The following is a 56,849-nucleotide window of genomic DNA, read 5'->3' on the forward strand; positions in this document are numbered from 1 at the left end:
GAAGTGGGAAGTCGTGTTTCTGCAGCTGGCCCTGCTGCTGTGCCTGGGCATCTTTACCATCTACTTTCTGCGCATTGCCAAGGACCCCAAGCTGGTAGCGCCCGAGCCCCAGCACGCGTTTCTGCTGCTTACCGTCTTCTTCGCCAGCTTCTACTCCCTGGCGGGCCTGCTCGTGACGTTTTTCAACCTGCCGACAGCGGGCGTGTTTGAGCAGAAGCGGGAGGAAATTCTCAGCCTGCAGCGCCTCACTCAGCTGATTCAGAAAGGTCAGAGCGAGGAGGAAGTGTACCAGATGCTGTTTGAGGCCGCCATTCAGACCGTGGAAGCGGATGCCGCCTGGCTCGACATCGAAACCGAGGGCGAGCTGCACATGGCCCAGCGCTTCAACGTAAGCGAGGAGCACGTGCAGGCCATTCGCGTCCTGCTCACCGACTACAACCTGGGTCAGATTGAGTACCTCAACAACGACCTGCCCAACAGCAGTGGCTTCCGCAATCTGGAGCTGCCCTACGGCTCCCTGATTGTGATGCCCATGCGCTCGGCCAAACGCCAATATGGGTCGCTCTACATGCTGAAGGAGCAGCGCCAGGGCTTCGACCGGGAAAATCTGGGCATGCTCCAGACCTTCACCAGCCAGACGGTGCTCAGCATCGAAAACCTGCAGCTGGTGGCGGCCTCCATCCAGAACGAGCGGGTGAAAGAGGAATTGAAAATCGCCTCTTCGGTGCAGGACAGCCTGATTCCGAAAGATCTGCCGATTGACAACTGGTTTGAAATCGGCTCCCACGCTCTGGCGGCCAAGGAAGTCGGCGGCGACTTCTATGACTTTCTGCATCTGCCCGGCAAACGCCTCGCCATTCTCATCGGCGACGTGTCGGGCAAAGGCATTACGGCGGCCTTCCACATGGCGCAGATGAAGGGAATTTTTCACGCCCTGATGCAGGAAAACCCGCTGGCCAAGAACGAGCGGGAGAAGTTTCCGGTGCCCAGCAAGTTTATGGCCATGGCCAACCAGGCCCTGACTCACTGCCTGGAAAAGTCGTCCTTCATTACCGCCGCCCTTTATATCGTCGATTACGAGCACGGGGGCTTCGTGTTTGCCCGCGCCGGCCACTGCCACACGCTCTACTACCATTCCATCAAGGAGGAAGTATCGTACTTCCGCACGGCGGGGCTGGGGCTGGGCATCATCCGCAACGATTCCTACGAGAAGCACATCAAGAACCAGTTCTACGACTACAACCCCGGCGACGTAATGGTGATTTACACCGACGGCATCGTGGAAGCGCGCGGGGCGGGCCAGGAAGAGTATGGCGAGGAACGCCTCAAGCAGCAGCTCGAGCATACCTATTACCTCGAAGCCGACGAAATCAAGCAGCACATCCTGGACGACCTGAACGAGTTCAGCAAGGGCCAGCCCATGCACGACGACCAGACGTTGCTGGTCATCAAGTTCAAAGCAGCTCAACCAGAAGCAACTAACTAACGTACAGTGGAGGCATGAAAATAAATCAACAAACTACCGAGAATACCCTCACCCTGAGCCTGGATGGCGAACTGGACGCCAGCTCGTCCGTGTTGCTGGACAGCGAGCTGACCAAGCCCGAAGTGCTGGATTACAAGAAAGTGCTGATCGACTGCCAGCGCCTGAATTATATTTCTTCCGCGGGCCTGGGCGTTTTTATCTCTCATTTGCAGCGTTTTCAGGATGCCAACGTAAAGCTGGTATTCTTCAACATGCAGGAGAAAGTGCATAACGTGTTCGAGATTCTGGGCCTCGACGCTCTGATGACCATCGTGCCGTCGGAGGCCGAAGCCACCGCTCTCTAAGCCAGGAGTACAGGAGGGAATGAAAAACGCAATCCGTATCAGTTGCAGCCGCCATAACCTGAAAGTAGTGCGCGATTTTGTAAGCGCCTACCTGGCGGCTTACGCCCTGTCGGATTTGCAGTTGAACCAGATTATCCTGGCCGTCGACGAGGTCGTTGCTAACCTGATTATCCACGCCAACCACGAAGATGAGTCGCAGTTCCTGAACCTGCGCCTGGGCGTCGATAAGCAGGTTTTCGAGATTGAAATCGAGGACGACAGCAAATCTTCCTACCAGCCCTCGCTCTACAAGGAGCCCGACCTGCAGGAACACATCCGCATCGGCAAAAAAGGCGGCGTGGGCATGACGCTCGTCAACCGCATTATGGACCGCGTGGAGTTTACCACCACCGGGGACCACAACGTCTGTCGGCTGTATAAGCGTATCGTGTGAGCCTGAAACCCACCGAAAAAAGCACTTCCCTCCCGAAGTGCTTTTTTTATGCCCACTACCAGGCAAAGTCGGCAGCGGCGGGCCGAAAAAAATGCGTAAAATTGCGTCAGTCAGCCCTCCGTCCTAACGTGTTACGATGGCTGTACGCTTTGTAGTATCTTATTTTTTGTATGCACAAACGCATTTTGTACGCCGGCCCGCTGGCCGCTGCACTGCTGGCCGCTGGCTGCCAGACTACCAAATCGACTACCACGGCCAAACAACCCATTGTTGAAACGCTTGGCACCCACGAGGTGCCCGCCGGGGAGTTTGCCTACGTGTACCGCAAAAACAATGGCTCGGCGCCGGAGTTCGGCACCCGGCCCAGCGTGCAGGAATACCTGGACCTGTACACCAACTTCAAGCTGAAGGTGCTGGAAGCCGAGCAGCGCGGCCTCGATACCACCCAGGCCTTCAAGCGTGAGCTGGAGGGCTACAAGCAGCAGCTGGCCCAGCCCTACCTCACGGAGAAAAGCGTAACCGACCAGCTGGTGCGCGAGGCCTACGACCGGATGAGCAAGGAGGTAAGCGCCTCCCACATTCTGCTGCGCCTGGCGCCCGACGCTTCCCCGGCCGATACGCTGGCCGCTTACAACAAGATTATGGCTCTGCGCCAGCGGGTAACCGGCGGCGAAGACTTCAATAAAGTGGCGGCCGAAACTTCCGAAGACCCTTCGGCCCGCGACAACGGCGGCAAGCTGGGCTACTTCACGGCCATGCAGATGGTGTACCCCTTCGAGTCGGCGGCCTACCGCACCAAGGTGGGCGAGGTGTCGCCGCCGGTGCGCACCCGCTTTGGCTACCACATCATCAAGGTGAACGATGTGCGTACGGCCCAGGGCGAAATCAAAGTGGCCCACCTCATGATTCGGGCCACGCCCGGCATGCCCAAGGCCGACTCGGTGACGGCCAAGAAAAAGATTGACGAAATCTACAGCCGCCTGCAGCGCAACGAGTCCTGGGACAAGCTGGTAGCCCAGTTTTCGGAAGATGCCGGCTCGGCGGCCAATGGCGGCGAGCTGCCACCCTTCGGCACCGGCCGCATGATTCCGTCTTTCGAGGAAGCGGCCTTCAAGCTACAGAAGCCCGGCGACCTGTCGGCACCCGTGCAGACGCCCTACGGCTGGCACCTCATCAAGCTGGTGGAAAAGCAGCCCGTGCCCAAGTTTGAGGACATGGAAGCCTCGCTCAAGAGCAAAGTATCCAAGGATTCCCGCTCGGAACTGAACCGCACGGCCTTCCTCAAGCGCATCCGCACCGAAAATCAGTTCACCGAAAACCAGGCCGGCAAGGACTACGCCTTTGCCAAAGCCGACACGTCGCTGGTGAACGGCCGCTTCAAGTACACGGCACCGGCACCGGCTACGAAGGCCAGCAAGACCCCGGACGGCAACGCGCCGCTGTTTACCATCAAGGGCAAAGCCTACCCAGTGAAGGATTTCCTGGCCTACGTGCAGCAGAACCAGCGCGCTAAGGCCGGAGCCGACCCGCGCTTCACCATGCAGCAGCTCTACGACCAGTACGTGGACCAGACGCTGACCGACTTCGAGAAGGCCAACCTGGAAACCAAGTACGAAGACTACCGCATGCTGGTAAAAGAGTACCGCGACGGTATTCTCTTGTTCCAACTGATGGACGAGAAAGTGTGGTCCAAGGCCATTGAGGACACCGTGGGCCTGCAGAAGTTCTTTGCCGACAACCAGAGCAAATACCAGTGGGAGCCCCGCGTGCAGGGCACCGTTATCAGCGCCGCCACGCCCCAACTGTTGAATCAGGCCCAGACCCAGCTCAAGGCCGGCCGCTACGAAGTAAAGCGCGTTGTCCCCCCGACGGTCGTGTTCCTGGCCGGCAAGTCCGCCGTTATCAAAGCCAACTGGGCCAATCTGGACCGCCTGGCCAGCCGCCTGCAAACCGATACGACGCTGACGCTGACCGTCACGGGCCGCACCAAGCGTGGTGAAGCCGCCACGTTGGCCGCCGCCCGGGCCAACAGCGTGAAAAACTACTTCACCAACAAAGCCGGGGTACCAGCCCGCCGCATCAAGACTACGACCAGCAAAGCGGCTTCGGCTGATGGCTCGGCGCTGCTGTCGATGATTAGCACCAGCCCCTCGGCCCTGGAAGAAAGCCTGAACGAGCAGAACCCGCTGGCCGTGCAGATTCAGCAGCGTAGCTTCCAGAAAGGCGACAACAAGGTGGTGGATGAGCTGATGAGCAAAGGCCCCGGCACCTACACTGTCAACAAAGACGGCCGCTACTACGCCGTGACCATCGACAAAGTGCTGCCCGCCGGCCCCAAGACGCTGGCCGAAGCCCGCGGCCAAGCTACTTCCGACTACCAGAACTTCCTGGAGAAGCAGTGGATTTCGCAGCTGCGGGAGCAATACCCGGTGAAAGTCAACCAGAGTGAAGTTGACAAGCTCGTGACCAAATAACGGCGCCGGAATTTTTGGTGCTGCCCTAGCAAGAAGCCTCGGCCATCCCCGGGGCTTCTTTTTGCTATCCGGCCCCATGCAACGTGCGGCCCCGCCCCCGACTCCTTAGGTTACTTACCGGCTGGAAGCGGCCCGCTGAACCGTTGTTTTTGCCGGAGAAAGGATTTATGTTGAAATTTACGGGCGACTTTCTGCGTTTCAGAAGTCGACTGGCTCGGGCAAGTGCTTCAGCTACTACCGCCCCGGGCATTATTCTTTTCGATTCCATGATTCAATTCGTTCGTTCGTCGGCCCGCGTGGCCCTGCTTGGCATGGGTTTGCTGGCTGGCACCGTTACTACTAGTTTCGCCCAGCTCGGCATTGGCCGCCCCGTGGGCCGGCAGCTGGCGGATGCCATCATCGTGAAGGTGGACAACCAGATTGTGCTGCGCTCTGACCTGGAGCTGGCCTACCTGCAGCAGGTGCAGCAGGCGCAGGGCAAGCCCCTGCCGCCGGATCTGCGCTGCAAAATCCTGCAGAGCATCGTGCTCAACAAGCTGATGCTGGCCAAAGCCGAAACCGACTCGGTGGTGGTGGAAGACGCCCAGGTGAAAAATGAGCTGGACCGCCGCATGGCGTACTTCGTGCAGCAGATCGGCTCGGAGAAAAAGCTGGAGGAGTACTACAACAAGCCCATCAAGCAGCTCAAGGACGACCTGCGGCCCCAGGTAAAAGAGCAGCTGATTCAGCAGAAGATGCAGGAAACCATTGCCGGCAAAGTCTCCGTGACGCCGCGCGAGGTGCGCCAGTACTTCAGCCGCATTCCCAAAGACAGCCTGCCCTATTTCTCGACCGAAGTGGAAGTAGGTCAGATTGTGAAGCTGGCCCAGGTGAACCCCAAAGCCAAGCAGGAAACCGTCGCCAAGCTCAACGACCTGCGCGCCCGGATTCAGGCCGGGGAAAGCTTTGAGACGCTGGCCAAGCAGTTTTCCGAAGACCCTGGCTCCGGGGCGCAGGGCGGTTACCTGGGCTTTTTCAAGCGCAAGGAGTTGGTGCCCGAGTACGAGGCCGCTGCTTTGCGCCTGGAGCCCGGCCAACTCTCGCCCATCGTAGAGTCGCAGTTCGGCTTTCACCTGATTCAGCTTATCGAGCGCAAAGGCGACAGCTACAGCACGCGCCACATTCTGCTCAAGCCCGCCGCCGGTGGCAACGACGTGAATGAGGCCGCTACCCAGCTTGCCAAGCTGCGCAAGCGGATTCTGGCCGACAGCGTTACGTTTGCCAAGGCAGCCAAAGACAATTCCGACGATAAGCAGACCAGCGGTAACGGCGGCTTGCTGGCCAACCGCCAGGATGGTGGCTCCTACCTGCCCCTCGACAAGCTCGACCCGGCTATTTTCTTCACCATCGATACCATGAAGGTGGGCCACATCACCCCACCCCTTCCCTACCGCACCGACGACGGCAAGGACGCCATGCGCATCATCTGGCTGAAGTCGAACACGCCGCCTCACCAGGCCAACCTGAAGGACGACTACCAGAAAATCTCGCAGGCGGCCCTGAACGAAAAGAAAAACAAGGCGCTGGACGAGTGGTTTCTAAAAAACCGCGGCTCGGTTTACCTCGAGGTCGACCCCCAGTACGCCGACTGCAAGCTGCTCGACGCGGTTTACTAAGTAGTGAGTTGGTGATTTAGCGACTTAGTGAGTTCTAGGTTCAAACCGCGCAGCATTGCGCCAGCGGAACGACAACTCACTAAGTCGCTAAATTACTAATTCACTAAACCACCATTTCACTCCTACATGCGCACTTTCTCTTCTGATAAGGAAGCCGCCGACGCGCTGGCCGCCTCTTACCGCACGCTGCGCCAGGAAATCGGCAAGGTCATTATCGGGCAGGATGAAGTCGTCCGGCTGGTGCTGACGGCCGTTTTCTCCCAGGGCCACTGTCTGCTGGTGGGCGTGCCGGGCCTGGCCAAAACCCTGCTGATTCAGACTATTGCCGACTCGCTCGACCTGTCGTTCAACCGGATTCAGTTCACGCCCGACCTGATGCCCTCCGACATCGTGGGCTCGGAAACGATGAACCAGCAGCGCGACTTCCAGTTTGTGAAAGGCCCCGTGTTTGCCAACATCGTGCTGGCCGACGAAATCAACCGGACACCGCCCAAAACCCAGGCCGCCTTGCTGGAAAGTATGCAGGAATACTCGGTGACGGTAGCCGGCAAACGGTATCCGTTGGAGCGCCCCTTCTTCGTGCTGGCCACCCAGAACCCGATTGAGCAGGAAGGCACCTACCCGCTGCCCGAAGCCCAGCTCGACCGGTTCATGTTCAACATCGAATTGGGCTACCCCAGCTACGAGGCCGAGCTGCAGATTGTCAAGAACACGACTTCGGACACCAAGCCGAGCGTGAACAAGATCTTGCATTCCGACGATATTCAGGCCTTCCAGCACTTGGTGCGCCGCGTACCCGTGGCCGACAACGTGGTGGAATATGCCGTGAGCCTGGTACACAAAACCCGCCCCAACACCGACCGGGCCGCTCCGCGCGTGAGCCAGCTCCTGGAGTGGGGCGCCGGGCCGCGGGCCTCGCAGCACCTTATTGTGGGAGCCAAGTGCAACGCCCTGCTCAACGGCAAGTATTCGCCCGATATTGAGGACGTGAAGGCCATTGCCCTCCCGATTCTGCGCCACCGCCTGGTGCGCAACTTCAAGGCCGAAGCCGAAGGCATCAGCATCGACCAAATCGTCAAGGAATTGCTTTAGAGTTGTTGATTGCTGATTGATAATTATTGACCGTATCCGCCAACAATCAGCAATTAACGCCCAACAATCAACTGTCAACAATCAACTTTTTCACCTGTGGAAGTTCTCGGCTACTATCAGCAATTTGAGCGCAACATCGACATCATTCTCGACGCGCTGCGGGCCGGCCTTGATTTGCGCACGACGCCCCTGGAAATTTCGCTGCCCCTGGAAGTATATGTGCTCTGCGAAGTCCTGAACGAGGGCGGCGCCAGCTACCGGCTTACTACCGAGGGCCTGGCCCGGCTGGCCGAGTTTGACGAGCAATATGCCCAGCACAAAGCCCAGACCGAAGCCGTCATGCAGCGCATTCTGGAAGATAAGCGCGCGTTTATGCGCACGCCCGAAGGCCGCGTGCTGCTTAAGGAAATGTTGATTCGTCGCCTGGAATACTTCAACGAAACGGCCCGCCTCGTGAACGTGATGCGCACCCAGCAGTCCCTGGGCAGCCCGGTGCAGTACAAACATCCGCACCTGAGCACCAGCGTTGCCCTGAAAAAGTAAAAGCATTGCTTTCCGGCAACGAAAAAGCCACCCGAACCCGGGTGGCTTTTTTGTTGGCTCAGAGTTCAGACAACGCCTAACTACTCATTCGCCCGGCATCCTGGGGCCTGATTTCGGCGTGGCCATCCTGGGAATGCGCCAACACCAGCTCACCGGCGGGCTCCTTCTTCAGGTCGCTGGGCACTTCCTCGCCCGACAGGCTCTTGGAGGAAGTCACGCCGCCGTCCACGAAGTAGGTAGCGCCCGTGACATAGCTGGCCTCATCCGAAGCCAAGAACAGGTAGACGTTGGCAACTTCTTCGGGGGTACCGCGGCGGCCCATGGGTACACCTTCTACCGTGTTCTTTTCCATTTTCTTATCCATCGGGCCGGTTTCCTTGTGCGTCCAAGCCGTATCGATGGGGCCGGGCCCTACGCAGTTTACGCGCACGCCGTACTTGGCCTGCTCTACGGCCAGGCCCTTGGAAAAGGTCATGACCCAGGCTTTGGTGCCACCGTAGGGCGTAATGTTGGGGGAGCCCATCTGCCCGGCCTCCGAGCCGGCCGAAATGATATTGCCCCGGGTTTTCTGCAGGTAGGGCAACGCCGCGCGGCTCATGTGAAACGCGGTGTAGATGTTGTGCTTAATCATGTACTCGAATGCTTCCACCGGGTACTTGTCCAGTTCGTCGGTGGCCGGAAACACGCCCGCGTTGTTGACCAGCACGTCGAGCTTGCCAAACCGGTCGAGGGCCAGCTGCACGCAGGCTTCGGCCGTGGCCTGGCTGGATATGTCGCCGGAGAAAGCCACGGCTCGGCCCCCGGCGGCCACAATTTCCTCCGCTACGTCGCCTACGGGGTCTTCGGCAAGGCCCACAACCACGACATGGGCGCCTTCCTTGGCAAATTTCTTACAAATGGCTTCGCCGATGCCCGCGCCGCCGCCCGTCACAATGGCTACTTTGCCTTCAAGTCTTCTGTTCATAACTGCTGGTGTTGGTTGGGGTAGAATAAGGTGGCAGCCCGCTTTAGATGGATCAGGTCAACGTGCGCCCGGCTGCCAGAGGCCACGGCCACTCTGAAACATAACGGCCTCTGGCGGGAGAGGTTATCAGCCCTGGGCCGCCGTACCCCAACTTTCCGGGCGCGGCTACGTGTAGGCATAGGTGTTCCGGCCGTATCCCTATGAGTATTGCTGAGCTGCCCCCAGCCCCCGCCCGTACGCCCCTACTTACGCCGCGCCTCACGTTGCGCCCCTACACGCCCGCCGATGCCGAGGACTTCTTTGCCGTAATCGACCAGGACCGGGCGCGGCTGCTGGCGGCTTTTCCCTCCCGCATGGCCGCCGTGCAGAATCTGGCCGACGCCCGGCAGGTCGTGCAGGCTTACACTCAGGACTGGCAGACGCGGCGCTTGTTCGTATTTGGCATCTGGCATTCCGCCTCCGGCCAATACTTCGGCGACATCAGCCTGAAGCCCGTCTGGGGGCGTGCTGTAACGGCCGAAATCGGCTACTATCTTTCAACTGCCGCTGAAGGGCAGGGCTACGCCCAGGAGGCGTTGGCCGCCGCCGCTTCATTTGGCTTCCGCCCGCCCATCAGCGCTACCCGCCTCGATATTCGCTGCTACGCTACCAACCCTCGCAGCTGTGCCGTGGCGGAACGGGCCGGCTTTCGACGCCTACCACCGCGGCCAAGGGTGTGGCTCACCCGCAATCAGCCGGAGATTCACTACTACCACCTCACGGCCGCTGATGCGGCTCTGCCGCGCTAAACGCAAGACCTACTTCGTGCGCCGCAGCGTGGTGAGCAGAAAGTCCTGGTTGAAGTTCAGGTACATCGCGAAAGAGAAGTCAATGGACTTGTTGCCTAGATCATACAAGGGCTCAAACCGCGTGGTCAGCACGATGTTATCGGCCAGCTGGTAGTCTTTCAGCACCCGCAGAATCAGTAGCTGCCGGTGCCGCTCGGTATAGCTGGGGTCACTGACGGTGGAGGAAATGGACGGGTATAAGCGTCCGCCCAGCGGGGCAAAGAAGCCATTGCCTTTCCAGTAGGCCACCTGCAGGTCCGACAGGCGCGTGTTCAGGCCGGCATTCAGGTACAGGCCATAGCCCTTGCTGAACGGCAGCTCCTGCGTAAAGGAATAGTCGATGAACTGGGTCACGTAGCCATCGAACGTAACGGCCTGGAATATATCTGATGGCAGCTTTTTGCGCAGCCGCAGGCCACTGGCCAGGTTAAAATACGTTTGCAGCGGCTTAGGAATGGTATCAATCTGTCCGCCGCGGTGAAAGCCCGTGAACTGGAAAGGAATACCCACCCGCCAGCCTAGGGAGTCTTCCAGCACGGTGGCTTCGGCGGCCAACCCGCCGGCTACTTCTTCCTGAAAGTCGCTGTAGCGGTATTGCTGCCGCTGCCAGTCAACCCAGGCATCTAGCTTGAGACGGCGGGACGTGAACTGATACTGGCTGCCTTCTTCCAGCGGCCGGAACAGCACCCGCTCGAAGTCAAATAACGGTTCGATGAGGCCGTGCTGCACGTTACCCTGGATATTACCCAGCAGCAGCCGGTGCCGACCGTGCTGATAAATGGCCGTAAACAGGGGCCGCACCTGCCGCAGATTATCGGTACCGAAGTCCTTCAGCAGAAACACGCCGGCCTCCAGCCGCCACTTCGGGCTCGGAAAGTACACCAGGCGGGTAGCCAGCTGCGTCCCGTAGTAGGTGCGGCCCTCGTCAATCTTGTTGAAGTACTCGTTGTCCTTATTAAACACCAGGGCGCTGACGTCGAGCCGCAGCTGCTGGTCGTACTCGGGCTTGATGTCGATGAGCCGGTAAAAGGCCCGGTTATTCAATTGGGCGCGGCTTTGGGAACCAGCAGCCAACAAAAAAACCAAGGAAATAAAAGCCAACCAAACTGGTTTTGCCTGGCAATCAGGGAGTATCTTTGACAAAAATTTTAGCATTACTGGATAGACCGAAATTCAGCAAATTTTTTTAGCATTGCGGGGACAAAATATAGTCCGGTTGTGTTACCCATTGCCGGCCAGAAACACCCCGGTCCGGATGCCGTAAAAGGCCCTGCCCGGATTGTTTTAGCGGCTCAAAACGCCTACATTCACCAAACCTAAGCATTTATCCCCAACCCCATTCCAATGGCTGCACCCACCACTGATAAAGCTGTCAATCCCAACATCGAGAAGATGAAGGCGCTTCAGCTCACGATGGATAAGCTTGACAAAGCTTACGGCAAAGGCACTGTCATGAAGCTGAGCGACGAGCGCGTGGTCGATATTCCGGCCATCAGCACCGGCTCCCTCGGTCTTGACATTGCCCTCGGCATCGGCGGCCTGCCCCGCGGCCGGGTCGTTGAAATCTACGGTCCGGAATCGAGCGGTAAAACCACGCTCACGATGCACTGCATCGCCGAGGCCCAGAAGAAAGGTGGCATTGCTGCCTTCATCGACGCCGAGCACGCCTTCGATAAAACCTACGCCGAAAAGCTGGGTATTGACACCACAAACCTGCTGATTGCCCAGCCCGACAACGGCGAGCAAGCACTGGAAATAGCCGACCACCTGATTTCCTCAGGTGCCATCGACATCATCGTTATTGACTCCGTAGCCGCTCTGGTGCCCAAAGGCGAACTGGAAGGCGACATGGGCGACTCCAAGATGGGCCTGCAGGCCCGCCTGATGAGCCAGGCCCTGCGGAAGCTCACCGGTACCATCAACAAAACCGGCTGCTGCTGCATCTTTATCAACCAGCTGCGCGAGAAAATTGGTGTGATGTTCGGTAACCCCGAAACCACGACCGGTGGTAACGCCCTGAAATTCTACGCTTCGGTCCGTCTCGACATCCGTCGGATCGGCCAGATTAAGGAAGACAAGGACAACGTGACCGGCAACCGCACGAAAGTGAAGGTGGTGAAGAACAAAGTAGCGCCACCGTTTAAAGTGGTTGAGTTCGACATCATCTACGGCGAAGGCATCAGCAAAGTCGGCGAGATTCTCGACCTGGGCGTCGACATGGGCATCATTGCCAAGTCGGGCTCCTGGTTCTCCTATAATGGCAACCGCCTCGGCCAGGGCCGTGAAGGTGTCAAGCAGATTCTGCTCGACAACCATGAGTTGGCCGACGAAATCGAGCAGAAGATTCGGGACATGGTGAAGGGTGAGCCTGCTGCTGCGCTGGCCGCCATTCCCACCGACGAGTCGATTGCCGAGGACGACGACGAGTAAACTCCCCCGTTCATCGAAAAAGCCTTCCTACGAAAGCGGGGAGGCTTTTTTTGTGCGTATATTACTAGGCTGAAAAAGGGCAGCGGAACTCTCCACGAGCATTTTCGTTCCTTTTGCCCAAGTACGATGTAGTTTCTGTGGTTACTGGTATCTTTGCTGGCATCTCGTTTGAATAAGCATCGGCCAAAACCATTTTGCCGTTTTCCATGAACCGTCGCTGGCTCCTGTTTTCCCCGTTGCTACTTGCTTTTTGCGCTATACTCTGGTCGTTCAACACGACCAAAACCGAGCGTATTGTTCCCAATCACAGCTTCGCCAAGGGAGAAGTGCTGCGCTATAAAGTGCACTACGGCCTGATCAATGCCGCTGAGGCAACGGTGGAGCTGTCGGACGAGATTCAGAAGGTGAACGACCGGCCCTGCTACAAAGCCACCGTGACGGGCAAAACCACCGGCTCCTTCGACTTCTTCCTGCGCATCCGCGACACGTGGCGCTCCTACATCGACACGACCAGCATTCTGCCCCAGCGTTTTTTCCTTAGCATTGAGGAGAACAGCTACCGCAAAAAGGAAACCATAGACTTCGACCACCAAAAAAACGTGGTGCAGGTAGAAACCCGCCGCAAGCAGGACCCGGCTAAGAAAGGCACCTTCAAAACGCCCGACAACATTCAGGACATCGTCAGCGGCTTTTATTTCCTGCGCACGCTCAACTACGACAACCGCAAAGTCGGCGAGGTCATCCGGGTGCAGGGCTTCTTCGACGACGAGGTCTTCAACATGGATGTGACCTACAAGGGCAAAGAAACGGTCGAAACCAAGGCCGGTGTGATTCGCGCCATCCGCCTGGTCCCGAAGATGCCCGAGAATAAGATCTTTAAAGGAGAAAACGCCGTTTCGGTTTACCTCTCCGACGACCGGAATAAAATCCCGGTTTTGTTTCAGGCTGAAATGTTTGTCGGCTCCGTGAAGGTCGATATGTATAAGTACCAGGGCCTGCGAAACCGGCTGAACCTGGTAGCTAAAAATTGACTCCGTTTCTAAAAGCGACCCCGCCCGGGTCGCTTTTTTTATGCCCTGCCGATAGTGCCCACGCTCTTGTCTCACCTTTTCAACCAAGCTCCACGCTATGCCGCTGACTGAAACCAGGCCGAAGAAAAGCACCACGCTGCTTTTGCAAAGCCTCATTCCGAACCGGCACTGCCAGCCGGCGATAGCCCGACCGACGGCCCCTGTTCACAAAAAGGTAACACGCGCCACCATTCGGCAAGAGGTATTTTTGTCCTCGCGCATTTTCTTTTACCCCCAAACCCCACGACCTGTGCACCCTACTCCTTCCTCCAACGCCTACAAGATTCTGGTAGTTGATGATGACCCGGACATCGTGGAACTGCTTGAATACAACCTGCGCAAAGAAGGCTACCTCGTGGCCAGCGCCCCCGACGGCCGCAAAGCCCTGGAAATTGCGCCCCAGTTCGGCCCCGACATCGTGCTGCTCGACGTGATGATGCCCCACCTCGATGGCATCGATACCTGCCGGCAGCTGCGGGCCATGAGTCGCTTCAAGGAAACCTACATCATCTTCCTGACCGCCCGCGCCGAAGAGTTTTCGGAAGTAGCCGCCTTCGACGCCGGCGCCGACGACTTCATTGCCAAGCCCATCAAGCCCCGGGCCCTGATGAGCCGCCTGGCCGCCTACGTGCGCCGTGACCACGACACGTCGGCCGTGTCGGAGACCATCGAAATCAATGGGCTGACGATTGACCGCACCGGGTTTGCCGTGTTCCAGGAAGGCCGCAAGATTTCCCTGCCCAAGAAGGAGTTTGAGCTGCTGGCTTTCCTGGCCGCCTCGCCCCACAAGGTATTTGGCCGCGAAGAGCTGCTGCAGAACATCTGGGGCAACGACGTTTTCGTGCTGGCCCGCACCGTGGACGTGCACGTGCGCAAGGTCCGGGAGAAAGTTGGCGACCATCACATCCAGACCATCAAAGGGGTAGGCTACAAGTTCAACGCCGACTAGGCCCACGGAAGCCTACCGAAGTACCACGACTGCCATCCTTCCTTTCCTGGGGTGGCAGTCGTATTTTTATCACCCGAAATCTACCCTTTCCCGCGCGTGAACCTCTCGTCCCGCACCATTGCTAGTCTGATTGCGCTGCTTGTGGCCGGCGTGCTGGGCACCTTTGCCTGGGTAGCGCCTACCCTGCCCTTCCGCCAGGCTTTTCTGGCGACGGGCATCACCGTGGCGGCCTGCTTTCTGCTGGTATACCTCTCGTTTGAGGCCCTGATTTTCCGGGAAATCAACAATATCTACGCTGGCCTCGAGAACATCAAGCGCAAGGAGTTCCGGAAGCTGTCGAACAAGTTTCTGTTTCGGCCCGAGCCGCTGAAGCGCATGCGCGACGAAATCCTGGAAATGGCTGAGCGCAAGCAGCGGGAAATTGACGAATTGAAGCGGCTGCAGGTACTGCGCCGCGAGTTTCTGGCCGATGTGTCGCATGAGCTAAAAACCCCAATTTTTGCGGCCCAGGGCTTTCTGCACACCGTGCTCGATGGTGATATGGACGACGATTTCCTGCGGCAGAAGTTCCTGAACAAAGCCGCCACCAGCCTCGATACGCTCGATGCCCTGGTGCAGGACTTAGTCACGATTTCGCAGCTGGAAAAGGGCGTTGTGCGCATGCGCAAGCACAGCTTTGACCTGGCGGCACTGGTGCGGGAGATATTCGAGCAACTAGAGCTGAAAGCGGTGCAGCGCCACGTGGCGCTGGAGCTTTTCCCGCCGGCTCTGACGACAACTCCCCTGCTGGTGCTGGCCGACCGCAACCGCATCCGGCAGGTGCTGGTCAACCTGATCGACAATGCCATTAAATACGGCAAGGAAAACGGGCATGTCACCGTCAGTTTGGTAGAGGCTGGCAAAGCGGTGCGGGTAGCCGTGCGCGACGATGGGGAAGGCATTGCCAAGCAGCACCAGAACCGCATTTTCGAGCGATTCTACCGCATCGATAAAAGCCGCTCCCGCGACTCAGGGGGTTCGGGCCTGGGCCTGGCCATCAGCAAGCACATTGTGGAGGCGCACAAGTCCGTGATTCGGGTGCATAGCGAGGTGGGCGTAGGTACTACCCTGGAGTTCAAGCTCGCCAAGCCCCGCAGCCCCAAAGCCGCCGTGGAAGTTAGTGCGCCCGAAGCCTGAGCTTCCCAAGTCTTCGGCGTACCTTTGCGGCCCGCTATGAAGAAGAATATCGATTTTAAGGACCTGATTCTGTTCGAGGACGACGATTTCGTGGTCATCAACAAGCCGCCGTTTCTGGCCACGCTCGACGAGCGGGTGGGTGGCGCGCCCAACATCCTGCGCATGGCCCGCGAGTACAGCGACGATATGCAGGCCTGCCACCGCCTCGACAAGGAAACCTCGGGGGCGCTAGCCCTGGCCAAGAACCCGGAGGCCTACCGCCACTTATCGATGCAGTTTGAGAACCGCGAGGTGAAAAAGCTTTACCACGCCGTGGCCTGGGGCGTGCACCAGTTCGACAACAAACTCGTCGACCGCAGCATCGAAACCACGACCAAAGGCAAGGCGCGGCTGGCTTACAAGGGCAAGCCCGCCGAAACTTACTTCACTACGCTCGAGCCCTTCGCCCGCCACACGCTGGTACAGTGCGTGCCCATCACCGGCCGTATGCACCAGATCCGGCTGCACCTGATGTATCTGCAGGCGCCCATCGTGGGCGACGTAGTGTACGGCGGGGAAGACTTCTACCTCTCGACGTTGAAGAAGAAGTTCAACATGAAGGACGGCGAGGAAGAGCAGCCCTTTATTAAGCGCTTCGCCCTGCACGCAGCCAAGCTTACATTTGCCCGACTCGGGGGGGAGGAAGTCACTGTGGAAGCACCTTATCCCAAAGATTTCCGGGTGCTGGTCGATACTCTCCGACAGTATAGCTAAGCATTAATGCTCTTTTAGGAACAAACGCTGCTGATTTCGGCCGTAACAGCCAACCGCCAAAATGGCTAAAGCAGGTAAGTGAATGGGTTTTAAGCGGATAATTCTGTTCAGCCCTTTGCTTAGTAAGTGAAAAAGGGTAACTTTGTGTCCGTTTTTCCCGAACCCTCGCTGGGTTCTCTCTCATTTTCAAACGCTTACTCAACTCCCCAATGGATCATCTGAGCTTCAAGACGGTGTCCGTCAACAAAGCCAACGCCAACAAGGGCTGGGTCGTGATTGATGCTGGTGACAATACCCTGGGCCGTCTGTCCAGTCAAATTGCCAACATCCTCCGCGGCAAACACAAGCCCTCGTTCACGCCCAACTCTGATTGTGGCGATTCGGTTATCGTTATCAACGCCGACAAACTGCGCGTGACGGGTAAAAAGATGACCGAAAAAATTTACGTGTCGCACTCCGGCTACCCAGGTGGCCAGAAGCGCAAGTCGATGCGTGAGGTAATGGAGAAATCCTCGACCCGCGTTATCGAGCACGCCGTACGCGGTATGCTGCCCCACAACCGTCTGGGTCGTGAGCAGTTCCGCAGCCTGTTCGTGTACGAAGGTGCCGAGCATCCCCACCAAGCTCAGCAGCCCGCCGCTGTTGATCTGAAGAACCTGTAAGCCTAATCCGCTTTCCTTTTTTTCTCTAATTTTTCATTAATGGAAATCTCCAACACCTCTGGTAGAAGAAAAACCTCGGTGGCTCGCATCTACATGCAAGCCGGGCAAGGGAATATCACTATCAACGGCCGGGAAATGAAAGCCTACTTTGGCAATGAACTCCTGGAAAACATCGTGAACCAGCCTTTGAATACGGTTGAGCAGCTCAACCAGTATGATATCAAGGTGAACGTGCGCGGTGGTGGCATCTCGGCTCAGGCTGAAGCCATCCGTTTGGCCATCTCGAAAGCCCTCGTGGGTGACAACGCCGAAGTGCGTCCCGCCCTGAAAAAAGAAGGCTTCCTGACCCGTGACCCCCGCATGGTGGAACGCAAAAAGTTCGGCAAGCGCAAAGCGCGTCGTTCGTTCCAGTTCTCGAAACGCTAAACCCAGAGGAACCTTATCATGGCTCAGTCCACCACGTATAAAGAACTGCTCGACGCAGGTGCCCACTTTGGTCACCTTACGCGTAAGTGGGACCCCAAAATGGCGCCGTACATCTTCATGGAGAAGAACGGCATCCATATCATTGACCTGAACAAAACCCTGGTTTCGCTGGAGCAAGCCGCCACTGCTATCCGCAACATCGCCAAGAGCGGTCGGAAAGTAATGTTCGTTGCGACCAAGAAGCAGGCTCAGGAAATCGTTACCGAAGAGGCCAAGCGCCTGAAAATGCCATTCGTTACCGACCGGTGGTTGGGTGGCATGCTCACCAACTTCGCCACGGTTCGCAAGTCGCTGAAGAAAATGAGCACCATCGACAAGATGGTGAAGGAAAACACGGCCTACGCAGCACTTGCCAAGCGTGAGCGTCTGATGCTGTCGCGCGAGCGGGAGAAACTGGAGCGTGTACTGGGCGGCATTGCCGACCTGAGCCGCCTGCCCGCTGCCCTGTTCGTAGTGGACGTCAAGCGTGAGCACATTGCCGTTAAAGAAGCCCAGAAACTCGGCATTCCCGTTTTCGCTATCTGCGATACGAACTCGAACCCTGAGCTGGTAAACTTCCCCATCCCTGCTAACGACGACGCCTCGAAGTCTATTTCGCTGATCGTAGGTATCATCAGCAAGGCTATCGAAGAAGGCCTGTCGGAGCGCAAAGTTGACAAGGACGAAGCCGACAAGAAGCAGTCGGAAGACGAAGGCATCAAAGAGAAATTGGCTGCCGACGAATAGTCCTGCTACCGAATGAGAAGAGGGGAACATGCGAAGCACTCGGCTCCGGTGTTCCCTTTTTCTTTAGGTGCTTCCCTCCTGCCTAGTCTATTCAGAACCTCACAGTTTCCGGGTTCTATTCTCATAACATCCCCTCTTAACTCTCACAAGAATGGCCGCAATTACCGCCGCAGACGTGAACAAGCTCCGCACCATGACCGGTGCAGGCATGATGGATTGCAAAAAAGCGCTGACCGAAGCCAATGGCGACTTCGAAGCTGCGCGTGACATTCTGCGTAAGCAGGGTCAGAAAATTGCTGACAAGCGTGCTGACAACGAAACGTCGGAAGGCTTTGTAGCCGTAGCCGTAAGCGAAGATGGCACTTCAGGCAAGCTGGTAGCTCTGGCTTGCGAAACGGAGTCGGTAGCCAAGGTTGCCAACTTCCGCGAGCTGGTACAGCGCATTCTGGATGCTGCCGTGCGCACCAACGCTGCTACCAAAGAAGACCTGCTTTCCACCAAGGAAGAAGATGGCCTGAGCATTCAGGAGCACATCACCGACCTGATGGGCAAAATCGGCGAAAAGCTGGACCTGACCTACGCTACGCTCACCGCTGAGAAAGTAGCTTCTTATATCCACTCGGATAGCAAGAAAGGCGTACTCGTGGGCCTGAAGAACGTAGGTGGTGCCGACACCGCCGCCGTAGGTCGCGACGTAGCTATGCAGATCGTAGCCATGAAGCCCGTTGCCGTTGACAAAGACGGTGTGGATTCGTCCATCACCGAGCGCGAAATCGAAATCGGCAAAGAGCAGGCGCGTGCCGAAGGCAAGCCCGAGGCTATGCTGGAGAAAATCGCTCAGGGCAAGCTGAACAAGTTCTACAAGGAAAACACCCTGTTGAACCAGGAGTTCGTGAAAGACAACTCGCTGACCATCGCTCAGCTGCTCGACAAAACGTCGAAAGGCATGACCGTAACCGACTTCAAGCGCGTGGCCATCGGTGCCTAAGCTTTAAGCTCAATACTAGAAAAGCCCCGCTGGCATTAGGTCGGCGGGGCTTTTTGTTATTTACAATTCCAAAAGCAGCTATGGAAGAAAGAAGGAAGAATGCGTACCGATACTTGCTGTATTAGTTCCTGCTTGACATTCGGACTACTCCGATTTTTGAATCAGCTTTACCTGATACCTGGACAGCTGAACAGCGGGATAATCAACTCAAGTATTCCGGTTCGGTGGCCTATCTGCTGCATAACTTTGCTTTGCAGGCAGCTACTGATTTCGTTGGCTTCAATGAAGAAAAGTTCTGGACGAACATCGAAGCCTACAATCAAAGTGGACCCACAGGCTACTTAAGTCACTTCCGGAAAGTATTTGATATGTTCCTGGAAGGCAGAATCAGTTAATGGCTCTGTGTAGCCGGATGAGAATTCTTCCTACGACTCGCACCACCAATTAAATTCTTGGCCAGCGCGGCCAGCAACAGCAAAAACAGCAGGCCAATCAAGAAACGGGGCCAATTGATATTCTTCATACGGGAGCTTTACGGGCGTTGGGGCTGGGCGGTGTACGCCTGCACTCGAGCCACGGCATTGCGGCGCAGATTCAGGTAGAACAGGGCATAGTCAGCAATATGGAAGGAGTGGCGCAGCTGGGGCTGGCCGGGCAGCAGGAAGCGGGGGTAGCCAATGGGCTTGGGGACGTTGATCCAGAGCAGACCATTGTGAACTTTGGTGCCAACCACGGCCGTATCGATGCGGGCAAAGCTGAGCGGGACTCCACCTTTGTTTAGATGCGCCGGAGCGGCGGCGGTGTCAAGCGTCCAGGTGAGCGGGTTGGTGGCCAGGCCGCCAGCGAAGGGAGGGTACTCGTTGCCCCATTCCACGGAGTTCCAGCCCACGTAGCAGCCGGTTTGAGTGGAATCCTGGCAGGGGCGCAGGGTTTGGTATTCGTCGGTTTTGACCTTGAAGCCGATAAGGTAAGCCACCACGAGCTGCTTGCGCAGCTTGGGGTCGTTGTCGAAGAACTCGTGGAGCAGGCGCGTGGCGTGGAAGGTGCCCTGGCTGTGGCCGGCAATGATGATGGGACGCCCCTGGTTATAGTGGGCCAGATAGTACTGGAAAGCGGCTTTGACATCGGAGTACGCCAGGTTCAGGGCCTCTTTGCCGTTGGGCGTCTTCTCGTCGAAGAATGAGTAGAGCGTGGCCTGGCGGTAGCGCGGCGCATAAACGCGGGCCGCCGCATTGTACACCGTGGCCTGCTTCCGGATGGTGCTGTTGTCGGTAAAGCGGTTGAGGCGCTCATCGGCCAGGTCGGCATTCCAAGAGAAGCTCTTGTAGTACGTCGTCGGGTGCACGTAGAACACGTCGGCCAGGGCCTGCGGCTGGTTGTCGCGCAGGCCCTGGCCCAGCGGCACGAGGTCGGCCGAGTCGCGGCGGGTGGGCAAGGCGGCCCAGTTGTCGGGCTGCGCGTAGTCGGGAATGGTGGCGGGCTGGTAATCGGCAAACTGCTTGCCGGGCTTAATAACCTTCAGACAGGAACTCAGACCACTTAGCGCGAGCAAGGCGGCACTCAGATACACTGACCGTAAGACAGATGAACAGGACATGGCAACTACGTAGCAAAACACAAAAATAGCTCACGCAAGCCGGTTGCGTGAGCTATTCTTTTACTTACGGGCGGCAAGCTGCTAGTCAGTAAACGTATTTTCCAGCAGCCGCTCCTGACGCAGATATTTGATTTTGTAGTTCTTATCGAAGCGCACCCGCACCTGGGCGCGGGTTTGCTGGTGCTTCTGCTGCGACTGGCGGAACGCCTGGCTCCGCTCCAGGAAGGTTACGACGCGCGAACCGTCGTTGGCCACCTCCCCTATCTGCAGGCTGCCCGGCTCAATCTGGGTAGAAGCCTCCAGGAATTCCGGAAAATGACTTTTGGTCAGCTCCTCATTAATAGCGGCGGGCGTGGTGTTCTGCTGCGTGTAGAACCGCTCGACGGTGGGGGAAAAATACTGAGCGGCACTGAACGGGGCCGCTTTCAGATCCTCGTAGTAAGCCGAAAGTGTGCTTTCGATACGGCTGCGCACGGCGCTGTCGTCAGCGGGCGGCGCGGCCGGGGCAGCTTCCGGAGTCGGCGCCACGGCAGGCTCGGTCTGGACCGAGTCGGTGGCCGGGGCCGGAGTGGCGGGCGGCAGCACGGGAGCTACGCGCACCGTTTCGGGGGCGGCAGCGGGCGGCAGATCAATCTGCTCGGCCTGAGGACCTTCTTCCGGGGTCGTGCTCAGGCTGTCCTGGGCCGTACGGCTAATGCTGCTCAGGCGCTCCGACTCACGATTGCCCAGCGTGAGGTAGGCAATAAGGGCCAACAGCGCCAGAATGCCCCCCACGATTAGAATAGTGGACAGCGGACTACGGGTGGGCGCTACATACGCGGCTTCGTCGGGTTCGTCGGGTAGCTCGGTGGCTTCAAACGAGGGCGCGGGAGCGTTGGTGTAGATGGGCTCGGCGGGCCGCTCCCGGCTGTAGTTATAGGTTTCGGTGGGTGGCACCGGCGTGACGGGCGGCGGGGGCGGCACCACCGGCGGCGTAGTGGGCGTCATCACCACCGGGGGCCGGGGTGGCTCGGTGCCGATTTCGGCGCCGCTCACGGGCGCGGAGGGCGGCACGGGCGGAATAAAAGCCGGGGGCGTGGGCGGCGCAGGCGGAGCCAGAGGTGGTGCCACCGGCGGAGTGGGAGCCGCAGTAGCAGTGGGCGGAGCCGGCTCGCTGAACAGCAGCTTTTGCTTGAGCGTGTCGAATTCGGCCTGGGTAATGATGCCCGCGTCCAGCCACTCTTTCAGCTGGCGCAGGGTATCGAGGGGCGACTGGTCTTTTTCCATAATCAGGTAGCGGTGCGGCGGGTGGCGGGCAGCTTATTTACGGTCCAGAGCCGACAGACGGTCACGACGCTTCTGCAGCTGCACCTTGCGCAGCTCCATTTGCTGACCCGTGGTGATGAGCTTCACCGAGTCTTCGCGGGCTTTTAGCGCGTTGCTGATGTTGGTTTGCTTCAGGGCTTCGATGCGGGCCAGGTTGCTGGTGGTGTTGGCTTCCAGCGTGGTGATTTCCTTTTGCAGGCGCTCCTTCTCCTTTTCCGCTTCCTTGAGCTGCTTTTCCGCTTCGGCAATCTTTTCCTTGTAAGCCTTGATGCGGGCCGCACCGGCAAAGCTCTGGGTCATGCTGCGCAGGGCGGCAAATTCGGTGGGCGTTTTGTCCGGATTCAGAAAGGTATCGGCGCCGAAAGCGGCAAAAACCGACAGCTCCGACGTGGTATCCGAGGGCGAGGTGACCATGGAGTAGAAGTCGATGAGCTTGCCCGACACGCTGGACGCGGGCGTCTGCTTGGCCATCAGCACGTCCTTTTTGCCCACGCCGAACACGCCGTCCCCTTTCAGCCGGATGTTGTAGGTATCCTTCAGCCAGGATTGCCAGAAGTCGCGGGTCCAGGCGGCGGTGCCTTCTACCTGCACTTTCACCGCGTCGCGCTCCTTCTTCTCGAAGTTGACGGTACTGGTACGGGCCTCGTAGAGCTGGGCGCTGGCCCGGGAAGCGGAGAAGCAGCAGAGGGAGGCCAGCAGAAAGGTGGAAACGAGAAATTTCATGGTTGAAACAGGGTCAGGGAAACGATGGCCAGAGCGGCCGGCAGGTTAATAAATATCGTGCCGCTCGAAGGCGGCCTGCAAATCGTGGCGCATCTGGGTGAAGCGCAGTACAGCGGCGGCCACAAACTCCTCGTCGAGCAGGGCGCGCACGTCGTCTTCACTGGTCACGTCCATTTCACTCACCTTGTAGGTTTGCTCAAACGGGCCTTTTTCCAGCTTAATGAGGTATTTCCCGTTCCAGGAAAAGAGCGTGATTTTGGCATCCGGGTGCGGAATATCGGCGAGCTGGCGCATGGGGGCAAAAGTTGGCGGGAATTGATGGGGCGAAGATATGCTTCTGCCCGCAACTCCACTTGGCCCAAGCTCGACATAACACCTCTGAAATGGGCGCGTACAAGGTTTTGAGTAATCGAACTACTCTTCTCATTCCACCAAAACGACTTTTCAATCATGCCAAGAGGAGACAAATCGGCCTACACCGACAAGCAGAAGCGGCAGGCTGAACATATCGAAGAAGGCTACGAAAAGCGCGGCCTGTCGGAAGACGAAGCCGAGCGCCGGGCCTGGGCTACCGTCAACAAGCAGGATGGCGGCGGCAAGCAAAGCGGCTCGGGCCGCAAGAAAGCCGACGACAAGTAATCGGCTTTGCGCTTAACACCAGAACTAAAAAGAGGCCGTTCCTATTCAGGAACGGCCTCTTTTGCATGTAGCAGCACTGAGCTAAAGCCTAACTGACCGTGTGCAGAATGGCGTAGAGCGAAGCTGCGGAAATGGTCAGCCAGAGCAGCACAGCCTGCACGAAGGGCCGCACGCCCACCGAGCGCAGCACCTGAGCCGAGAGGCCGGCCCCAATGAGAAACAGCGTTAGGGTAAGGCCAATTTTGGCCAGCTTCACGGCCAGGGGCGCCACCGGCTGCAGAGCCGGCACGTAGGTGTTGAGCAGCATGGCCCCGATGAAGCCCAGGATGAAATAGGGCAGCTTGACTTTGGCGCCGGGCGTTTTGAACAGGAAAGCCGTACCCAGCGCTACGGGAATAATCCAGAGGGCGCGGGCCAGCTTCACGGTGGTGGCAATCTGCAGGGCCTGGTCGCCGTAGTGGCTGGCGGCGCCTACTACCGAGCTGGTATCGTGGATGGCAATGGCACACCAGAGGCCAAACTGGGTCTGGCTCATGTGCAGCGCGTGGCCCAGCTGCGGAAACACAAACAGGGCAATGGCATTCAGAATAAACACCGCGCCCAGTGCCACCGACATCTGCGACTCGTTGGCTTTGAGCACCGGGCCTACGGCCGCAATGGCGCTGCCGCCGCAAATAGCTGTGCCGCTGGCAATGAGGTGGGAGGTTTTGGGGTCCAGCTTCAGCCAGCGCCCCACGAAGTAGCCCAGCGTGAGCGTGCCCGCAATGGAGGCAATGGTGAACAGGATTCCTTGCTGCCCGGCCTGCACGGCGGCGTGGGCATTCATGCTAAAGCCCAGCCCGATGACGGACCACTGCAGCAGCTTGCCCGTTAGGCGCCGGCTCTGGGCCTGAAACGGGTTGCCGATGACCAGAGCCACGACCAGGCCTAGTAGCAGGGCCAGCGGCGGAGAGCCCAGCGGCGACACGCACACGAGCAACGCCAGGGCAAAAAGCAGCCGCTGAGGCGTGAGCGACGGGAAAGCAGGTAGCGGGTGCCGCAGGAAAGCGGCAAAAGCGCTGTGCGCTGCTTCTGGGTGGGGCAGAAGCGGGGCGCGGTGGTGGGAAACCTTCATGGGTGGGGCAGAGCAATAACTACCCCAAAAGTACGCTACCCGGGCCCCGTTCGATAATCAAAATTGATTATCGAGTATTACTTTAGGTTATACTAGGGTTGACTGAAAGTCTGCTGCGCATAGAGCAAAAACCGCCGCGCGGGCACCGCCAAGGGCTGGCCCTGCAGCCAGACGGCCTCAAACTGCCGAGCCAAGGTGAGGTTCTGCACCGGCACAATTTCCAGCCGACCGGCCTCTATATCCTTTTTCAGGGCCTGCTTCGAGACAAAGCCCAGGCAGTCGGCCGCCGCCTCCAGGTACGACTTGATGGCCTCGGTATTATCCAGATACAAGGCCACGCGTAAATCGGACATCTTGATTTTGTGGGCCCGCAAGGCGAATTCCAGTACTTCCAGGGTACCAGAACCCCGCTCCCGCAGCACCAGCGGGTGGCGCAACGCCTCGTGGAGCGGCATGGGTGTAGCGGGTGGCCCCACCGGCGTGGCCCGGCGCACCGCTACCAGCTCATCATCCAGCAGAGGCTCGTAGTGCAGGTCGCGGTTCTTGACCTGGCCTTCCACGAAGCCCAGGTCGACGTGGCCGTAGAGCAGGGACTCGGCAATCTGCTCGGAGTTGCCGTTGTAGAGGGTCAGCTCAATGTTGGGGTAGCGGGCCTGGAACGCGGGCAGAATGGGTGGCAGCACGTACTGGGCCAGCGTGGTACTGGCGCCCAGCCGCAGGCGGCCCGCGGCCTCGGCGTGTAAGCCGTGGAGCTGGTCGGTGAGCTGCTGGTGCAGGGTTTCGACGGCGTCGGCGTGGGTCAGGAGCAGGCGGCCGGCTTCGGTGAGGCTCACGCGGTTGCCGCGCCGCTCAAACAAACGCTGGGCGTAGCTACGCTCCAGCTCCCGGATGTGCTTGGTAATGGCGGGCTGGGTGATGAACAGCTCCTGGGCCGCTTTGGTGAAGCTCAGGTGCCGGGCCACCGACTGAAAAACGCGAAGACGAAAATCGGGCATGGCTGCAAGGTAGGGCGGTTTTTGGTTGTTCGGTTTTGGTTAGTGGCCGGCATTCAGTTGTCGCCTATTATCCTGAGCAGGCTCAGGATGACAACCGTCTAACAACGAACAACTAGCCCCTACCAATTACCTTGCAGCACCAATTCCCATTTCCACGTTTCCCAATGAGAAAACCTCTTCTTACCGCGCTGGCCCTGTTCCCGTTGGCTGCCGCGGCCCAACAAACCATGCTGACGCCGGAAAAGCTCTGGCAGCTGGGCCGCCTGGGCGAAATGCAGGTGTCGCCGGACCAGAAAACGGTGGCCTTCACCGTGACGCGCTACAGCCTGAATGACAACAAGGGCAGCGCCGATATTTACCTGGTACCCGTGGCCGGCGGCAGCGTGAAGCAGCTGACCAACACGCCCGCCGTGTCCGAAAACACTCTCAACTGGCGGCCCGACGGTAAGCTGACGTTCCTTTCAGGTGAAGGCGGCTCCGACCAGCTTTACGTTATCAACGCCGACGGCTCGGGTAAGCAGCAACTCAGCCAGTTTCCGGAGGAAGGCCTCAGCAACCTCAAATACGCGCCTAAGGGCAACTTTATTCTCTACACCCAGGATGTGAAGACGGGCAAAGAGGTGAAGGACTGGTACGCCGACCTGCCCAAAGCCGACGCCCGCATCATCGACGATCTGAACTACCGCCACTGGAACGTGTGGGACGACTACAAGGTGGCCCATGTGTTTTTCCAGCCCGTAGGGGCCGATGGCAAGCCCACCGGCTACGGCAAGGACGCTATGGCCGGCGAGAAGTTTGACGCGCCCCTGCCCCCGCTGGCCGGCTCCGAGCAGCTGGCTTTTTCGCCCGACGGCTACACCCTGGCCTACACCTCGCGCAAGCTCACGGGCAAGGCCGAAGCCGAAAGCACCAACTCCGATATCTACCTCTACAGCATCCGGGAGGGAAAAACCGAGAACCTGAGCCTGGGCCTGGAGGGCTACGACGTGGAGCCGGTTTTCTCGCCCGACGGCACCAAAGTAGCCTGGCTGAGCATGGCCACGCCCGGCTTCGAGGCCGACCGCAACGGCATTGTGGTGTACGACTTCAAAACCAAGAAGCGCGAGGATATTACCAAGGGCTCGGAGCAGTCGGCGGCCAACGTGCGCTGGAGCGCCGACGGCAAGACCATCTACTTCGCCAGCGTCATTCAGGGTACCGACCAGATTTTCTCGGTGCCCAGCAAGGGCGGCAAAATCAAGCAGCTCACCCAGGGTGCCCAGAACTATAACAGCTTCGAACTGGTGGGCAAAGACCAGGCAGTAGCCAACAAGACCACCATCAGCAGCCCCGCCGACCTGGTGCGCATCGACTTGAAGACCGGCAAGGAAACCACGCTGACCTCCATCAACAAGGACGAGCTAGCCGGTTTGAAGATGGGCAAGGTGGAAAACCGCCGCGTGACGACCACCGACGGCAAGCAGATGCAGGTCTACGTCATCTACCCGCCCGACTTTGACCCGAGCAAGAAATACCCCACGCTGCTTTACTGCCAGGGCGGCCCCCAGAGCCCGATTACTCAGAGCTTCAGCTACCGCTGGAACTTCCAGCTGATGGCTGCCAACGGCTATATCATCGTGGCGCCCAATCGACGCGGTTTGCCGGGCTTCGGCACCGAGTGGAACAACAGCATCTCGGGCGACTGGGGCGGGCAGCCCATCCGCGACTACCTCTCGGCCATCGACGAGGTGAGCAAGGAGCCGTTTGTGGACAAGGACCGGCGCGGCTGCGTAGGGGCTTCCTACGGCGGCTTTTCAGTGTATTACCTGGCGGGCCACCATCAGGGTCGTTTCAAGACCTTTATTGCCCACGCTGGCCTGTTCAACCTGACGAGCTGGTACCCCAGCACCGAGGAAATGTTCTTTGCCAAGCACGACATCGGGGCCGCGCCCTGGGAAATGCCGCAGCACAAGAGCTATACCGAGTTTAATCCCCAGCAGTTCGTGGGCAAGTGGGACACGCCAATCCTGGTGATTCACGGCGGCAAGGACTTCCGCGTGCCGGAGGGCCAGGGCATGGAAGCCTTCGGCTCGGCCCAGCTGCGCGGCATTCCGAGCCGCTTTCTGTACTTCCCCAATGAGGGCCACTGGATTCAGAAGCCCCAGAATGCGGTGCTCTGGAATCGGGTGTTCTTCGAGTGGCTGGGCCGCACGCTAAAGCCCGAAACGCAGGCCGCCAAATAGGCCCGATAGTTAATCTGCCGCGCAGGCCCTACTTTAGCCGGTAGGGCCTGTTTTGTGTTTGGGGCCCTGGTTTTAGAGCGTTATCTTATAGTCGTTTAGCCCATAACCCCACCAGCCATGCGCGTTGTTCTACTATCTGCCCTTTTCCTGGGCTTGCTTGCTGCTCAGGCGAGCCATGCGCAGTCCCAGTTCCAGGTGCAGTCCCAGTTCCGGGCCCGGCTCTGGGAGCAAACCCAGTGGCAGGGCTACTCCCGGCCGCAACCCTCCCCTTCCCAGAGCGCCCGGCAGATCATGATGCAGCCCAGCATTCCGGTCGACTCCGATGGCTCCATCAAAACGGAGCCCGACTCGGCCACGCGCCACCTGTACGTCCGTAACAAGGTGCGCTCGGTACTGAAAATCCGCCTCGACCAGGACGGCAACGCCCAGGACACCGTCGAGTACCAGGCCGTGGACCGGCAGGGCCGCTGGCTGCAGGTGGGCACCAGCCGCACCAAGGTGCGGCGGCAGTGGAGCTACAACAACCAGGGCCAGTGCACGGGGCTGGTCGAATACCCGTCGGCCACTCGGCCCTACACCGTTATCAACACTTACAACCCGGCCTTGCAGCGCGGGCAGCAGGAAGTACTCCTGGCAAACGGCACCCGCACCATTGTTAGCGAGAAGCAGCTGTACCGGAGCGCCGACACGGTGCTGACCGAAATCCGGGGGCAGGCCCTGACGGTGAGTCAGTACGTGTATCCGCAGTACTATCAGCGCAGCCTGCGCCTGGTGCCCCACCCCGACACGGTGCTGAGCATTACCTGCTTTTACAACGGGAATCAGCGACCGACCAGCTCGCAGGCCCACTACCTGATTCATCGGCGCGGCGCCCTGGTGGAAAGCGGTAATCTGACGCTGCCTGCCACGGCTAAAGCCCGCCCGACCCGGCATTCAGTCGATATTCCCGCCTTTCCCAACCCGGAGCAAGCCCTGGCCACCCTGCGCCAGGGCGAGGCCCTGCACCCCCAGCGCCGCCACGACTACGACCAGAAAAACCGGCTGGTTCGGCAGGAAATCACCACGCCGGTGGAGGTCGGGGCACAGCGGCATCTTATCCGGAACGTGGTGCATTACACCTACAACTCCCTGGGGCAGCTTATTGGCCGGCAAGGCAGCCTGCGGGCCGGCTCGGCCCCGGCCCAAGCTGCTTATTCGGTGTTTTCGTACCTGCCCAGTGGGCTGCTCAAGGGTGAAACCACCGATGCCCGCAGCGCCAAGCCGGTTTTCTACCAGTATCAGTACGAATACTACGAGTAAGGCCCCTTATCCGCGCTTGTTGCGTTCTTCCTAACCGGACGACATCCTTCTTCCAGCCCCACGCCAGTAGTGCCCGGGTAGGCGCCGGGTCACCTGCGGGCCGGCGCGGAGCTGTGCAACGCATTTGTCGTCAGGCAAGTACATAGCAGGTATTATAGAATTTAGCCAACCCCCATTGCGTATTCCATTTTCTCTCGTGCTTCGCCTGCTGGTGCTTTGCGCCCTGGTGGTTGGGCTTTCGGCGCGTAGTCTGGCTCAGCCGGCCGGCGAGGAAGCCCAAACGGTACTCGACACGCTGTATCTGCAGGGCGAAAACCACCGGCACGTCTCGGAAGTGTACCGCTACTACACCGAGCCCTTCGAGGTGCCGGCCAGCCCCGAGCGCGCCGACAGCCTCTGGCGGGCCGGCGCCTTCCAGACCGGCCGCTGGCACAAGGCCCTGAGCCTGGGCTTTCTGCACCAGCGCGTATGGGTGCGCATTGCCGTGGCCAATACGGGCGTGGAGCGCAGCCGCTATGTGTGGAGCATTTACAACTTCACCGACAGCGCCCGGCTTTACTTCCGGCCCCAGGGCGAGCAAGAGTTTCGGCAGGTAGTGGCCAGCTCCTGGCAGCCCGCCGACCAACGTCCCTTCCCGGCCCGCTCGCTCAGCTTTCCCTTTCTGCTCGAAGCCGGCCAGCGGGCCGTGCTCTACCTGCGCGTCGACCACTTCGCCGGGGCCCTGTACCTGCCCACCTACATCGAAACGACCGAGCAGTTTCTGGCCTCGGAAGTAAGCGCACCCTTCACCCGCCACTGGATCTGGCTGCTGGGCTTCTACACGAGCAGCGCGTTGTTCAACTTGGTGCTGTTTGCCTTCCTGCGCGACCGTATCCATATCTGGTATGTGCTCTACGTGCTGTGCGTAACGCTTTTCCTGCTGATGGAAGACGGGTTCGATGCCTGGGTGCTGCCCACGTCCATTTACCACCTGGTATGGTCGACGGGGCAGTTCAACTTTTTGCTGCTGGCCGCGGCCTGCGGTGTGCGCATCATGCAGGCCTTTTTGCGGCTGCGGGCCGGCTGGCCGCGTCTCTACCGCGTCGGCAACTGGGTGGCGGGCACGGGGGCCGGGTTTGTGGTCATCTACGCGCTGCTGTTTCCGCTGGCGGTGCGCTCGGGCACCCTGTATCCGGCCGTGCTCAACGGCATTCGGGAAGTGCTGCTGCTCACGGTGTTTGTGTATGGCTGGGTGGCGCTGCTGGCCGTTTTGCTTTCGCGGCGCCGCAACCTGGCCGCGTATTACGCCCTCACCTACTTCTTCTTTTTCATCGGCTTCATGCTGTTCTGGCTCAACCACATGGGCCTGACCAACTTTAACCTGGTGAAGCCCAATGCTCTGGCCTGGGGCCTGGTACTGGAGCTACTGGTGCTCAGTGCGCTGCTCACGGGCCGGTTTCGGCACACGCTGCGCCACAATGAGAAGCTGCGCATCCGTCAGCTGCGCCAGCGCAATGCTCAGAGTGCCCGCCTGATTGCGGCCCAGGAGGAAGAGCGCGCCCAACTGGCCCGGGAGCTGCACGACGCGCTGGGCCCCAATCTGGCGGCCCTGCACATGGCCTGGCAGGGCCAGGCCATGCGGGAGGCGCTGGCCAGCTCGCCCGATGCTACCGCCGTAGCCCACCACACCGAGCTGCTGCTGCGCCACCTGCGCGACGAAGTGCGAACCTACAGCCACGTACTGCTGCCCACCGAGCCGGGGCTGGGCACCCTGGCCGAGTCGATAACGGCCCTGGGCGAGCTGCACAACATCTACGGCAGCCCCGTGGTGCAAACCTACTGCGACGCGGAGCTGGATAAATTACCCAATGCCGTGCAGCAGGCGGCCTACCGCATTGCGGCCGAGCTGCTGAATAATGCCATCCGCCACTCCAAGGCCACGGAGGTTTCGGTGCAGCTGCTGCGCCACTCGGCCGAGCTGGAAATCCTGGTGGAGGACAACGGCAAGGGCTTTCGGCAGACCATGGCCGGCGCCGGTATTGGCCTGCGCGGGGTGCAGGCGCGCGTCGATTACCTGCGGGGCCAGGTCCACATCGACAGTTCTTCGCAGGGCACCAGCATTGTCGTCCGAATTCCTTGTTAATTGCAATTGAATTCCGCTTTCTTTCTAGGACTTTTCTCCCCCGTATGAATCCAGACTCTTGTAGGCTGCTTATCGTTGACGACCACCTGATGCTGACGCAGAGCCTGGCTTTGCTGCTGGCGGGGCAAACCGATATGATGGTAGTAGACCAGCTGGCTTCCGGCGACGCCCTGCTCGATTGGCTGGAGCGGGCCCCCCTGCCCCTGCCCGCCAACGTGCTGCTGCTCGATCTGCATATTCCCGGTCCCGATGGGCTGACGGTGCTGCCGCTGCTGCAGCAGCGCTGGCCCCAGCTGCGGGTGCTGGTCTTTAGCACGGCCGCCGCCCCCGAGCTGATTGAGCGGGTGGCCGCGGCCGGTGCCCATGGGTTTCTGGCCAAGTCGGCCGATGCCGAGCAACTGCTGGCCGCCATTCGCAGCGTGCATGCCGGCAACCGGGTATTTCCGCAGCTTTCCCGCCTCAAGCCCCCCGCGTCAGGCGCCGCTACTGAGCCATTGTTGCGCCTGCACCGCCTTTCTACCCGTGAGCGGGAGGTTGTGGGCCTCATCCGGGCCGGCCTCACCACCCGCGACATAGCCGACCGGTTGTCGTTGTCGGAGTTTACGGTGGGCACGCACCGGCGCAACATTATGCACAAGCTGGAGCTGCCCAACATGGCCGCCCTCTTGCAGTTCGCCTTCGACCACGGCCTGTAGCAACGCCCTACCGCACCAGAATGGCGTCGGTGGTTTTGCCGATGTCGTTGCTGACCTTCTGAATAAACTCCAGCTGTTCGCGCAGCAGGTTTTCCTCCGGCGTCAGCACCTGTTTGGGGAAAGCATCGGGCTCCACGGCCAGAAAATCGGTGGGCGGCTCCGGGGCGTCGGGCTCCAGCTTTTTCAGGCTGCGGCCCAGCGTGACCAGGGCCATGCGCAGCGGCTTGCGGATAGTAGGTACCAACGACTGGCCGCCGGCCGCCGAGGTGATAGAGGCAATATTGGAAGCCAGAATGTGGTTCAGCACCACAAAATCGTGCACTTCGTTGCTGCTGCGCTGGGTACTTTTGGGCTCGGAGAGCATACGCTGAAAAGCGGCCGACAGGTTGGCCGAGCTAACGTAAACCTCCTTGCGCACCAAGTTGTAGTCGGTCTGACGGAAGCTGACGCCGGCAATGCTTTCGGCCAGCTTGTGCAGGTACTTCAGGTTGGCCCGCAGCACGTCGCGCATGAAATCCTGCAACTGCTCCGACTCCCACTTCGGGAACAGCAGGTAGCCGGCCGAAAACGCAATGGCACAGCCCACCAGCGTATCGACTACGCGCTCCTCGATGACGCCCAAGTAGCCCACGCCCAGCAGGCTGAACATAATCAGGATAAAGGGCGTGAGGCAGGTGACGGTGATGATGTAGTTGGTGCGCTGGAAGCTGTAGGAAATAACCATGAGCACCACCATGCACGCAAACTGCACGGTCTGGTTGGGTATCAGCCACAAAATCAGCACCCCGATGGCGCCGCCGGCCAGGGTGCCCAGCACGCGCTGATAGTTGCGCTCCTTGGTCAGGCTGAAGCCGGGCTTGAGCATGTAGGTGGTGGTCATCAGAATCCAGTAGCTGTGGGAGCCCGGAAACAGCAGCTTGGAGGCCACAAACCCCACCGAGCAGGCCAGCGTCATCCGGATGGCGTGGCGAAACACGGAGGAGTTGAACGTCAGGTTATCCCGGATGGCCTTCAGCTCATACTCATTCTTCGACACGAAGCGCGACACCTCAAGCTCCCGGCCGCCGCGGGTGCTGGCCCGGGCTTCGTCGAAGTAGTTGAGAATGTCGTTTACGCGCTGGGTCAGATTGCGCAGGTTCACCAGGATTTTCTTCAGCACCAGGTTGCTGCCGGCGCTGCCTTCTTCCCCGATGGCGTCGATACGTACTTTCAGGTCTTCGAGCTGGCCTTTGAGGTTGGCGCGGGTGGTGTAGGGCCGGTTGGCCTGAATGGCAGCCCCGATGTGGTCCAGCTCCACGGCCATGTGCCGAATCATGCGGGCCACATCGGCCAGAATACCGGTGTGCCCAAACTGAGTGCGCAGGGCCGCATAGTCGTAGTACGTGGCCGTGATGTGCTCGTACAGATCTACCACGTCGATAAACGTGACCACCAGCCGCCGCCCCCGCGTGGTCGATTCGCTGCTGATCTGGCGGCTGCGAAACAGCACCTCGCGCACGGCATCCTGCTTTTCGCTCACCACCACCTGCTGGGCCACCAGTCGCCGGTAGTCGCCTTCCAGGTTGGTTTCGAGGGTGTAGAAGTCGGCTTTGATGGTCAGAAACCCGGATATGGCGTGAATGCACTCGGCCAGCGCCTGCCGGGCCGCCCGGTGGGGCCGCACCTGGTGCAGCAGCATACTCAGCACCATGTACCACACGCCCCCGGCCAGCACCAGCCCGGCGTAGGGCAGCACCTGGGCCGGCGTGCGGGGCTGGTCCATCATCAGAATCATGATGAGCAGGGCCGCCGAGCCCACGGCCCCGGCCCGGGCGCCGTACACCAGCAGCATGGTAAAGACGAAGCTCAGCGTGGCTACTTCCAGGCCCAGCAGCCAGTTGGAATACTGCACCAGGCCCGTGAGAACGGCTACCAGAAACACGCACACGCAGCCGGCCAGCATGCCGTTGCGCTTGTGCTCAATGGGGCCGGGCAAGTCGGTGATGCTGATACACACGGCCCCGGTGGAGAGCGTAAGGCCGATTTCGAACTGCTGCAGCTGGGAAAACACCAGCGCCGGCAGCAGAATGGCAAAGGTGATGCGCAGCCCATCGGAAAAATCCTGTCCAAAGAAGAAATAATGGATTTTTCGGGTGTGCTCGTTCATTGCGGCGTTCTATCGGGGCGGGGGCCAGCCTGGCTGCTTATACGGCGGGCAAGGTAAGCCCTGTTGGCAATACTTACCGCTGCCCTGGGCGTTTACCTTGTTTATTCCTGGCATTCAACCGGATACCATCCCACAATTTTGTAGCTCCGCCGGGCTTTAGGGCTTCTTGCCCTCCCGTATCTACGCCAGAAGCCCTGCCACACGGGGTAGCAAGGCTTCTGCCAAGGCAACGCCGGCGCTGGGCTTACGCGGCATCCGACTGCGGGCGGGGCATGTTTACGTGCTGCTGGCAGTACTTCTCCGCGTCGAGCAGCGTGGGCACGATGGGCACGTTTAGGGTCGGGGCCAGGCCCAGCAGCTCCTGCCGGATATCGTCGCTGAGGTGGCACAAAATCAGGCTCATGCCGTGGCGGCTCAGCTTATGGTAGTAGTAGGTAAGCAGCTCGGCCGCATCCGGGGGTAGATGGTGCAGGTGGCTGCAGTCGACCCAGATGCTGGACTTGCCGCTGCGGGTGGCCCGGCTCAGGGCCCGGTCCAGCGCGTCATCTTCCTGATCGGTTGAGCTGGGTACGTCGTCGGCCAGAATGAGAAGGTAGCTTTCCGGCAAAATCTCACGATACACTTCCATGGGTACTGTTCAAGAATGGTTGGCGGGGTTTGGGGGCACAAGACAAACAGGGCGGCAACAAAACAGGCAGGCGGGGCGGGCCAGACGAAACAAGGGAATCCGGGCCACCGGGCGGAAGAACGAACGGTCGTTTAAATACGGCTGGCAACCCGATTGGTCTATGCCGATGATTAAAATATTTTAATCGTAAGACACTCATTTTTAAGTCAATAGTTTCACTTCTAAACCTGTAATTAGATAAATACAATTAACGTAGCCAGAGCACGAAAAGGAGGGCTAGCTCAACCGTAGCCAGCCGGAAAGGCCAATCTGCCGACTAATGGCCCTTGTGAAACCGTCCGGCCTGCAGTACCAACCACCCACACCGGCACCGCTATATACCTACCTATCTATGTATCAGCCTATCAGCTGACCTGAGAGCCTAGTACAGAATATCGTCGATGGGGTCGAGGCGGGAAGGCAGATCGGTTTCGCCGAGCATCTCGCGCAGGTCGATTTCAATGCTGCGGCACAGGGCCGTCATGGGTACGTCGTTCATCAGGTTGTCGAACGGATTCTCGCTCGTGTGCCCCACTATTTCGATGGTGTTGAAAACCCAGGAAACGAGCACCGAGAAAGGCACCGTGAGCCAGACGTGCGTGGGCCCGAGCTTGGAAAATTCACCCAGCAGGCCCAGGGGCAGCAGGGCAATGAACAGCCACACAAACACGTAGCTGAAAAAGGCGTACTGCCGCGGAAAGGGCGTGTTCTTGATTCGCTCACAGCCGCCCTGCAGATTGTAGAGCTGCTCCAGCGTTTCGACCATCGACACATGCTGGAAGTCGTTGAGCAGGCCCCGCTCCTCGCGCAGGATGCGCAGCTCGGCCGCCTGCTGCCGCACCAGGTGAGCCGGCGGATTCTGCTTGCGCCGCATCACCTCCGATTCTTCCGGTTCCAGAAACGGGGCTACTTCGTCGTCCCATAGCTCGGGCTGGCGGCGCAGATGGATGCGCAGGGCATTGCACCAGGCAATGTGGCGGTAAATCAGCTGCCGGTGCCGGTGGCTGAGCTCCAGGGCGCTGGCCGCGGGGGCATCCACGTTAGGCGCATCCACAATCGAGGTCACAAACTCCAGGGCCTTGATGGCCCAGGTGCGGCTGGCATTCACGACGCCGCCCCACAGCTGCCGGCCTTCCCAGAAACGGTCGTAGGAGCCGTTGTTCTTGAAGCCGATATAGAACGACACGGCAATGCCCAGCGTGGCTACCGGCTGCCAGGGAATGGCAATAAACTGCAGCCCCACGTAGGCGTACAGAAAGCACAGGAACAGCGAATACAGCGTGAAGAGCAGGACGCTACGCCAGGCATATTTCCAGATAACACGCCAACGAAGATTTTCCCGGATGTACACGTATGGAGAGGTTGTGAGATGATAAAATGGTGAGGTTGTCGTTCTGGCCCGCCAGAACCCTCACTTTACTGCGCTCTACGGGGCAGGATTAGTACTTACGGAAGCTCCGGCAGAGCGTTGGAGGGGAATGGCTGAGTATACGACAGAACAAAGAACTCACCATTTCGCCAGCTCACAATTGCACGTCTATGCCCATCAACTGCATCAGCTTGCTGGCGTTGAACTCGCGGCACGCACCGGGCGTGAGGTGGTAGTCGAAGCGGATTTCGTCGCCCTCGATGGTGCTGTTGAAGCTGTAGTTGGTTACGGCGCCGGGCAGTTCTTCGGCCATAGCGGCCAGCTCCAGATCGTGGGTGCTGACCAGGCCGCTGGCCGGGCGCTGGTGCAGCTGCCGAACCAGGGCCTGGGCGCCGCGGTGCCGGTCGCGGGAGTTGGTACCCTTCAGAATCTCATCGAGCAGGTAGAAAACCGGCTGGCCCGTGGCCGTCAGCTCCAGCAGCAGCCGCAGGCGCTTCAGCTCGGCATAAAACGACGAGGTGCTCTCGGCTAGGTTGTCCTGGGTGCGCATGGCCGTGTACACCTGGGCCGGAGCCACCCGAAACGCTTCGGCGCAGACCACGGCCCCGGCCTGGGCCAGCACCATATTCAGGCCCACGGTGCGCAGAAAAGTGCTTTTGCCCGACATATTCGAGCCCGTGATGATGCCCGTGTGCCCCGCGCCCATCATGCTGAAGTTGTTGCTGATGCGCTGGCGGGTGAAAATAAGCGGGTGGCCCATGGCTTCGGCCGTTACTTCCAGGGGCGTGGTGCTCAGCTCCGGCACGGCGTAGCGGGGGTTGGCAGCCTGAAACCCAGCCAGGCTGACCAGGGCCTCCAGCTCGGCTCCTACTTCCAGCATAGCGTCGAGCTGGCCGCCGAGGCGGTTTTTCCAGCGTTCCAATAGCCACATGCACCACAAGTCCCAGAGCAGAACATGGTTGGCCACCACGGCAAACAGCGCGCTTTCCCGAATGGAAAAGAAACCCGTAATGCGTGTCAGCTGACCAATAAGCACCGAGGCGGGCTGCTGGCCGGTGCCGGCGTGCAGCGTGGCGTGCAACTCGCGCAGACGAGGCGCGCGCCAGTCGCAGGCTTCAAACCAGGCCAGTTGGGCCCGGTAGGCGCGCAGGGCGTCGCGCATGGAGCTGCTGTGACGGAAATACTCGGCCCGTTCCCGACGAAATATGGCATTCAGTGTGCCCAGCGCCAGTACGGCCAGCAGCGCCGGCTGCCCTGAGTAGCCCGTAAGCCACAGCACGATGCTTGCCACCGCCAGGGGTGGCAACAGCACTAGCAGCACCTTCAGCCAGACTTTGCCCCGGAAGAAATCGGGCTGCCGGAGCCACTCGGTGAAGCGGCGCGGGTCGGTATCCTGTTTGGGATAGTGCTTGGCCCGGGCCTGCCACTCCTGCTGCCAGGCCACGTCGGGCGCCAGCTCGGCTACGGCCTGCTGGCGCAGCTCCACCACGTCGGACGCCACCCCGTTCAGCAGCCAGCCGGCCAGCCAGTCGTGGCCCAGGCGCGAAGTGGCGCGGTTCAGCAGCTGGTACAGGGAGTGCGGGCCAAATACGTCGAGGTCGGCGGTGTAGGGGTGGGCGGGGTCGAGGTAGCGTGTGCCGGCATCGAAGCCCGTGAGCTTGCCTTCCAGCCGGGCCAGCTCGTCCTGGTTGAGCTGGGCCAGCAGCCGGTAATGCTCCCGCTGGTAGCCCACGGCCGTATGCCAGCGCACCAGCAGCAGAAACACCACGTACGCCAGCCCAACCACGGCCAGTGCCATTGGCAGCCGGTCCTGCGAAAACAACCACCACACGGCCGCCACGCTGGTCCCAAAGGCCACTACCCGCACCCACGCCACCAGGCGATGACGGCCGGCGTAGTAGCGCTCCTGAGCAGCGTGCGCAGCGTGGTTTTCGGTGAATAGCTCAGCCGGAGCAACGGCAAGCGGGCGGAAGGTGGCGGACGACGGGACGGACACGATGCAAAAGAGGGTGAGAGCGTCAAAAGTAACACTCTCACCCTCCCCACAAGTTAGCGTGCCTCCCGCTTAGTACTCAAACCGCACGGTCAGGTAGAAATTGCGGCCCGCGGCATTGATGCCCGAGGCAAACGGCCGGTAGCTCTGGTCCAGTATGTTTTCCAGACCCGACTGCACGCTCCAGCCCTTGGTTACCTGGTAGGTAGTGCGCAGGTTAAAGGTTTGCCAGCCCAAAGCGCCCACCGGCGTGTTCTGAATCAGGTTGTCTTCGCCCGAGGGGCTGTACTCGGCCACTCCCTTGCGGCCGTTGAACAGCACCGAGGCCTCCGCCGTGAGCTTCCGGTTCTGGTAGGTCACGGCCCCACGACCGTGCAGCGGCGGAATGTGGTCCAGCGGTACATCGGTGCTCAGGTCGCGGCCCTTGGTGTAGGTCACGGTGGCCTGGGTGGTAAAGTGGCGGGCCAGGGCGGCGTTGAAGCGACCACTGAAGCCGTACACGCGGGCTTTGCCGGTGTTGGTGTTAGCTACCGTGGTGAAGGTAGTGCCGTTGTAGACGGCCGTAGTCGAGCCGTCGGGGGCCGCGAAGGGCCGCACCACAATGGCATCGGTCAGGGTGCTGTAGAAGCCGGTTACGGCCACGTGCAGCTTGCCCTCAATGGTGTTCGACAGCTCGGCTTCGCGGTAGAAAATCTGCTCGGGCTTCAGGCTGGTGTTCGGGATAATGAGCGTGCCGTTGTTTTGCTCGAAGGTTTTGCCCACGTCATCTAGGTTGGGGTTGCGGAAGCCGGTTGAGAGCAGGCCGCTAACCCGGAAGCCGGCGGGCATCATCCACACCAAGCCCACGTTGCCATTCAATGACGACGACTTCTGGTCGGAGTTCAGCAGGCTGGACTTGAAAAACTCGGGGTTGAAGTTGGCTTTCAGCTTCACGGTGCTGAAGCGCAGCCCGTCGGACAAGATCAGCTGGGGCGTGATTTCCCAGTTGTGGGAGGCATACACACCGGTCGTGGCGTAGGTCGAGCCGTTGGGGTAGCGCGTGGCAATGCCGGTGGTGGCCCCGTTTACGATGTTGACGCGGCGGCCCACGCTTTCCACTTTGTTGTGGGTGGCCTCGGCCCCGTAGCGCAGCTCGTGCCGCCCGATCTGTTTGAACAAATCCAGGTTGAGCGAGCCAATGCGCACTTCCTCCAGGTTTTCGTCGCGCAGGTCTTTGCCGAAGTCGCGCACCAGGCGGCTTTCGTTCACCTTTTGTACGGCGGGCGTGAAGCGCACCATATCGAAGAGCAGCGTGGGCCGCGAATACTGGAACTGGTAGCTGGCAAAAAAGCGCTTCTCGGGCCCGTAGTTCCACTCGGCGTAACGCAAAGAGCCGTTGCGGTAGGTTTGCAGCCGGTCGTAGCGGGGCACGTTCGAGGTAGTGGAATACTGCACGTTGACGGTGTGCTGCTGGGCGGCGCTGGGCTTGTAGAGAAACTTTTGCAGCACCGACAGCTGCCGGTAGCCCGACTGCCGCTGAATGTTCACGTTGTCGTTTTCTACCACTACATCCTTGCCGTCCTGCCGCTCCACGTAGCGCAGGTTTTCGCCGAAGCCGGGAAACGACTTATAGCCGCGGCGGCCCTTGCGCAGGTCGTCGAAGTCGGAGGCGGTGATGCTGGTGAGCGAGCCAAACTTCGCCCAGCCCAGGCTGATATCGGTGTGGGCCGTTTTCTCCCGGGCCGCCGTGCCATAGCGCAGCAGGTTGCTGGTGCGCACCCGCGGCTGGCTGCCCGCCGTGGTGCTGTCGGCCAGCAGCGGGTTTTTGGTCAGAATGCTGATAACGCCGCCCAGCGCGTCGGTGCCATACAGCACCGAGCCCGCGCCGCTGAGCACCTCAATCCGGTCGACGCTGTTGGCATCGGTGCTGAGAATGTTCTGCAGGTGGCCGGCCCGGTAAATGGCGTTGTTCATCCGCACGCCGTCCACAACGAGCAGAATCTTATTGGCCTCGAAGCCGCGAATAACCGGGCTGCCGCCGCCAAACTGCGACTTCTGCACAAACACCTGCCCGGTGTTGGTCAGCGCGTCGGCGGTGTTCATCGGGTTCTGCAGCCGAATCTGGGCGGCGCGCAGCACGTCTATCTGCTGCGGAATGTCGGCTTTGCGCTCCTGCACGCGGTTAGCCGAAACTACTACTTCACTCAGGCCAATGACACGGAGCGTATCGGGTTGGGCAGTTTGGGCGCTGGCCTGCTCAAAACCGAATAGCGTAGCGAATACGAAGGGTATAGCTTTTTTCATCGACCCTAAAGATAAGGGATTAAAGAGTTTTTAATGTACCTCACTCACCACGGCTATGCATTTTAGCTCAATAGCAATGGGCGTGGGCAGGCAGTTGATTTCGACCGTGGTACGGCAGGGCTGGTTCGACTGAAAATACTCGGCGTAGAGCCGGTTGTAGGTGGCAAAATCGTCCTTCATATTGGTCAGAAACACCGTCACATCCACCAGGTCTTCCCAGCGCGAGCCAGCCTCCTCCAGAATGTAGCGCACGTTCTGAAACACGGCGTGGCACTGGCTTTCAAAGTCGTAGCGCAGGATTTTGTTATCTTCCGACAGCTCGACGCCGGGAATGGCTTTCTGGCCCCGCTGCCGCGGGCCTACGCCGGAGAGAAACAGCAGATTGCCGACCCGGCGGGCATGCGGATACAGACCAACGGGCTCGGGGGCCCGGGAAGAATTGTGCGCGGTAGAGGTTTCGTCAGGTTGCATACCGTCAAAACTACCGAATTCGGCCGCAATGCGTACTGGAAAATGTCCGTTTCTGAGCTGGTGCGGTCTTTGTCTGCGCCTGAGCTGTTCGTCCTAACCCCTGCCTTATGCTTTCCACCGCTCGCCGCCTGGCTCTGCTGCTTGCCCTGAGTACCGCCGTAGTGTCGGCCGCCCACGCCCAGCAGAAGCTCAAATACCCCAAAACCCAGGCCGACCAGATCTACGATGCCGTGGCCAAACCCGCCGTACCCGTCAGCGGCCTGCAGGCCTACGCCGACTACCTGGAGCAAAACCAGCAGTACCCCACCGCCGCCCTGCAAAAAGGCAGCTCCGGCACCGTGGAAGTGACCTTCGTGGTCGAAAAGTCGGGGGGCGTGTCCAACGTCGTAGCCAAGAACTCGGTGGACCCCGCCCTCGACGCCGAAGCCATTCGCCTCATCAAAGGCGGCCCCAAGTGGACGCCGGCCGAACACAAGGGTGCCAAGGTGCGGCAGCGCGTTACCGTTCCGGTTACTTTCCAGCTGCCCCTGGGCGCCGGCGGCCCCGCCCCCGCTACGGGCCACAACGAAGAGCCGAAACCCGACAAGCCCGACGGGCCCACCGTGGTAAAAGCCGAGCAGCCTGCCCGGCCTGTGGGTGGCACCGATGCTTTTTTCGAGTGGATACAGAAAAACCAGCGCTACCCCGCGCTGGCCCGCAAAAAGAACATTGAGGGCAAGGTACTGGTTGAATTCATGATCCAGAAAGACGGCTCCCTGACCGATGTCAAGCTGGTAAAGCGCCTGGGCGCCGGCTGCGACGAGGAAGCTCTGCGCCTGATTAAGGCCGCGCCCAAATGGGAGCCGGCCATGTACCAGGGCAAGCCGGTAAAGCAAAAGATGGTGTTGCCGGTTCTATTCTCGCTGCTCTAAACGAGGCCTACCCGGCTGGCTCCCGCTGCGCAACCGTTAGCTGCTTCTGCGGCTGCTTGTTAAATATCTGAGGCCGTAGTTCGTCTACCCTTATAGCATCGATACGTTGCTCCCCGGCGGCCTTCTCTGCGGCCCGCTCCTGCCCTTTCCTTCCCCTGCATCCTATTCCTATGCTGGCTCCATTACCTTTATTATCCGCCCCGCCGGTGGCTCCTATTCCCGCCGCGCCGGTTTCCGGGCCCCTGACGATCTGGCCCTACCAGGCTCGCTTCCAGCAGGCCGCCCAGGCTATGGCGGAAGGCATTTTTCTGGCCCTCGACGACGACTTGAACCCACAGGTAACCCTTATCGGCATTCCCGTAGCCCAGGGCTCTACCGAAGAGGTAGTATGCCTGGAGCCCGCCGACTGCGGCCTCGACTTTCAGCATTTCGGCAGTATTCTGGCCCGGGGCAAGGAAATGCAGGACTCCTACGCCTGGGCCTCGGCCGAGCGGGAGCACCTGACAGAGGAAACTATCCGGCGCCGCTACCAGGGCGTAGGCCTGCGCATGGCCATGCAGGAAGCGCTGGAAACCGTTGGCGGCAAGAATCAGTACTTCGCCGGCTGGCCCATTGTGGTGGGCAAATTCCACGTCGTGACGGTGCTGCAGCTCAACCGCAAGGCCCTCAAGATTCACCAGTCGCTGCACCCCGACCGCTACTACACCGACGGCAAGCCCCTGGCCCCTTCCCTGGTGCTGGCCGCCGTGCTGCGCTTCCAGGAAGAGTGCGTGAAGGCCCTGACCGAGCCCGAGCCCGGCTCGGGCATGCTGGTGCGTCCCCGCGAAACTGACGAGCTGGTGCGCGCCGCCGGCAAGCTGCTCATGGATACGCCCGCTCAGGCCCTGGGCATCAGCCCGGCCACGGCCAAGCTGTTTGCCACCTGCAATACCATTTCCTCCCTGCGCTACGAGGGCGCCGAAGGCATTGGCAAGCTGCTGCTGGCCCGCCGCCGCCATCCCAACCTGGAGGAAGTGTTTGCCCTGACCTGCCCCACCCCGCTCACCGACTACCGGGCCGTGCGCAAGCTCCTGGAAATGACCACGCCCGACGTGAGCCTGCTGGCCGACGGCGAAAACGTGTACGCCCTGGGCCGCCTCGTGGGCACCTACGACGCCAGCCGCGAGGATCTATTCATGATCAACTTCGTGACCCACTATGCCTGGGAGTTTCAGCACGATGGCAAGGTGCTTATGCGCAGCCACTACGGCCAGCCCAGCCTGCCCCGTCCCCGGCTCAACCGTCTGCAGTTCCGCAAAGACCTGCGCCGCATCTTCGAGCTGACCGACCCCATTAAAGTCGAGCGCCTCTGGGATGTCGTGGTTGAAGCCAGCCGCCAGAAGCACGGCACGCTGGTCGTCGTTACCACCGAAGCCCTGGCCGAAGCCGACCGCCTCAAGCTGCAATGCACCCTGATTGAGCCCGTGCCGCTCACCCCGCTCATTACGCGCCTGGTCACGGCCATCGACGGGGCCGTGCTCGTCGACCCGGATTCTTACTGCTACTCCATTGGTGTGATTCTCGACGGCAAAGCCTCGGGCCACGGCACCAGCACCCGCGGGGCCCGCTACAATTCGGCCATCCGCTACGTGGAAAGCAGCCCCTACCCCTGCATGGCCATCGTGGTCAGTGAGGATGGACTAGTTGACGTCATTACCAAAGACAACCTGCTGGAACGAGAGTAACGTTTTTTTAATGTACCAATATGGATGAATGTGCTGATGCTCATGTCATTGCGAGGAGCAGCCGTGGCACCCGCAAGACAACGCAGCTAATCCGGCCGCTGAAATGTGCTGAGCTTCCTTAAGTGAAAGCCCTTTCCTACTTGCGTGGGAAAGGGCTTTCTAATAAAAGATCAGGACGCACTGCGCAGAGGACAGATTGCTTCGTCATGCTTCTTCGCAATGACACATTCATCACATATTAGCACTTGAGCACATTCGCCACATTAGCACTACCCTTGCTTGGCCCGAAACGACCAGGTGATGCGGAATACGGCCACCGTGTCGCCGGCTTCGTCGGTGCCGGTGCTGGTGCAGACGACCGTGCGGCCTTCGCCCGTGGCGCGGCTTTCGGCTATGGCCTGGGCGATGCGCAGCCCGTCTTCACTGGTAAAGGCAATCAGGCCCACGGCTTTCTTGGTAAACTCCGCTTCCAGGCCTACCACCAGCATCGAAACCGGGGAGCCGCTGCGGGTATTCATCATGGAGAGTACGCCGCTGGCCATTTCGGCGGCCATGCTCAGGCAGGCGAAGTAGATGCTGCGAAACGGATTCTTGGTCAGGTACTTGAACGGCACCGTTACGACAGCCCGCGCCGGCGTGATTTCGCGCACCCGTAGCCCGGCCAGGTAGGCCATTGGCAGGCTGCGCAGCATAAAGAGACGCAGCTTCAGGGGGTTGGAAATTGTGCGCCGGAAGGCCACGGCCTGGGGCGTATCTACCGGAGCGGGAACATATTGGGACATAGCACAGCGAGCTGAAAGAGGAAGCTGCAAAGAACAAAAAATATTCGGCATGCCGAGCAATATTACACACTTCCTGCTTGAACTACCAATCAGCCAGTAGAGACGCTACGCCACCAAGCCCGTGCAGTGACCCAGGCCGTACTGCTTCTAGGCTACTGCCCGCCCGCCGCCTTGCCAGGCTTTCCCTTGCCTGCTTTCTTTCTCGGAGCGGGCTTCAGCGGATACACGGCCAGCTCATTGTACGTCGATACGGGGTCCAGCTCGCGGCGAAAATCGGCTTGCTCCAGCACGCCCACCACCAGCTCGGCGGTGGTGTAGACAATGCTGCCGTCGAGCAGGTGCCCGCCGATAGTACGCCCGGTCGAGTCGGATACGGCCAGGTGCAGGTGGCTGCCGTTTACCGACAGGGTCCCGACCAGTGACACGATTTCGAAGTGGCCCTTATACACGCTCGGGCCGCTCTGGTTGGCCAGCCGCAGAGTGGTCGTAGTCAGGCTGCCTACGCAGGTGACAATGGCGGCGGCCTTCAGCTGGTGGTGTTGGGTAAAGGCGGTTAGCTGTTGGCGCAAATCCTGGCCCGGCCCCAGCCGCAGGGCAAACGTGCGCATAGACGAAGGAACGGCAGGCGGCGCGGCAGCAGGCATAGGCGTTTGGGCAAAAGCAGCTGATACGCTCAGCCACAACAGTAAAGTCAGAGGAAATATACGCGGCGTCATCAGTTGGCAGCAAGCATGAAACACATCCTGGCAGGACGCTGCCGACAAGATTACGCAATAAAAAAGAGCCGGCACTGGCCGGCTCTTTCTGCAAAGGGTAGCAATGGGGCGTATTGGCCTACCGATTAAAGCTCACGTCGCTGTAGCGCACCTTGATGTTGACGTTGGCCGGGTTTCGCACCGATATCGGCCCGAATTGTCCCTGCATATCGTTCGACGAAGGGCTGTTTTCCTCGGAGGCCACTTTCACCAGCCGCTTGTCGAGCAGCAGCTTGCCGTGCTGGGTATTCACGTCGAAGTTGAAGCCGGCCCCGTCGGGGAAGTTAAGCAGAATCGTGCTGTAGCCACCATCCACATTGATCTGGCGGAAGTTGCGGCCCGTGTTGCGCACCTCAAACGAGGGGCAGAACTGCACAGTCATGTCCAGCCGCTCACTGATTTTGTCGATGCTGAACTTGGAGTAGCCCGACGAGCCGCGCAGGTTGCGCACCGTGCCCAGGGCCACGTCGCCGTACTTGCTGTGCACCGTCAGGTCCTGCACCGTGCCCACGTCGATGTCGGAGTAGTTGTTGCGCAAATCCACGGTCTGGCCCGCGTCGAGGCGGAGCTTGGAGTAGGAAGCATCGATGCTGGCCTTGCGCACGTAGCTGATGGCGCCCTGGCCGTTGCCGACGCGCAGCATGTTTTCGGGGCCATCGAGGCGGCCCACCCGCAGCGTGCCATATTCCACGGCCAGCTCCGTGGAACCGGTCAGGTCGTTCGGGATGCTGATGTCGCCAAAGGTATTGCGCACCCGGATCTGGGTGTTCTTGGGCATCCAGACGGTGTAGTTTACCTCGTAGAGCTTGGTGCGGCTCCAGCACTCACGGGGCATGGCGCCAAACTTTGACCGGAACGAAATGCCGCCCGTAGTAGCATCTGCCTCGCTCATCTGCACCTGAATCATGTCGAGCAGCTGCTGAGCTTTCTCCTCGGTATCGGCGCGGGTAATGATGTCGACGTCGGTGCGAATCTCGTTGCGACTCCAGGTATTGATCTGCACGCGGCCGTAGCGGGTTTCCAGGTTGTAGGGCCGGTTGGCAGCAGCGGCGTAGGTGCGGCTCAGCTTGCGGTTCTTTTCGACGGCGGGAGCCGTGCTGCTAGCATCTTCCTGCGGCCCCTGGGTGCCGTTCTGCCCGTTTTGCTCGACAGGCTCGGAAATCAGGTAGTCGTCGTGGTGCAGAAATGCCTCGGTTTCGGGGCTGGCCAGGTAGCTGTACTGGCTGCTAGCCAGCGTAGGCTGCTGGGCGTAGCTGCTCACGGAGCCAATCAGCAGCCCCACGGCGGCCAGCAAATACCGCCAGGCATTCGTCGGGTTTGTTGGACTGGTTTTCATGGCTTCTAGTTATTGCCGGCCGCGGCAGTAGGGCCGGCGCCGTAGTCTTTCATGCGTTCCTGCAGGCGCACCTGCTGGTTGAGAATATCCAGCCGGATCTGCATGTTGCGGTTCATGGCTTCGAGCACCACATCGGGCTCGGGGTTGCGGTAGAGCTCTACTTTCAGCTGGTTATAGGTGGAGTCCAGCGTGGCCAGCTCCTGGTGCCACTCGGCGCCGGGCGCGGCAGCTGCGGCCTGCAGCTGGCTGATTTCCTGTTTCTTCTCGCCAATCTGGGTGGCGTAGTAGGCTTCCATGCGCTGCACGGCCACGGCTAAGCGCTTCTGCGGACTGGCCGCCTCAATGCCCACAGTAGAAGCCCCGAAGTTAGCCGGGTCGGTAGATGCAACTTCCTCGGCCTGGCTTAGCACCAGCGGCGCCGAAGCCACCCGGGTCCAGGTCATGCTGCTAGCCGATTTCGACCAGACGGCGCCGATACCGGCCAGTACCAGCAGGGCCAGGGCGGCCACCATACCGTAGTTGTAGCGGCGGCGGGCCGGCGTGCTGATGTGCAGGGGCTGAACGGGGGTTTCCGGCTCTTCAGGCTGCAGCTTTACAATGCGCAAAGGAGCCTCGGTGGGCTGCGCCGCTTCAGGGGCGGTGCTCAGCTCACGCTCAATGGCATCCCACAAATCCGGGCGGGGCTCGAACGCGTCGAAGTCGGCGCGGTGCCGCTCCACAAAGTCCTCAAGTCCGGTTCTCTTCTCTTTCATACAGGTGGTTATTCGCACGTTTCTCCCCTTAAGCTGCTGCCGGCCGGTGGCAATAAAGTGGGTGGCGGCCCGCAGTGGCCTAGCAGTGATACGTTGATTATTAAAGACCGTGTTGCCGGGCCAGCTCCAGCAGCTTCTTACGGGCCCGGCTATACTGGGATTTTGAGGTCGATTCGGTGATATTCAGAATGCCGGCAATTTCGGCGTGGTCGTAGCCTTCGAGCAGGTAGAGCGAGAGCACCACGCGGTAGCCGTCGGGCAGCTCCTGCACACAGCGGCGCACCACATCGGCGCGCCAGCCGATTTCCTCGGCGTCAAACTCGCCGCTGTCGGTTTCTACCGCGGCCGAATCGTGCTGGTCGGCCAGGGGCACCAGCTGCAGGCGTCGGTTGCGCAGGCAGTTGATGCTTTTGTTGATGACGATGCGCTTGAGCCAGGACCCAAACGAGGAGTCACCCTTGTAGCTGTGCAGCTCGCGGAAGGCGCTCAGAAACGACTCCTGCAGCACATCCTCGGCCTCAGCATAGTCGCCGGTGATGCGCAGCGAGGCGTTGAACATCGCCTTGGCGTAGCGCTTATAGATTTCAGCCTGGGCCCGCCGGTCGCCCAGGCGGCAGCGCTCCACCAGCGGGGCGTTGATGTCAGTGTACGCAAATGCCTCCATATGCTGTTCGGTTGGTGGAAGGGTAGAATCAGAAGGATTGTAAATATCCACCTTTCCGGGCTAAGCTGCTAGTGATGACGGGTAAGCAGGAGAAAGACAATGCGCAGGCCAAGAAGTTGCACGTCGTTTCGGAAGTTGTGCCCCAACTGCAATCCATTACCTTCGGGGATAGTTCAGTTTTATCCTAACCAACTCTACCGCTATGCGCTTTTTACCCTATTTGGGCCTGGGCCTGCTGCTCAGCGCTTCGTCCCTTACCTCCTGCAACAAGGTTGACTTCGGGCCCGCCGGCGGCATCACCGAAAAAACCGCCACCGATGCGCCCAACGGCCACGTCGATTCCTCCGACTGGACGCTGGAGGCCAACTGGGGCAAAAAGGAGAAAGACCTGTTTAAGGGGCTGCAGGGCAAGGTGAACCTGGACGGCACCACGTCGACCTACGTTACCAACCTGAACTTCACGTTTTACCCGAACCCGGTCGACCAGTTCGCCTACTTCGGCTACGATTTCGACCTGCTCTACCAGGACGGCCTGATGGTGCAAACCGATTACGTCATCGTCGACCGCAACAACAAGGTATTGCAGTCGGGCAGCGTTTCTTCCCGCACCACCACGCCCGACGGGCGCGGATTCAGCGGGTTTTCGCTGTCGTTCCTCGACGAAAAATTTAAGAAGGGTAAAACGTACCGCATGTACTACGTGCTGTATGAGCCCACCAAGCTCGCCTTTATGGGCAAGGGCCACGGCGACATCGAAATGGCCGACTAGCGCGGCTGCCCTTTATTCTTCTGCTTACTCCAATGATGAAAAAAAGCCTGCTGCTCCTGACGCTGGGCCTGCCCTTGGCCATGGGCTGCCAAAAAGACAAGGAAGCTGAGCCTTCCACCATTGACTTCGGCGCCGGCGAAGGTATTTCCTACCGAAACGCCATGAACTACCCCATGGCCTACACCGACCCCACCGACTGGACTTCTGATAAGCAATGGAGCAGCCGGGAAAAGGCTCTGTTCAGCTTTCCCGTAGCTGTCAACCTCGATCAGGCTCCCACGGGCGTCACGACCAATATGAGCTTTTATCCGAATCCGGTAGAGCCCGGGGGCATCGGCATGTTTCGGCCTAACTCGACTACAGAAGGCACCCTGCGGCTGATATGGGTGGATAAAAACTACAAAGTAGTATCGACCCACGAGCAAGCCCTGGTCAAAAATATGGAAATGCGGTTTCAGTTTCCGGAAACCACGTTTCCCAGGGAACAGAAGTACCGGCTCTACTACGTGCTCTACAAAGCCGACGGCACCCTTATCTACAAGGGCCACGGCGACGTGCACATCCATCAGCAATAACCATTGCTACCCAACAAAAAGGCCCGTCCGGCTATCCGGACGGGCCTTTTTATGCGCATTCAGAACGGTGTAGAGACGCATATCTGCGTCTCCTCGTTGAACGCCTGTCGTTGTCACGTCAGCAACAATTGAGACGCGAGTATGCGTCTCTACACCGTTCTGACTTTGTACCTACACGTCAAACTTGATGCCCTGGGCCAGGGGCAGCTGGTCGGAGTAGTTGATGGTGTTGGTCTGGCGGCGCATGTAGATTTTCCAGGCGTCGGAGCCGGACTCACGGCCGCCGCCGGTTTCCTTCTCGCCGCCGAAAGCACCGCCGATTTCAGCGCCCGAGGTGCCGATGTTCACGTTGGCAATGCCGCAGTCGGAGCCGGTCTGGGAGAGGAAGGCTTCGGCCTCGCGCATGTTCAGGGTGAAGATGCTGGAGGACAGGCCCTGCTTCACGCCGTTCTGCAGCTCGATGGCCTCGTGCACGTCGCCCGAGTACTTAATCAGGTAGAGAATGGGGGCGAAGGTTTCTTCCTGCACGGTGTGGTACTCGTTGCGGGCTTCCACCAGGGCGGGCTGCACGTAGGTACCGGTTTCGTAGCCGGCGCCGCTCAGCACTTCCCCACCGGTGAGCAGCGTGCCGCCTTCGGCCTGTACGGCAGCCAGGGCCTTGGTGAAGCCTTCCACGGCCTGCTTATCGATGAGCGGGCCCACCAGATTGCCTTCCTGCAACGGGTTGCCGATGGGCAGCTTGGGGTAGATGCCAAGCAAGCGGCTCTTTACGTCCTCATAAATTGAGTCGTGGATGATGAGGCGGCGGGTGGTAGTGCAGCGCTGCCCGGCCGTGCCCACGGCCCCAAACACCACGGCGCGCATGGCCATGTCGAGGTCGGCGTGCTGGGTCAGGATAATGGCGTTGTTGCCGCCCAGCTCCAGCAAAGCGCGGCCCAGGCGGGCCCCCACTACTTCGCCTACCTTCTTACCCATGCGGGTGCTGCCCGTAGCCGAAACCAGGGGCACGCGCGTGTCGGCGGCCATGGCGGCGCCCACCTCGGGCCCACCGATGATGACGTTGAAAATGCCTTCGGGCAGCTCATTCTCGCGCAGCACATCCTTGATGATGTGCTGCACGGCCACGGCTACCAGCGGGGTTTTCTCCGAGGGCTTCCAGATGCTCACGTCGCCGCAGACGGCGGCCAGCATAGCGTTCCAGCTCCACACGGCCACCGGGAAGTTGAAGGCCGAGATGATGCCCACGATACCCAGGGGCTGGTACTGCTCGTACATGCGGTGGGCAGGCCGCTCGGAGTGCATCGTCAGGCCGTGGAGCTGGCGCGAGAGGCCCACGGCGAAGTCGCAGATGTCAATCATTTCCTGCACTTCGCCCAGGCCTTCCTGCAGGATTTTGCCCATCTCGTAGCTCACTAGCTTGCCCAGCGGCTCCTTGTACTCGCGCAGCTTGTTGCCGATCTGGCGCACGATTTCGCCCCGCTTGGGAGCTGGCACCAGCCGCCAAGCTTTAAAGGCTTCCTGCGCGGTGCGTACCACCGTGTCGTAGTCGGCCTCGGTGGCCATGGCTACGGCGGCAATGCGGCGGCCGTCGGTGGGCGAGGTGATGGTTCTCAGGTTCTGACCGGCGCCGCCCCACTGCAGACCGGTGCTGTAGGCGGCGTTTTCGGCTTCTACGCCCAGCTCGCGCAGTACTTGCTGAATGCTGTGCGGGTCGTGTTCCTGAACGTCAGCGCCAGTGGCGGCAGCTTCTTCGATGGCTAATTTCATAGGAGAGAAAGGTTGGATGGGAGTTTTACTCGGGGTGGCAGGGTACCGGCCGTAAAGCTAGCAAATCGGCGCGGGCCGGGCGGCATGCGCGGAGCGTAGTTCGCCGGCAGTCACCTGCTTCGTGGGTGCCTGCCTATCTTATTGGCTGTTTGCCACCGCCCTGTTGGCCGGCCGTTGCTGCCCTGCTCTGCTTTTGTGCTTCAACGCTATTCATGTGCTGCCCTGGTGGCGAACTTCCCAGCCAAGCCGCCCGCGCCGCCCGCATGGTGCTGAAGTAGGCAGCAACAAAAAAGCCCCTCCAGCTACCTGAAGGGGCTTTGTATTCCATATTAACCAATCGGGAGCTTACTCGGCCTGCCCTATGGGGTAGTAGGCTTTACGGCCGTCGGGGTACACACCTTCTACCAGCGCGCCCTGGTTGTCTTTGGCGGCTTCGAGGAACTGCTGCACGTCCTGGGGCTTGCTCACCTTGCTCTTGTCGATGCGGGTGATGATGAAGCCGTCGTCGATGCCAGTTTCCTTGAAGTTTGAGCCCCGGATGCCGCTAATTTTAGCGCCCCCGTCGATGCCCAGCTTGTTCATCTCCTGCTTGCTCACCGGAGCCAGCGTGGCGCCCTCATACTTGATGGATTTGGCTACTTCCTCCCGGATGATATCGGTGGTACCGGTTGAGTTACGCAGGGTGGCCGTTACGGTCTTGCTGTCGTTGGCACGCAGCAGGGTCACCTTGATCTTGTCGCCAGGGCGGAAGCGGGCTACCTGCTCCTGCAGCTGCGAGGAAGTATTCACCTTCACCCCGTTAATTTCGGTGATGATGTCGCCTTCCTTGATGCCAGCGTCGGCAGCCGCGCTGTTCTTGCTCATGCCCATTACGTACACGCCGTTCAGGGTGGCCAGCTTCTTCTCCGAGGCCAGCGTAGCGTCCACTTCCCGGATGTTGACGCCGAGCAGGGCGCGCTGCACCACTTTATACTTGAGCAGGTCGTCGATTACCTTGCTCACGATGCTGCTGGGCACGGCGAAAGAATAGCCCTCAAAAGCGCCCGAGCGCGAGGCAATGGCCGAGTTGATGCCAATCAGGTCGCCGTTCAGGTTCACCAGGGCGCCGCCAGAGTTGCCGGGGTTTACCACCGCGTCGGTCTGCAGGAACGACTCAATGCCCATATTATCCTCGCGGCGCAGGATGTTGATGTTGCGTCCCTTGGCCGAGATAATACCGGCCGTCACGGTGGAGTTCAGGTTGAAGGGGTTGCCCACGGCCAGTACCCACTCGCCTACTTTCACGTTGTCGGAGTTGCCGTAGCGCACGAAGGGCAGGCTGGTGGCCTCCACCTTCAGCAGGGCCAGGTCAGTGGTCGGGTCGGCGCCCACCAACGTGGCGTTGTACTTACGCTTATCGTCGAGCACTACCTCAATCTTGTCGGCTTTGTCAATCACGTGGTTGTTCGTGACGATGTAGCCGTTGGCGGCAATAATTACGCCCGAGCCCGAGCCCTGTTGCGGGCCCGCCTGCGGGGAATGATACTGGTCGTAGTCGTCGCCGAAGAACTGGCGCAGGAACGGGTCCATACGCTGGCCCCCGCCGCTGCTCATCTTCGGCGCGTACTCGGTCATGACGTGCACGACGGCGGGCGTCACCGAGGAGGCCGCCGCCACGAAATTGAGGCCTTCCGGCACCACGTAGTTGCTGCTGCGCAGCTCACTGGTGTAACGCACATTGGGGTCAGCCGCCACTACCTGGTTTGCATTGGTGCGCTCAGGCTCCAGCAGCTTATACCCACCCACCGCTACGCCACCACCCAGAATGGCGGAACCGAGCAGGCCGAGCATCATTTGTTTTGCTTGCATGGGTAATAAAAAGATGGTTGTAAGAAAAAGACGAGTGAATCGGGAAGAAGTAAGTGAAGCCCTGCGTGACCGGCTCCCGCACTAACGCAGAAGATGCAGCTCGTGGTATAGGGGTTGCATCAGCCTCCTTTTACCTTACAACACCCGCGCCAACAAAAAAGACACCACGCCGGGTGTCTTTTTTGCAGACTGCGAGGCGCTTACTGAATCTCAATATGATGTTTCGTCACCTTTTTGCTGTCAAAAGGCAGCTTCAGGCGTAGAACACCATCGGTGAGCTGGGCCTCAATAGCGGTAATCTCGACCGTATCGGGCAGACGGAACGACCGGGTGAAGGTACCGTAGGCCATTTCCAGGCGGCGAAACTTCGGACCGTTTTCCTCCGCTACCGGGGCTTTGCGCTCTCCGCTAATTACGAGATTCCCGTCCTGAAAGTCAATCTTGACGTCTTCTTTCGCTACGCCGGGCAAGGCCAGGTGCAACTCAAAGCCCTGCTCCGATTCGAGGATGTCGGCCAAGGGCACAAAGCTCTGGCTGGGCTCGGTGGAAGTAGGCAGCGTGTCGCGCAACAGGTCGTTGAGGACTTTATTGAAAGCGCGGGCAGGCCGCAAAGCAGGCTGGTTGTTATACAGAATAGTTGCCATGGTAAGGTAAAGTGTAGAGTTAGGTTATGTCCGTACCAACTGCGGTACACCTCTACTCCATAAATTCTGTACCAGCCGCTAATACACGCTCTGCCAATGACAAAAAGTCTTAATATCTACCTACAGGCTACCCCTGCCGTTTTAATAAACTGAAATAATTGCTGTTTACAGCCTTCAAATACTGATTATCTAGCAAAAACACTCATGCCATTTTGACTTCTTCCGCTCCATCGATGAACAGTTTCTAGTGCTGGGTTGGCAGCTGCCGACGTTCGAATGCGCTCTTACCGCGGAAGATGGTGTAGCGCACATCCAGCCCCACGATAGGAGTCACGGAGTTGAAGTTACCGCCGGGTATTACCACCGTACCACTCGGGTCAGTTTGTTCCAGCACAATACGGTAAGCCGTGGAACTAGCCACCCAGGACGTCAGATCGAAGTGCGGCGACACGCGGATGCCCAGGTCGGCCCGCAAGGTGCCAAAGTCGATGGTCCGTTCCTTGGGCGCATCTTCCTCCCGCTGAAAGCGCAGGTAGGCAAATGCTTCGTAGGCCAGGCGGGGCCGCAGCGCTACCTTGCCCACTTCGAAAACCCGGTCAAGGTCGAGGCGCAGGCGGGCCAGGGCCCGGCCATCCATCAACGGGTCGGCGGGTAGGGTATATTCTACCCCCAGCCGCTGCCGGAAGTTGAACTGACCCACCGTATTCCAATGGCGCAGGTAGAGCTCCGGCGTCACGTCTACGTACAGGCGCTGCACGTCGCTACCGCCCCGGTAGGTGGTATAGGCAGCACTACGCAGCGTAGCGCCCCCACTCCACCGCTCGTTCCAGAACTTCTCGTACGCCACCTGCAGCCCCAACTGATTGAGCTGGGTACCATTGTAGCTGCCCACGCGCGTGGGGCCCTGCAGGCTTACCAGCAAGTAGTCATCTGCCCGCAGGGCGTATTCCACTTGTAGCTCGGGCAGCAGCAACGTATTATTCACGGACCGGCGCTGAGCTTTGGCCGCCGGGCTGACTGCGAGTAGCGTAGCCAAACCAGCAACAAACAGGAATTGCTTCATAAAGAGCAGCCAACGGCCGCGGCATATCTGGGATGAGAAAAAGTACTCGGATAACTAGGCTTATGCCTGGCTGCCGGCCGAGGCAGCCGCCAACTCCTGCAGCGTAAGCCAAGCCATCAGGCCGGGCCCGACTTCCAGAGACTTGGGGTCGACGTCGAAAGTAGGCGTGTGCACAGAAGAGGCATTACGGCCGTCTTCACTGCGGGTGCCCAGGCGGTAAAAGCAGGCGTCGGCGGCCTGTGAGTAGTAGGCAAAGTCTTCAGCGGCCATCCATTGATCCAGCTCGATTACGTTTTCCGGTCCCAGGTAGGCTTCGGCGGCGGCACGGGTGCGGGCTGTCAGGGCCGGCTCGTTTTCCAGGTAGGGGTAGCCGTGGCGGATTTCCAGCTCGGCCGTGGCCCCCATCGACTCGGCCAGGCCTTCCACCAGCTTGCGCAGATGGCCGTGGGCTTCGCGGCGCCAGTCCTCGTTCAGGGTGCGGAAAGTTCCTTCAATGCGAACCTCGTTGGGAATAACGTTGGTGGCGCCGTTGGCAATGACCTTCCCGAACGACAGCACCGAGGGCAGCTTGGGACTGGCGCGCCGGCTTACAATCTGCTGAGCCGCCACGATGATGTGGGCCGCCACCAGTACGGGGTCGAGGTTCTGCTCGGGCATGGCGCCGTGTCCGCCCTTGCCCCGCACGGTCAGGTACAGCTCGTCGGTGCTGGCCATGTAGCGCCCGGGCCGCAACCCTACTTTACCGGCCGGCAGCATTGGAAATACGTGCTGGCCCAGCACACTGGCCGGCTTGGGGTTTTCCAGCACGCCTTCCTTTATCATAAGGGAAGCGCCGCCGGGCAGCAGCTCCTCACCGGGCTGAAAAATCAGCTTCACGGTGCCCTCAAACTCGTCGCGCAGCTGGCTCAGGATACGGGCCGTGCCCAGCAGGGACGACGTATGCACATCGTGGCCGCAGGCGTGCATCACGCCCGGGTTCGTGGATTTGTAGGCCACCTCGTTCTGCTCCTGAATGGGCAGCGCATCCATGTCGGCGCGCAGGGCCACGGTGCGGGACGTCGGGTTGCGGCCTTCGATGAGGGCTACTACGCCGGTTGTGGCCAGGGTGTGGGGCTGCAATCCCAGCTGGCGCAGCTGCTCCGTAACAAACGCGGCCGTGTTATACTCGGCGAAGGAAAGCTCCGGGTGCGCGTGCAGGTGCTGGCGGATGGCCACGGTATCGGCGGCGGCGGCGGCGGCCAGGGACTTCACTTTCTGTAACACGGATTCGGCGGAGGACATACGTTTCGCAAGTGGTAATAGTGGGGCAACTCATCAAACATACCACCCGGCGGGCAGTACGCAAAAGTACGCCCGAAAATGAGCCGGCCCCGCCCGCTCCCTGTTACGGAGTCGGGCGGGGCCGGGCGCTGCCTTTTCGGGATGATAATATCCCGTTAGAAGCTCGTTTTGTTCAGCACTACCTGGGCGGGCTCCAGCTCGGCCTTGGGGGCCAGCGGCCGGATGCGCAGCATGGCCTGCTCGGCTTCCAGGCGGGTGAGGTAGTCGCCAATCCAGAGACGGAAAACCGGCTGCTTGAAGGTAATGTAGTCGGTTTCCTCGGGGTAGCGGCTGATAATGGCCCGCCGGGTAGCCATAGCCTGTTCCCGCTCCAGCCCCACGTAGGCCAGAATCCGGTAGCCCTGGGCATACTTCACGTTCTGGTTGGTATAGGCCTGGTCGCGCAGGCGCTGCTCAATCTGAGGGTTGACGTGGCTGATGGGCGTAACGGGCGAGCGGCTGACGGACGGGGCCAACACTGTCGTTTTGGGGGCCGTGAACACCGGCCGGAAGCGGCTCAGGTCTTCGGGCGCCGATTGGGTGGTGGCTTTACGGGTGGTGTCGGGGGCGGGGGCCGTGCCGGAGCCGGCCGGTGCCGACGCCGCACAGGCCGCCAACGTCAAAAAGGAGGACAGCAGCAGCACGTTACGAACTAAGTATATCATTTTCTTCCAGCAAAGCTAGGCTATTTGAAGAACCCAGCCGGTCGGCACCGGCCATCACCAGGGCCAGCGCGGCCGTACGGGTCCGGATGCCGCCGGCCGCCTTGATACGCATATGGGCCGGCAGGTGGCGGCGCATCAGGGCAATATCTTCTACGGAAGCTCCGCGGCTGGCAAAGCCGGTGGAGGTTTTCACGAAGTCAGCCCCGGCCGATTCGCAGAGCTGGCAGGCAGTAATAATCTCGTCGGGCGTGAGCAGGGCCGTTTCGATGATGACCTTCAGAATGGCCTTCTTCACGTGGCACAGCTCAGCCAGCTGCCCGATTTCGTCCTGCACCTCCGTCAGCCGCCCCGACTTGAAAGCCGCCACATTGATGACCATATCAATTTCGGTAGCGCCGTCGGCCAGGGCTTGGTGGGTTTCGAAAAACTTGACTTTGGTAATCTGGTAGCCCAGCGGGAAGCCCACCACCGTGCAGACCGGCACGCCCGAACCTTCGAGCTGCTCGGCGGCAAAGCGCACGTAGCAGGGCGGTACGCACACGGAGGCAAACCGGGCCCGGGCCGCTTCCTGGCAAA

At 59.9% G+C, this 56,849-nt stretch carries 53 protein-coding genes (2 of these 53 running past the window's edge); 27 read left to right on the plus strand and 26 right to left on the minus strand.

What is annotated here, in order from left to right; all coding sequences use genetic code 11:
* The 7 genes from LGH70_RS00710 to LGH70_RS00740 form a co-directional block, all read left to right on the plus strand.
* A protein-coding gene (locus LGH70_RS00710; protein WP_226181723.1) for a GAF domain-containing SpoIIE family protein phosphatase crosses the window boundary here: on the plus strand, positions 1-1,486 show its 3' portion. It extends 611 nt beyond the left edge of the window; only the last 1,486 of its 2,097 coding nucleotides appear in the window; its start codon lies beyond the left edge, outside the window; it ends in the stop codon at positions 1,484-1,486.
* A 14-nt stretch (positions 1,487-1,500) separates the two neighbouring features.
* On the plus strand, positions 1,501-1,830 hold the full coding sequence (locus LGH70_RS00715; protein WP_226181724.1) for an STAS domain-containing protein: 330 nt from the start codon (positions 1,501-1,503) through the stop codon (positions 1,828-1,830).
* A gap of 67 nt (positions 1,831-1,897) precedes the next feature.
* The gene (locus LGH70_RS00720; RefSeq protein ID WP_348533728.1) at positions 1,898-2,263 is read left to right on the plus strand and encodes an ATP-binding protein; all 366 of its coding nucleotides are present in this window, start codon (positions 1,898-1,900) and stop codon (positions 2,261-2,263) included.
* Between the two features lie 170 nt (positions 2,264-2,433).
* Positions 2,434-4,737: a peptidylprolyl isomerase gene (locus tag LGH70_RS00725; RefSeq protein WP_226181728.1), complete on the plus strand. Its 2,304-nt coding sequence runs from the start codon at positions 2,434-2,436 to the stop codon at positions 4,735-4,737.
* A 266-nt stretch (positions 4,738-5,003) separates the two neighbouring features.
* Entirely contained in the window at positions 5,004-6,392 is a 1,389-nt protein-coding gene (locus LGH70_RS00730) for a peptidylprolyl isomerase (protein ID WP_226181730.1), read from the plus strand.
* Positions 6,393-6,518: 126 nt separating this feature from the next.
* A complete protein-coding gene (locus LGH70_RS00735; protein ID WP_226181732.1) occupies positions 6,519-7,484 on the plus strand; it encodes an AAA family ATPase in 966 nt (321 codons plus the stop codon).
* 96 nt (positions 7,485-7,580) lie between these two features.
* Positions 7,581-8,027: a hypothetical protein gene (locus LGH70_RS00740; RefSeq protein ID WP_226181734.1), complete on the plus strand. Its 447-nt coding sequence runs from the start codon at positions 7,581-7,583 to the stop codon at positions 8,025-8,027.
* A 76-nt stretch (positions 8,028-8,103) separates the two neighbouring features.
* Here the strand turns inward: LGH70_RS00740 and LGH70_RS00745 are convergent, their stop codons facing one another.
* On the minus strand, positions 8,104-8,991 hold the full coding sequence (locus LGH70_RS00745) for an SDR family NAD(P)-dependent oxidoreductase (protein ID WP_226181737.1): 888 nt from the start codon (positions 8,989-8,991) through the stop codon (positions 8,104-8,106).
* A gap of 200 nt (positions 8,992-9,191) precedes the next feature.
* Between LGH70_RS00745 and LGH70_RS00750 the strand changes: the two genes are divergently transcribed.
* Entirely contained in the window at positions 9,192-9,779 is a 588-nt protein-coding gene (locus LGH70_RS00750; protein ID WP_226181738.1) for a GNAT family N-acetyltransferase, read from the plus strand.
* 9 nt (positions 9,780-9,788) lie between these two features.
* On the opposite strand, the gene LGH70_RS00755 is transcribed toward LGH70_RS00750, so the two are convergent.
* Entirely contained in the window at positions 9,789-10,892 is a 1,104-nt protein-coding gene (locus LGH70_RS00755; protein WP_226181740.1) for a hypothetical protein, read from the minus strand.
* A 270-nt stretch (positions 10,893-11,162) separates the two neighbouring features.
* Here LGH70_RS00755 and recA point away from each other — a divergent pair, with 270 nt between their 5' ends.
* From recA to LGH70_RS00805, 10 genes are all read left to right on the plus strand, one after another.
* Positions 11,163-12,248, plus strand: coding sequence for a recombinase RecA (recA, locus tag LGH70_RS00760; protein ID WP_226181742.1), 1,086 nt, complete (start codon positions 11,163-11,165; stop codon positions 12,246-12,248).
* A 206-nt stretch (positions 12,249-12,454) separates the two neighbouring features.
* Positions 12,455-13,279, plus strand: coding sequence for a DUF3108 domain-containing protein (locus tag LGH70_RS00765; RefSeq protein ID WP_226181744.1), 825 nt, complete (start codon positions 12,455-12,457; stop codon positions 13,277-13,279).
* Positions 13,280-13,568: 289 nt separating this feature from the next.
* Complete coding sequence (locus LGH70_RS00770) at positions 13,569-14,267, plus strand: response regulator transcription factor (RefSeq protein WP_226181746.1); 699 nt, start codon at positions 13,569-13,571, stop codon at positions 14,265-14,267.
* Between the two features lie 96 nt (positions 14,268-14,363).
* Positions 14,364-15,443 carry a sensor histidine kinase gene (locus LGH70_RS00775; RefSeq protein WP_226181748.1) on the plus strand — a complete coding sequence of 360 codons (1,080 nt, stop codon included), beginning with the start codon at positions 14,364-14,366 and terminating at the stop codon, positions 15,441-15,443.
* Positions 15,444-15,479: 36 nt separating this feature from the next.
* Positions 15,480-16,196, plus strand: coding sequence for an RluA family pseudouridine synthase (locus LGH70_RS00780; protein WP_226181750.1), 717 nt, complete (start codon positions 15,480-15,482; stop codon positions 16,194-16,196).
* Positions 16,197-16,405: 209 nt separating this feature from the next.
* On the plus strand, positions 16,406-16,858 hold the full coding sequence (gene rplM, locus LGH70_RS00785; RefSeq protein WP_226181752.1) for a 50S ribosomal protein L13: 453 nt from the start codon (positions 16,406-16,408) through the stop codon (positions 16,856-16,858).
* A 39-nt stretch (positions 16,859-16,897) separates the two neighbouring features.
* Positions 16,898-17,284: a 30S ribosomal protein S9 gene (gene rpsI, locus LGH70_RS00790; protein WP_100337369.1), complete on the plus strand. Its 387-nt coding sequence runs from the start codon at positions 16,898-16,900 to the stop codon at positions 17,282-17,284.
* 18 nt (positions 17,285-17,302) lie between these two features.
* Positions 17,303-18,070: a 30S ribosomal protein S2 gene (gene rpsB, locus LGH70_RS00795; RefSeq protein ID WP_226181754.1), complete on the plus strand. Its 768-nt coding sequence runs from the start codon at positions 17,303-17,305 to the stop codon at positions 18,068-18,070.
* A 151-nt stretch (positions 18,071-18,221) separates the two neighbouring features.
* Positions 18,222-19,058: a translation elongation factor Ts gene (gene tsf, locus LGH70_RS00800; protein WP_226181756.1), complete on the plus strand. Its 837-nt coding sequence runs from the start codon at positions 18,222-18,224 to the stop codon at positions 19,056-19,058.
* A 224-nt stretch (positions 19,059-19,282) separates the two neighbouring features.
* On the plus strand, positions 19,283-19,453 hold the full coding sequence (locus tag LGH70_RS00805; protein ID WP_226181758.1) for a hypothetical protein: 171 nt from the start codon (positions 19,283-19,285) through the stop codon (positions 19,451-19,453).
* Between the two features lie 137 nt (positions 19,454-19,590).
* Here the strand turns inward: LGH70_RS00805 and LGH70_RS00810 are convergent, their stop codons facing one another.
* The 4 genes from LGH70_RS00810 to LGH70_RS00825 form a co-directional block, all read right to left on the minus strand.
* Positions 19,591-20,655, minus strand: a complete 1,065-nt coding sequence (locus tag LGH70_RS00810; RefSeq protein WP_226181760.1) for a DUF3089 domain-containing protein — start codon at positions 20,653-20,655, stop codon at positions 19,591-19,593.
* Positions 20,656-20,736: 81 nt separating this feature from the next.
* A complete protein-coding gene (locus LGH70_RS00815; RefSeq protein WP_226181762.1) occupies positions 20,737-21,921 on the minus strand; it encodes an SHOCT domain-containing protein in 1,185 nt (394 codons plus the stop codon).
* 33 nt (positions 21,922-21,954) lie between these two features.
* A complete protein-coding gene (locus LGH70_RS00820; protein ID WP_226181764.1) occupies positions 21,955-22,683 on the minus strand; it encodes a hypothetical protein in 729 nt (242 codons plus the stop codon).
* 45 nt (positions 22,684-22,728) lie between these two features.
* Positions 22,729-22,977 (minus strand): hypothetical protein, encoded by a 249-nt coding sequence (locus tag LGH70_RS00825; RefSeq protein WP_226181766.1) that lies wholly within the window; start codon positions 22,975-22,977, stop codon positions 22,729-22,731.
* Between the two features lie 156 nt (positions 22,978-23,133).
* Here LGH70_RS00825 and LGH70_RS00830 point away from each other — a divergent pair, with 156 nt between their 5' ends.
* A complete protein-coding gene (locus LGH70_RS00830; protein WP_226181768.1) occupies positions 23,134-23,322 on the plus strand; it encodes a hypothetical protein in 189 nt (62 codons plus the stop codon).
* Between the two features lie 88 nt (positions 23,323-23,410).
* Here the strand turns inward: LGH70_RS00830 and LGH70_RS00835 are convergent, their stop codons facing one another.
* On the minus strand, positions 23,411-24,436 hold the full coding sequence (locus tag LGH70_RS00835; protein ID WP_226181770.1) for a YeiH family protein: 1,026 nt from the start codon (positions 24,434-24,436) through the stop codon (positions 23,411-23,413).
* A 92-nt stretch (positions 24,437-24,528) separates the two neighbouring features.
* Positions 24,529-25,431 (minus strand): LysR substrate-binding domain-containing protein, encoded by a 903-nt coding sequence (locus LGH70_RS00840; RefSeq protein ID WP_226181772.1) that lies wholly within the window; start codon positions 25,429-25,431, stop codon positions 24,529-24,531.
* Positions 25,432-25,595: 164 nt separating this feature from the next.
* Here LGH70_RS00840 and LGH70_RS00845 point away from each other — a divergent pair, with 164 nt between their 5' ends.
* From LGH70_RS00845 to LGH70_RS00860, 4 genes are all read left to right on the plus strand, one after another.
* Positions 25,596-27,653: a S9 family peptidase gene (locus LGH70_RS00845; RefSeq protein WP_226181774.1), complete on the plus strand. Its 2,058-nt coding sequence runs from the start codon at positions 25,596-25,598 to the stop codon at positions 27,651-27,653.
* A gap of 117 nt (positions 27,654-27,770) precedes the next feature.
* Positions 27,771-28,952 (plus strand): hypothetical protein, encoded by a 1,182-nt coding sequence (locus LGH70_RS00850; RefSeq protein WP_226181776.1) that lies wholly within the window; start codon positions 27,771-27,773, stop codon positions 28,950-28,952.
* Positions 28,953-29,148: 196 nt separating this feature from the next.
* Entirely contained in the window at positions 29,149-31,074 is a 1,926-nt protein-coding gene (locus LGH70_RS00855) for a sensor histidine kinase (RefSeq protein WP_226181778.1), read from the plus strand.
* A gap of 44 nt (positions 31,075-31,118) precedes the next feature.
* Complete coding sequence (locus LGH70_RS00860) at positions 31,119-31,769, plus strand: response regulator (protein WP_226181780.1); 651 nt, start codon at positions 31,119-31,121, stop codon at positions 31,767-31,769.
* 7 nt (positions 31,770-31,776) lie between these two features.
* Here the strand turns inward: LGH70_RS00860 and LGH70_RS00865 are convergent, their stop codons facing one another.
* The 6 genes from LGH70_RS00865 to LGH70_RS00890 all read right to left on the minus strand — a co-directional run bounded on the left by LGH70_RS00865 (position 31,777) and on the right by LGH70_RS00890 (position 40,698).
* On the minus strand, positions 31,777-33,915 hold the full coding sequence (locus LGH70_RS00865) for an FUSC family membrane protein (protein ID WP_226181782.1): 2,139 nt from the start codon (positions 33,913-33,915) through the stop codon (positions 31,777-31,779).
* A gap of 244 nt (positions 33,916-34,159) precedes the next feature.
* A complete protein-coding gene (locus tag LGH70_RS00870; protein WP_226181784.1) occupies positions 34,160-34,543 on the minus strand; it encodes an STAS domain-containing protein in 384 nt (127 codons plus the stop codon).
* A 421-nt stretch (positions 34,544-34,964) separates the two neighbouring features.
* Complete coding sequence (locus tag LGH70_RS00875) at positions 34,965-35,933, minus strand: bestrophin family protein (RefSeq protein WP_226181786.1); 969 nt, start codon at positions 35,931-35,933, stop codon at positions 34,965-34,967.
* 172 nt (positions 35,934-36,105) lie between these two features.
* A complete protein-coding gene (locus tag LGH70_RS23745; RefSeq protein ID WP_226181788.1) occupies positions 36,106-37,947 on the minus strand; it encodes a MutS-related protein in 1,842 nt (613 codons plus the stop codon).
* A 69-nt stretch (positions 37,948-38,016) separates the two neighbouring features.
* Positions 38,017-40,227: a TonB-dependent receptor gene (locus LGH70_RS00885; protein WP_226181790.1), complete on the minus strand. Its 2,211-nt coding sequence runs from the start codon at positions 40,225-40,227 to the stop codon at positions 38,017-38,019.
* A 30-nt stretch (positions 40,228-40,257) separates the two neighbouring features.
* A complete protein-coding gene (locus LGH70_RS00890) occupies positions 40,258-40,698 on the minus strand; it encodes a RidA family protein (RefSeq protein WP_226181793.1) in 441 nt (146 codons plus the stop codon).
* Between the two features lie 107 nt (positions 40,699-40,805).
* Here LGH70_RS00890 and LGH70_RS00895 point away from each other — a divergent pair, with 107 nt between their 5' ends.
* Both LGH70_RS00895 and LGH70_RS23750 read left to right on the plus strand, forming a co-directional pair.
* Positions 40,806-41,609, plus strand: coding sequence for a TonB family protein (locus tag LGH70_RS00895; protein ID WP_226181795.1), 804 nt, complete (start codon positions 40,806-40,808; stop codon positions 41,607-41,609).
* 206 nt (positions 41,610-41,815) lie between these two features.
* Positions 41,816-43,333, plus strand: a complete 1,518-nt coding sequence (locus LGH70_RS23750) for a diadenylate cyclase (RefSeq protein ID WP_226181797.1) — start codon at positions 41,816-41,818, stop codon at positions 43,331-43,333.
* A gap of 269 nt (positions 43,334-43,602) precedes the next feature.
* On the opposite strand, the gene LGH70_RS00905 is transcribed toward LGH70_RS23750, so the two are convergent.
* The 5 genes from LGH70_RS00905 to LGH70_RS00925 all read right to left on the minus strand — a co-directional run bounded on the left by LGH70_RS00905 (position 43,603) and on the right by LGH70_RS00925 (position 47,622).
* The gene (locus LGH70_RS00905) at positions 43,603-44,115 is read right to left on the minus strand and encodes a DUF4442 domain-containing protein (protein ID WP_226181799.1); all 513 of its coding nucleotides are present in this window, start codon (positions 44,113-44,115) and stop codon (positions 43,603-43,605) included.
* Positions 44,116-44,267: 152 nt separating this feature from the next.
* Positions 44,268-44,723: a PPC domain-containing DNA-binding protein gene (locus tag LGH70_RS00910; RefSeq protein WP_226181800.1), complete on the minus strand. Its 456-nt coding sequence runs from the start codon at positions 44,721-44,723 to the stop codon at positions 44,268-44,270.
* 226 nt (positions 44,724-44,949) lie between these two features.
* Positions 44,950-46,206 (minus strand): hypothetical protein, encoded by a 1,257-nt coding sequence (locus tag LGH70_RS00915; protein WP_226181802.1) that lies wholly within the window; start codon positions 46,204-46,206, stop codon positions 44,950-44,952.
* 5 nt (positions 46,207-46,211) lie between these two features.
* Positions 46,212-46,958 (minus strand): hypothetical protein, encoded by a 747-nt coding sequence (locus tag LGH70_RS00920; RefSeq protein WP_226181804.1) that lies wholly within the window; start codon positions 46,956-46,958, stop codon positions 46,212-46,214.
* Positions 46,959-47,058: 100 nt separating this feature from the next.
* On the minus strand, positions 47,059-47,622 hold the full coding sequence (locus LGH70_RS00925; RefSeq protein ID WP_226181806.1) for an RNA polymerase sigma factor: 564 nt from the start codon (positions 47,620-47,622) through the stop codon (positions 47,059-47,061).
* A gap of 202 nt (positions 47,623-47,824) precedes the next feature.
* Here LGH70_RS00925 and LGH70_RS00930 point away from each other — a divergent pair, with 202 nt between their 5' ends.
* Complete coding sequence (locus LGH70_RS00930; protein WP_226181808.1) at positions 47,825-48,391, plus strand: hypothetical protein; 567 nt, start codon at positions 47,825-47,827, stop codon at positions 48,389-48,391.
* 32 nt (positions 48,392-48,423) lie between these two features.
* The gene (locus tag LGH70_RS00935; RefSeq protein ID WP_226181810.1) at positions 48,424-48,966 is read left to right on the plus strand and encodes a hypothetical protein; all 543 of its coding nucleotides are present in this window, start codon (positions 48,424-48,426) and stop codon (positions 48,964-48,966) included.
* 171 nt (positions 48,967-49,137) lie between these two features.
* On the opposite strand, the gene amaB is transcribed toward LGH70_RS00935, so the two are convergent.
* The 7 genes from amaB to deoC form a co-directional block, all read right to left on the minus strand.
* Complete coding sequence (gene amaB, locus LGH70_RS00940) at positions 49,138-50,733, minus strand: L-piperidine-6-carboxylate dehydrogenase (RefSeq protein ID WP_226181812.1); 1,596 nt, start codon at positions 50,731-50,733, stop codon at positions 49,138-49,140.
* 345 nt (positions 50,734-51,078) lie between these two features.
* Positions 51,079-52,581 (minus strand): Do family serine endopeptidase, encoded by a 1,503-nt coding sequence (locus LGH70_RS00945; protein ID WP_226181814.1) that lies wholly within the window; start codon positions 52,579-52,581, stop codon positions 51,079-51,081.
* 200 nt (positions 52,582-52,781) lie between these two features.
* On the minus strand, positions 52,782-53,225 hold the full coding sequence (locus LGH70_RS00950; protein WP_226181816.1) for an Hsp20/alpha crystallin family protein: 444 nt from the start codon (positions 53,223-53,225) through the stop codon (positions 52,782-52,784).
* A gap of 244 nt (positions 53,226-53,469) precedes the next feature.
* Positions 53,470-54,288: a hypothetical protein gene (locus LGH70_RS00955; protein ID WP_226181818.1), complete on the minus strand. Its 819-nt coding sequence runs from the start codon at positions 54,286-54,288 to the stop codon at positions 53,470-53,472.
* 60 nt (positions 54,289-54,348) lie between these two features.
* Positions 54,349-55,569, minus strand: coding sequence for a M20 metallopeptidase family protein (locus tag LGH70_RS00960; protein WP_226181820.1), 1,221 nt, complete (start codon positions 55,567-55,569; stop codon positions 54,349-54,351).
* Between the two features lie 155 nt (positions 55,570-55,724).
* Entirely contained in the window at positions 55,725-56,273 is a 549-nt protein-coding gene (locus tag LGH70_RS00965) for a sporulation protein (protein ID WP_226181822.1), read from the minus strand.
* A protein-coding gene (gene deoC / locus LGH70_RS00970; RefSeq protein WP_226181825.1) for a deoxyribose-phosphate aldolase crosses the window boundary here: on the minus strand, positions 56,254-56,849 show its 3' portion. 88 nt of this gene lie beyond the right edge of the window; 596 of the gene's 684 nt are visible here — the last part of the coding sequence; its start codon lies off the right edge, out of view; the stop codon is at positions 56,254-56,256. Before deoC ends, LGH70_RS00965 begins: the two co-directional genes overlap by 20 nt.

The sequence above is a fragment of the Hymenobacter nitidus genome (assembly GCF_020447315.1).
GTDB lineage: Bacteria > Bacteroidota > Bacteroidia > Cytophagales > Hymenobacteraceae > Hymenobacter > Hymenobacter nitidus.

What these genes read in the sequence shown, in the direction of transcription:
- LGH70_RS00715 (WP_226181724.1), top strand. Translation starts at nt 1,501, where the DNA reads ATGAAAATAAATCAACAAACTACCGAGAATACCCTCACCCTGAGCCTG.
- LGH70_RS00725 (WP_226181728.1), top strand. Translation starts at nt 2,434, where the DNA reads ATGCACAAACGCATTTTGTACGCCGGCCCGCTGGCCGCTGCACTGCTG.
- LGH70_RS00730 (WP_226181730.1), top strand. Translation starts at nt 5,004, where the DNA reads ATGATTCAATTCGTTCGTTCGTCGGCCCGCGTGGCCCTGCTTGGCATG.
- LGH70_RS00735 (WP_226181732.1), top strand. Translation starts at nt 6,519, where the DNA reads ATGCGCACTTTCTCTTCTGATAAGGAAGCCGCCGACGCGCTGGCCGCC.
- LGH70_RS00745 (WP_226181737.1), bottom strand. Translation starts at nt 8,991, where the DNA reads ATGAACAGAAGACTTGAAGGCAAAGTAGCCATTGTGACGGGCGGCGGC.
- LGH70_RS00750 (WP_226181738.1), top strand. Translation starts at nt 9,192, where the DNA reads ATGAGTATTGCTGAGCTGCCCCCAGCCCCCGCCCGTACGCCCCTACTT.
- recA (WP_226181742.1), top strand. Translation starts at nt 11,163, where the DNA reads ATGGCTGCACCCACCACTGATAAAGCTGTCAATCCCAACATCGAGAAG.
- LGH70_RS00765 (WP_226181744.1), top strand. Translation starts at nt 12,455, where the DNA reads ATGAACCGTCGCTGGCTCCTGTTTTCCCCGTTGCTACTTGCTTTTTGC.
- LGH70_RS00780 (WP_226181750.1), top strand. Translation starts at nt 15,480, where the DNA reads ATGAAGAAGAATATCGATTTTAAGGACCTGATTCTGTTCGAGGACGAC.
- rplM (WP_226181752.1), top strand. Translation starts at nt 16,406, where the DNA reads ATGGATCATCTGAGCTTCAAGACGGTGTCCGTCAACAAAGCCAACGCC.
- rpsI (WP_100337369.1), top strand. Translation starts at nt 16,898, where the DNA reads ATGGAAATCTCCAACACCTCTGGTAGAAGAAAAACCTCGGTGGCTCGC.
- rpsB (WP_226181754.1), top strand. Translation starts at nt 17,303, where the DNA reads ATGGCTCAGTCCACCACGTATAAAGAACTGCTCGACGCAGGTGCCCAC.
- tsf (WP_226181756.1), top strand. Translation starts at nt 18,222, where the DNA reads ATGGCCGCAATTACCGCCGCAGACGTGAACAAGCTCCGCACCATGACC.
- LGH70_RS00810 (WP_226181760.1), bottom strand. Translation starts at nt 20,655, where the DNA reads ATGTCCTGTTCATCTGTCTTACGGTCAGTGTATCTGAGTGCCGCCTTG.
- LGH70_RS00815 (WP_226181762.1), bottom strand. Translation starts at nt 21,921, where the DNA reads ATGGAAAAAGACCAGTCGCCCCTCGATACCCTGCGCCAGCTGAAAGAG.
- LGH70_RS00820 (WP_226181764.1), bottom strand. Translation starts at nt 22,683, where the DNA reads ATGAAATTTCTCGTTTCCACCTTTCTGCTGGCCTCCCTCTGCTGCTTC.
- LGH70_RS00825 (WP_226181766.1), bottom strand. Translation starts at nt 22,977, where the DNA reads ATGCGCCAGCTCGCCGATATTCCGCACCCGGATGCCAAAATCACGCTC.
- LGH70_RS00830 (WP_226181768.1), top strand. Translation starts at nt 23,134, where the DNA reads ATGCCAAGAGGAGACAAATCGGCCTACACCGACAAGCAGAAGCGGCAG.
- LGH70_RS00835 (WP_226181770.1), bottom strand. Translation starts at nt 24,436, where the DNA reads ATGAAGGTTTCCCACCACCGCGCCCCGCTTCTGCCCCACCCAGAAGCA.
- LGH70_RS00840 (WP_226181772.1), bottom strand. Translation starts at nt 25,431, where the DNA reads ATGCCCGATTTTCGTCTTCGCGTTTTTCAGTCGGTGGCCCGGCACCTG.
- LGH70_RS00845 (WP_226181774.1), top strand. Translation starts at nt 25,596, where the DNA reads ATGAGAAAACCTCTTCTTACCGCGCTGGCCCTGTTCCCGTTGGCTGCC.
- LGH70_RS00850 (WP_226181776.1), top strand. Translation starts at nt 27,771, where the DNA reads ATGCGCGTTGTTCTACTATCTGCCCTTTTCCTGGGCTTGCTTGCTGCT.
- LGH70_RS00860 (WP_226181780.1), top strand. Translation starts at nt 31,119, where the DNA reads ATGAATCCAGACTCTTGTAGGCTGCTTATCGTTGACGACCACCTGATG.
- LGH70_RS00865 (WP_226181782.1), bottom strand. Translation starts at nt 33,915, where the DNA reads ATGAACGAGCACACCCGAAAAATCCATTATTTCTTCTTTGGACAGGAT.
- LGH70_RS00870 (WP_226181784.1), bottom strand. Translation starts at nt 34,543, where the DNA reads ATGGAAGTGTATCGTGAGATTTTGCCGGAAAGCTACCTTCTCATTCTG.
- LGH70_RS00885 (WP_226181790.1), bottom strand. Translation starts at nt 40,227, where the DNA reads ATGAAAAAAGCTATACCCTTCGTATTCGCTACGCTATTCGGTTTTGAG.
- LGH70_RS00890 (WP_226181793.1), bottom strand. Translation starts at nt 40,698, where the DNA reads ATGCAACCTGACGAAACCTCTACCGCGCACAATTCTTCCCGGGCCCCC.
- LGH70_RS00895 (WP_226181795.1), top strand. Translation starts at nt 40,806, where the DNA reads ATGCTTTCCACCGCTCGCCGCCTGGCTCTGCTGCTTGCCCTGAGTACC.
- LGH70_RS00905 (WP_226181799.1), bottom strand. Translation starts at nt 44,115, where the DNA reads ATGTCCCAATATGTTCCCGCTCCGGTAGATACGCCCCAGGCCGTGGCC.
- LGH70_RS00910 (WP_226181800.1), bottom strand. Translation starts at nt 44,723, where the DNA reads ATGCGCACGTTTGCCCTGCGGCTGGGGCCGGGCCAGGATTTGCGCCAA.
- LGH70_RS00915 (WP_226181802.1), bottom strand. Translation starts at nt 46,206, where the DNA reads ATGAAAACCAGTCCAACAAACCCGACGAATGCCTGGCGGTATTTGCTG.
- LGH70_RS00920 (WP_226181804.1), bottom strand. Translation starts at nt 46,958, where the DNA reads ATGAAAGAGAAGAGAACCGGACTTGAGGACTTTGTGGAGCGGCACCGC.
- LGH70_RS00925 (WP_226181806.1), bottom strand. Translation starts at nt 47,622, where the DNA reads ATGGAGGCATTTGCGTACACTGACATCAACGCCCCGCTGGTGGAGCGC.
- LGH70_RS00930 (WP_226181808.1), top strand. Translation starts at nt 47,825, where the DNA reads ATGCGCTTTTTACCCTATTTGGGCCTGGGCCTGCTGCTCAGCGCTTCG.
- LGH70_RS00935 (WP_226181810.1), top strand. Translation starts at nt 48,424, where the DNA reads ATGATGAAAAAAAGCCTGCTGCTCCTGACGCTGGGCCTGCCCTTGGCC.
- amaB (WP_226181812.1), bottom strand. Translation starts at nt 50,733, where the DNA reads ATGAAATTAGCCATCGAAGAAGCTGCCGCCACTGGCGCTGACGTTCAG.
- LGH70_RS00945 (WP_226181814.1), bottom strand. Translation starts at nt 52,581, where the DNA reads ATGCAAGCAAAACAAATGATGCTCGGCCTGCTCGGTTCCGCCATTCTG.
- LGH70_RS00950 (WP_226181816.1), bottom strand. Translation starts at nt 53,225, where the DNA reads ATGGCAACTATTCTGTATAACAACCAGCCTGCTTTGCGGCCTGCCCGC.
- LGH70_RS00955 (WP_226181818.1), bottom strand. Translation starts at nt 54,288, where the DNA reads ATGAAGCAATTCCTGTTTGTTGCTGGTTTGGCTACGCTACTCGCAGTC.
- LGH70_RS00960 (WP_226181820.1), bottom strand. Translation starts at nt 55,569, where the DNA reads ATGTCCTCCGCCGAATCCGTGTTACAGAAAGTGAAGTCCCTGGCCGCC.
- LGH70_RS00965 (WP_226181822.1), bottom strand. Translation starts at nt 56,273, where the DNA reads ATGATATACTTAGTTCGTAACGTGCTGCTGCTGTCCTCCTTTTTGACG.